The following is a 57,671-nucleotide window of genomic DNA, read 5'->3' on the forward strand; positions in this document are numbered from 1 at the left end:
GTGGTGCGACGCGCGGTGGCCTTTGGGACTGCGGCTTACGTGCCCTACGCCGTAGGTTGCTACACCCGCACGCTCCGGCCGTGCCGGCCTCCCGCGGATTCTGTAGACAAAGGAAACCGCTTTGTCTACAGAATCTGCCGCTGTAACTCGCTACGCTCGAACAGCGCTCTGGGGTCGCAGCAACTACGTCTCCGGGCACGACGCCTCCGTCCCAAAGGTCACCCACGGGTTCCCGTTATGTCGTGGCAGTACTTACCATTACGACCTCACATGCCTCCGCTCACCGTTCCGACCGGCACGACGTCTCGCTACTAGTGCAACCACGTCTCTGGACACGACGCCCCCACCCCAAAGGACACCCGCGGGCTCCCGACGCATAGTGGCAGTGGTAACCATTCCGACCCCACACGCCTCCGCGCACCGGTCCGACCGACGCGGCCTCACACTACGGTAGCAGTTACACCTTTGGGTACGGAACAGCCGTCCCAAAGCTCGCTTACGAGTTACCGGTAGTTGAGCGTGGTTGTCGTTAACTAACAATTGTGTTGATTTTTGCAGTGCACCGTTGATACAGTTTCAGAGTTATCAGTCATTCTATGATATGCAAGAACTAGTTATTCTAAAGCCGCGGGACAGTTTAAACGTATTTCATTATTACGGCAGTTGTCATCAAATGGTGTATGTGTGCTACTACGGAACATTATCATTCGCTTATTATCCCGGGTTTGTCGTAGAGAATGGTTTAATAATTGATAAATATGTTGGCGTTAACGGTTCTATCGGGTTGGGGAAATTTGTTGTGTACCAACTTTCTGGGCCGGATTGTTTCAGATTCATTCGTTTTCTTCCCCGTTTTCTTCTCCCACTATTGGGAACTAGCGGACGGTCTTTGGTGGGGACGCGGCGCGCACGGAGACGTGGATGCAATATAGTGTGAGGCCGCGTCGGTCGGGTTGGTGAGTGAAGGCGTGTGGGCCGGAGTGGCAACACTGCCGGGGTGCAACGTTCTTATGGCTTTAGCCATTAGAACGCGACGAGTTCTTAGCCCAGCCGGTGGTTTTCCGGGTGGGCTAAGAATCGCACCGGAAACTCGCATGCACTTGGCGAGTTGTAGGTTTCGCCCTAGCAGTGGATTGCCGCGGAGTGCCCACGAAAGCCGTAGCTCACCAACCCGGCCAACGCTGCCGGCAACCATTATTGTAGCAATCACGGCGTAGGGCACGAAAGCTGCAACTCCATCGCCACTTTGCCTGCACGGGCCCACCAGTTGCTACACCACGCGGCCTATATATGTTAGAATTTTACCAGTATGGGTGCGCAAAAGTGTACCAACGAACAAATTGGAAACGGACGTGATGATGGTGTCAGTAGCAACAAAAACAGTCGCCGGTCTGCCGGTGATGGTGGACGAACCTTTGTCCAACTATACCTTTACCAAAACGGGTGGTCCCGCCGACATGTTGGCCTTTCCCGAAACGGTGGAGCAAGTCCACGCACTGGTCGACTACGCACAAATTGAAAAGGTGCCCCTGACCGTCATCGGTAACGCCAGCAACCTCATCGTGCGTGACGGTGGCATTCGTGGCCTCACCATTATTCTCACCGCTATGCACGAGATTAGGGTTACCGCTACCGGCGTAACCGCGTCAGCCGGTGCCCGGATTATCGATACCGCTGATGCTGCTGGTGCAGCCGGCTTGTCGGGGTTGGAGTTTGCCGCGGGTATCCCGGGCTCAGTCGGCGGCGCCGTATTCATGAACGCCGGGGCCTACGGTGGTGAAGTCAGTGAGTGTCTCGCCAGCGTCGATGTCTTGACGCGCGACGGGGAATTTAAGACCTATACCGCCGCCCAAATGGACTTTAGCTACCGCCATTCCTATATTCAGGGAACGGGTGATATTGTCCTCAGCGCCACCTTTGACCTACGTCCTGGTGACGCCACGGCTATCCGGGCCGAAATGGATGAGCTCAACGCTCGTCGCGCCGCCCGCCAGCCGCTCGAGTACCCCTCGTGTGGGAGCGTATTTAAGCGTCCCAAGGGTCACTTTGTTGGTCCCATGATTCAGCAGGCGGGTCTGCAGGGGCACGTGATTGGCGGGGCCCAGGTTTCCCGGAAACACGCCGGGTTTATTGTGAACATAAATCATGCCACCGCGACGGACTACGTGGACATGATCCACTTTGTCCAGGCGCACGTTGATCCAATGTTTCACGTAGACCTGCAACCCGAAGTACGTATTATTGGTGAAGAACCGGCGCACCCTGAGCACCATACGGGGTATGATCCGGAATAAATTATTATGGTTAGGGGGGCTATCGTGGAGCTAATTGAAAGTATCATGGCGATGGTCGCCCTCGTTATTTTAGGTAGCGTTATTAACCGCTACCTAGTGGTCGTCCCCGTGGCGTTGATTCAGGCCGCGCTGGGGTTGATTGTTGCGTTGACGTTCAAAGTTGAATTGCAGGTCAGTACCGACTGGTTCATGCTGTTATTCATGGCGCCGTTGCTGTTTAACGATGGGCGGCACTACCCCAAACGACAGTTGTGGTATTTACGCGGTCCCATTTTAGGCAACGCGGTGTTGCTAGTTCTGGCCTCGACTTTGATTGGTGGTTGGCTTTTCCACTTGCTATCGCCCAGTACGCCGTTGGCCGCCGCCTTTGCGTTGGCCGCGATTTTGTCACCAACTGACCTGATTGCCGTCCAGGGGCTGGCCGCGCGTATTCACCTGCCGCGAACCGTGCTGAACCTGGTCTCCGGCGAAAGTATGATTAACGATGCCAGTGGGTTGATTAGTTTTAAGTATGCGGTTGCGGCCGCGGTCTCCGGCACGTTCATTTTGCAACGCCGTGCGCGACTTTTTTTTACGTCAGCGTGGTGGGGTTGCTGGTGGGCACGGTCCTAATCTTGCTAATTAACGGATTGCGCCGCTGGTTGCTTAAACAGGGAATTAATGACTACGCGTTACACACCGTGTTACAAATTCTTACGCCGTTTATCATTTACTTTGTGGCGGACGAGCTGTTGCACTCCTCTGGCGTAATTGCCGTTGTGATTGCCGGGTTGCTGAGTAATGGTCAACCCGGGCTGCAAAGTGCGGTCCTACCCGAGCTCCGCCTAGTGTCAGAGCGTACTTGGGACATTGTGGTTTACCTGCTGAACGGCATTATCTTCGTGCTCCTGGGCATGGAGCTGCCGGTGGCAATGGGGGCGACCATTAAAAACGAGCAGGCCAGCACATCTGAAGCATTACTGTTGGTGGTGCTGATGTACGTAATCCTGCTTGTGGTCCGTGTGGCCTGGCTGTACGGCAACATGTTGCTCACTGCCCGCCGCTCCCAGCGTCGGGGACAGGCGTGGCGTTGGCCACCATTTCAGCAGGCAGTGGTTACCGGCATTTCCGGGGTGCGGGGCGCCATCACCCTCATTGGTGTGTTGTCGTTGCCGCTGACCGTTGCTGGGGGGGATGGCTTTCCGGGCCGAGCGCTGATTCTCTTTGTTGCCGCGGGGGTCGTTATCCTGAGTCTCGTGGTGGCGTCTATTGCGTTACCGATCATTACCCGTGAGCGGGTCGTGGTGCAAGGCCGTGGTGACTCTGCGGCTTTGGCTGCTGCTGATCAGGCGACCTCGATGATACTGATGACGACGAAGATGAGGTAGCCGCAGCACAACTGTCATTTCCAGAAGCGCAAAGTTACACCTTACAATCGGCCGTACGGATGATTGAGTCTGAACGGCGGACGGAAAACCAGAAACCAGCATTGGACTTACTCGCGGAGTACCAGGCGCGGATTCGCCGGTTGGCGTTTATCAATGCGGATAAACCTGATGACGCCATCCCGCCGCTGCTAGCCGACGAACTGAACCTACGGCGTATCGGTCTAACCGGAGAGCAACAGGCCCTCACACAGCTTTGGCGTGAAGGCCGGATTCTGGCGGATACTTACATTGAGACCCGGGATCGCATTCAGCAGCGGGTGGAGGATATCGACCGTTCGCTCGCGCATGCGGGGCGCCGTAGTGTGTCCGCATGGTTCCGCCACCGCTGGCGACAAATCAAGCGGGGAGTGGCACATCTACGTTGATTGACCGGCGTGATGGCCACCACTATAGCGAGCAGCTATTGGTTGAGAAAGAAACGGCCAAAGGTGGCTTGAAGCACCTCAGCGCCGTGATGCGCCAACAACCGGAGCAGGCGCAGCAGTACGACCGGCAGATGGTGTACGCCCAGGTGGTGCACTACCGTAACCGGATTGCCAACGCCAAGGCGGCCGGGAAGAAACGCAACACAGATTATGATGATGAACTTCGCCGGCTCCGGCTACTGGGATTCGCCGCCGAACGTACCGCTATTCGACGGTTAATGGATAACGGTTATATTACCACCGGGATGGCGACTAAGCTGAGCGCCGACGTGAGTTATACCGAAAACGCCGCGAACTTGGCGGATGTGGATGATGCGTCGTAGTTTAACGTCAGTAGAGGGACTAGTGCCGTTGGGTAACCTGGCACTGGTAATACATAGATATGGGGGAAGGTACATTGGCAGCACCAATCGTAGAGTTACGCCATGTTTTTAAAAATTACGGTGATACTACCGTACTGCAAGACATCGACATCAGTCTGGAAGCGGGTAAGTTTTACACGTTATTAGGCCCCTCTGGTAGCGGTAAAACCACCATTTTGCGGGCCATCGCGGGTTTCCTCAGCGTGAGTGGTGGCGACGTTATGATTGCCGGGCAGCGGGTGAACGATATCCCCGCGAACCAACGGGATGTGAACACCGTCTTTCAGGACTACGCGTTATTTCCCCACATGGACGTCTTTGATAACGTTGCGTACGGCTTGCGTATTCGCAAAGTGGATAAGCCAGCCATCATGACGCGTGTGCAGGACGCCCTGCACATGGTGCGGTTAGACAACCTGGGTGACCGGATGATTAGCGAGTTGTCTGGTGGTCAGCAGCAACGTGTCGCAATTGCCCGGGCAATCGTGCTGGAGCCAAAGGTGCTGTTGCTGGACGAGCCGCTATCGGCTTTGGACGCCAAGTTGCGCCAAGATATGCAGTACGAATTACGTGACCTGCAGCAGCGCCTGGGTATCACCTTCCTGTTCGTTACCCACGACCAGGAGGAGGCGTTGGCGTTATCCGACGAAATTTTTGTCATGAATGACGGCCAGGTGCAGCAAAGTGGCACCCCGGTCGACATTTATGACGAGCCCATCAACCACTTTGTCGCCGATTTTATTGGCCAGAGTAATATTGTGACAGGCCGGATGATTGCCGATTACCGCGTTCAGTTTAACGGCAAAACCTTCGACTGTGCGGATGCGGGTATGCGGCCTAACGAGCCCGTGGAGGTCGTTCTACGGCCTGAGGACCTGGACGTGACGGATTTGGAGCACGGCAAAGTGGCGGTGCGGGTCGATACGCAGTTGTTCCGGGGTGACTACTACGAGATCGTGGCTTACGATGACGCCCAAAATGAGTGGTTGATCCATTCCACCAATCCAGCATCTGAGGATGGGCTAGTGGGCCTCTACTTTGACCCCGAAGACATCCACGTTATGCGGTTTGGTGAGTCGGAAGAAGACTTTGATGCGCGTTTGGAGAGCTACGAGGAGGAATAGGCCATGCGTAAAACCGTTAATGCGGCTATTACGTCCCGTACTTCCTGTGGTTGGGACTGTTCGTAATTGCGCCCGTGGTGCTGATTTGTTACCAAAGTTTTTTTTGACATCAACGGCCACTTTACCCTGAGTAATTATGCGGAGTACTTTCAGTCGGGTACGTACCTGGCGATGACCTTTAACTCGGTATGGTATGCGTTGCTCATTACTGCGGCGACACTACTGGTGAGTTATCCGGCGGCGTACTTTTTGCATTACACCAAGCACAAGCAATTATGGTTATTGCTCATTATCATGCCCACTTGGATTAACTTATTACTGAAGGCGTATGCGTTCATTGGAATTCTGGGTAAACATGGTGCCCTGAATAACCTCTTGGGTGCCATGGGGATGGCACCGCATCAGTTCCTGTTCACGGATGCGGCCTTCATATTGGTTGCCGCGTACATTGAAATTCCGTTTATGATTCTGCCAATTTTTAACGCGATTGAGGAATTGAATGAGGGGCTGGTTAACGCCAGTAAGGACCTTGGCGCTAGCGGGTGGCAGACTTTTACCAAAGTGGTCTTTCCACTCAGCTTGTCGGGTGTCAAAAGCGGTGTGCAGGCGGTTTTCATTCCCAGCCTGAGCCTCTTCATGTTGACGCGACTCATTGGTGGTAACCGGGTCATCACGTTGGGGACCGCCATCGAGGAACACTTCCTCACCACGATGAACTGGGGGATGGGCTCCACGATTGGCGTGGTGCTCATTGTCGCCATGGTCATCATTATGTTATTGACCAGTGAACGCCAGCACCGGAAAGGGCGGGTGATTCACCGTGCGTAAATTTAAGTGGTCTAACTTATACTTGATCCTGACGTTTATTGTGCTGTACCTGCCGATTGGTTACCTGATTCTCTACTCCTTCTCGGAGGGGGAGCGCATGACCAACTATCGGGGGTTCACGTGGCGTCATTACCAGGAGCTATTTGCCGATCCCCGGATGATTCAGATTGTGTTGGATACACTCATTGTGGCGCTACTATCAGCACTGATTGCCACCATTATCGGTACATTGGGAGCCTTGGCGATTAACAACACCACACGCCCGTCAATGCGCAACACAATTCTGTCGTTGAACAATATTTTGATGGTCAGTCCGGACGTCATTATTGGTGCCAGCTTCCTGATTTTCTTCACTGCTTTGCGCCTGCCGCTGGGCTTTACGTCCGTATTGCTCAGCCACATAGCATTTTCCATCCCGATTGTGGTGCTGATGGTCTTGCCAAAGTTGCGGGAGTTATCGGGCTCCTTGATTGATGCGGCGAGGGATATTGGTGCCTCGAACGTTCAGGTGTTGAAGGACGTCATCATTCCGTTCATCACCCCAGGCATCTTTGCCGGCTTCTTTATGGCGATGACGTACTCACTGGATGATTTTGCGGTCACGTTCTTTGTTACTGGCAACGGCTTTGAAACCCTATCCGTTGAAATATACGCACGTGCGCGGCAAGGTATTAGCCTCGAAATTAACGCGCTGTCCGGGATAATGTTCCTCTTTGCATTGGTGCTGGTGGTGGGCTACTACTTTGTTCAGCAAGGTCAGAGTGCCCGGAAGACCAAAAAGCGGGGGGTGACCCGTTAGCATGAAAAAAATTAATTGCACTGGCCTGTGCCATTATTGTCGCCTGCCTGGGGTTGGCGGTTGGTAGTAACCGGCTGTCGGCGTCCACGGGGGATACTGGTGGCAACACGCTTAACCTGGCCAATTGGGGCGACTACATCGACCCCAAATTGATTAAGAAGTTTGAGCGGGAAACCGGATTCCACGTGAACGTTGAAACGTTCGATAGCAACGAGGGTATGTATACCAAAGTCAAGCAGGGTGGAACGGACTACGACTTAACGGTTCCGAGTGAGTACATGGTGGCGAAGATGCGCAAAGAGGGCCTCCTCGTGCGGTTGGACAAGTCACGGCTGCACGGCTTGAGCAACTTTGGTACGGCCTTTATGAACCGGAGTTTTGACCCGGACAACCAGTATTCCATTCCTTATTTCTGGGGCACGCTGGGGATCATTTATAACGATCGGTACGTGCGCCCGGGTAGTATTCAGCACTGGGATGATTTGTGGGCGCGTAAGTATCGTGGTGATATTATGCTCATTGATTCGGCTCGGGACATTATGGGGATGAGTCTGGTGTCGCTTGGCAAGTCGGTGAACACGACTGACCGGCCAACGCTGGTAGCGGCGAAGGCCAAGCTCGACGCGTTGACCCCTAACGTAAAGGCCGTCGTGGCGGATGAAATTAAGATGTACATGGAGCAGGACGAGGCGGCAATTGCGGTGGATTGGTCGGGTGAGGCCAGCGAGATGCTGGGTGAGAATAAGCACCTGCACTACGTCGTTCCGAGTGAGGGTAGTAACCTCTGGTTTGACAACTTGGTCATTCCGCGGACGGCCAAACACTACAAGGCAATTTATGCATTCCTGAACTTCATGATGCGCCCAGAAAATGCGGCGCAGAACGCAGAGTATGTCGGCTACGCTACACCGAACGACAAGGCGAAGGCGTTGCTACCGGCAGCGGTGCGTCATGACCGGCAGTTCTACCCGGATGCGCAGACCATGCAGCATTTAGAGGTTTACGATGACCTGGCACCCAAGGTGGTCCGCGAATATAATGACTTGTTCCTTGAGTTTAAAATGTACAGAAAATAGCAATACTACGTGAAAGTCGGTCCAACCAGATGGGGGTAAACCCGCGGTTGGGCCGACTTTTTTTTAGAGAGCGCAGCCCCGCGGTTAGAAACCAGAGTATAAGTAAGACCGGACGAGAATCCCGCACTTGGATTCTTGTCCGGTCTTGCTTATACGTCGGTTTCTGCGGGGCGGAGCTCGTTTTAGAGGCAGAGAGCGGAGCAGGCCGTTTAGAAAGCAGAGTATAAGCATACCCGGACGAGAATCCCGCACTTGGATTCTTGTTCGGGTATGCTTATACGTCGCTTTCTGGCCTGCTCCGCTCGTTTTCATACGCACGAGTAACGCGAGAGCGATGCAGCATTCTCACACCAGGTTGGTTACACCGAGCACTTGGCCTTTTGGTGGTAGTACCTTATACGTCGCTTTCTGGCCTGCGCAGCTCGTTTGCATCCGCACGAGTAACGCGGTAAGCATCGCCGAGAGGCCGTAGTGTTATAGCATGCAGACCGAAGCTATTGCTGTGATCCATTACGCGTACTATCCGCTGTTGGCAAACTCAGCATTGCCGTATGCCTAGCAAAAGACGAACATTAAAAACACGAACAATAAAATTGTTCCGATTTTACGTTGAACCGTCCCGCAATCCGTGCTACACTCATCACATCAAACGACAAAGGAGCAAACCGATGACAAAGGTGGCAGTGGTGATGGGATCAACCTCTGATTGGCCCACGATGCGGTTAGCGGTAAAGCAGTTATCAGAACTTGAGATTGACTATGATACCAAGGTTATTTCGGCACACCGAATGCCTGAAACATTGACTAAATTTGGTCGCGATGCTCGTAACGGCGGTTATAACGTCATTATCGCCGGCGCGGGCGGTGCGGCACATTTACCGGGGATGTTGGCGGCTAATACCACGTTGCCGGTGATTGGTGTGCCCATCAAAACACGAACATTATCGGGAATGGATTCACTACTGTCCATTGTGCAAATGCCGGGCGGCGTACCCGTCGCGACGATGGCCATTGGGGATGCTGGGGCGGTCAATGCGGCTTTGTTTGCTGCGGCTATTCTCGCCGTCACGGATAGCCGCGTTGCCGACCGGTTGCAAAACTTCCGCTCAGCACAAACCCGGCGCGCGATTGAAAGTGAGGCCACGTTAGATGATTAAGCCGATCATTCCCCCAGCCACTATCGGCATCATCGGGGGCGGTCAATTGGGCCGCATGATTGCCATTGCGGCCCGGTCGATGGGTTACCGTGTGGGTACGCTGGAACCAACGCCCGATTCACCGACTGGGCAGGTGGCTGACTTCCAAATCACGGCTCCGTACAGTGATCAGGATGCGTTGATAGAACTAGCGCGGCGTAGTGATGTTTTAACCTACGAGTTTGAGAACGTTGACCTCGTCGCGTTGAAACGTGTGGCGACCATGACCAGCGTCCCCCAGGGTACTGAATTACTGGCCATCACGCGGGACCGTATCCGCGAAAAGACCTTCTTACGCGACGTTGCGGGGGTACCCGTCACCGACTTTGTCAGCGTGCCCAATGCGGACAGTTTGGCCGGGGCAATCGCACAGATTGGGTACCCGGCCATCCTGAAAACCGCGACCGGTGGGTACGACGGTCACGGCCAACAGGATTTGAACGGTCCTGCCGATTTAGGTGCGGCGCGTCAATTAGCCGCAAAGGCACCGTGCATTTTAGAGCGGCGGGCACATTTTCACCGGGAGTTATCGTTGATGGTGACCCGTGATGGTCGTGACCGGGTACGCACCTTTCCGGTCGTGGAGAACCGGCACGTTGACCATATTCTCCACACGACTCTGGCCCCGGCACCCGGCTGGACGAAGGGGTGCGTCAGCAGATTGACCAGCTGGCGACCAATATCGCTGAGGGGCTCGACCTGCGCGGTGTGCTTGGCATTGAACTATTTGCCACTGACACCGGCGTGCTGGTGAACGAACTGGCCCCGCGACCGCATAATTCGGGGCATTACAGCATTGAGGCCTGCAACGTTTCGCAGTTTACCGCGCACGTCCTCAGCATTTGTGGGTTACCCATTCCGCGTATTCGGTTAGAGGAACGCGCGGTGATGCGGAACCTGCTGGGCGATGATTTGTTGGCGGCACGCGCGGAATGGACAGAACATCCCGAATGGCACCTACATGATTACGGTAAAGCGGCTGTGCGCACCGGTCGCAAGATGGGGCACATTACCGTAACGGGATCTGTCGGGGATACACAACTAGATTTGTTGGGACAGGTACAGCTAGGAAGGAAGGTTAAATAGTGGTAACCAAAGGTGAGTTGTTGTACGTGGGTAAGGCTAAGCAAGTATTTAGTACGGATAACCCCGAACTATTATGGGTGCACTATTTAGATCAGGCCACGGCCTCAACGGGAAGAAGAAGGTCATCATTGACGGCAAAGGCACGTTGAACCTCCAAATCTCAGGCCTGTTGTTCAAAGAGTTATCTGCTACTGGGGTGCCGACCCACTTTGTTCAGGACCTGGACGGCCAGGATATGTTGGTGCGGAAGGCCAAGATGGTTCCGTTGGAGGCCGTGCTCCGCAACTTTGCTTCCGGCCATTTCGTCACTAAGTTTAATGCAACGCCAATGATGAAGCTTGATCCACCGGTGCACGAGTTTTACCTGAAGTCGGACGACCTGGATGACCCCTTCATTAACGACGCACAGGTCATTGCTTTAGGAATTAGTGATGAGGAGACGCTGGCGGCCATGAAGCGCATGACGGACACGGTGAACACGTGGTTATCCCGTCGGTTTGCCGAGATTGGCATTACGTTGGTGGATTTCAAACTTGAGTTTGGTCGTTTAGCCGACGGGACCCTAGTGTTAGCCGATGAATTGTCCCCAGACAATATGCGATTAGTCGACGCGGACACCGGCCTATCTTTGGACAAAGATGTTTTCCGTAAAGATGCAGGACCGTTAACCCCAGTTTACGCCGAAGTGCTCAACCGGCTGGCAGCACACCCACAGGAGGTATAAGTCATGTTCAAGGCAGTCATTAACGTGAATTACAAACCATCGGTACTGGATCCTCAGGCTGAGGCCATCCATAAAGCGTTAGGGCGATTAGGCGACGACAATATTGCGACCGTTATGGTGGGTAAATATTTTGAACTAACCCTGAACGCACCCACTATCGAGGCTGCCAACGACCAGGTCGAACGCATTTGCGACCAACTGCTGGCTAACGTCAACATGGAAACATACCGCTTCACCGTGACACCGTTACAGGGGGCCACAGCATGAGGGCGGCGGTGCTGAGTTTTCCTGGCTCCAATTGCGACCAGGACTTGGTTTGGGCCACCCAGCAGGTTGCGGGGGGCTGCGCCGAAATCGTACCAGCAACGGCCACCACATTGTCAGGATTTGACGTGGTGATGATTCCGGGAGGCTTTTCGTACGGCGACTACTTACGCAGCGGTGCGATTGCCAGCGTTGCTCCGGTCATGACGGCCGTACGGCACTTTGCCGATGCTGGTGGTTTCGTCATGGGTATCTGTAATGGCTTTCAAATTTTGACTGCAGCGGGCCTGCTTCCGGGTTCGCTGCAAAGTAACACCCAGTTGGACTTTGTTTGTGCACCTACGTCCCTGAAGGTGGAGAACGTGCGGACGCCGTTCACTAACCGCTTTGCACCCGGTACGACGATTACCCTGCCCATTGCTCATGGCGAGGGCAATTACTACGCCGATGCGGGTACCATTGCTGAGCTGGAAGCGCACGGTCAGGTGGTGTTCCGTTATCGGGAAAATCCTAACGGTAGCGTTCACGATATTGCGGGCATCACCAACCGTGCGGGTAACGTACTGGGGATGATGCCCCATCCCGAACGGGCGGTGGAGTCCCTGTTAGGCGGCACCGATGGTTTGGGCGTATTTACTTCGTTACTTGCAGCCACAAAGGAGGCCACCTATGCCAGTCGTTGAGCTAGCACCGGAGGAAGTTGCCGCACGCAAACCGTATTTAGATTGGGGTTTGACCGAGGAGGAATACCAACGTCTGGCGGACAAACTCGGTCGGTTACCAAACTTTACCGAGGTGGGCCTGGCTTCGGGCATGTGGAGCGAGCATTGTGCGTACAAGTACAGTAAGCCAATACTAAAGCAGTTTTGGACGCATAACGACCGCGTGCTGATGGGTCCCGGTGAGGGCGCCGGCGTGATTGATATTGGCGAAGGCAAAGCCGTCGTGTTCAAGCCGAAAGCCACAACCACCCGAGTGCCGTTGAGCCATACGAAGGGGCCGCGACCGGGGTCGGTGGTATCATCCGCGACATCTTTTCCATCGGGGCAGAACCCGTTGCGTTACTGGATTCGCTCAGCTTTGGTGAACTGGACGACGCGCACGTCCGGCACCTCGTTGATCGCGTGGTCGCCGGAATTGGTGGTTACGGCAACGCCATCGGGATTCCTACCATTGGCGGGGAAACCAACTTCGATGCGACCTACGCGAAGAATCCGCTCGTGAACGCCATGTGTGTGGGCGTGATGGACCGGGACGCAATCCAGCGCGGTCGAGCGGCTGGTGCTGGTAACGCCATCATTTATGTGGGTGCAAAGACCGGCCGCGACGGTATTAACGGAGCCAGCTTTGCCTCGGCGGAGTTTAGCGATGCGGCGGATGCAGACCGTGCGGCCGTCCAGGTGGGTGATCCGTTCATGGAGAAGCTCCTCACTGATGCTTGCCTCGACGTGTCGCGGGCACACCGTGATGTGTTGGTGGGCATCCAAGATATGGGGGCTGCTGGTCTGGTGAGCTCCAGTGTCGAGATGGCTGACAAAGCCGGGGCGGGTATGTTGCTCGACCTGGACTTGGTGCCCCAGCGGGAACCGGGGATGACGCCATACGAAATTATGCTCTCGGAGTCGCAGGAACGAATGCTGCTATGTGTTCAGGCCGGGGCCGAGCAGGAAGTGATGGATGTGTTTACCCAAAGTGGTCTTGACGCCGTTGTAATCGGCCGGGTCACTGACGGTCAGCAGTACCAACTAGTACAAGATGGAAAGTTGGTGTGCGACGTGCCGGTGAGTTTGCTCACGGATGACGCGCCGGTTTACCACCAGGTGGGGATCCGGCCGGAACGCTTGGCTCACCCAGCCGCCGACTTTGAACCCGTCCTCGATAATCCAGAGGCCACGTGTTGGACATGATGGCCCAACCAACGATTGCCAGTAAGCGGAGTCTATTCCAGCGGTACGACTCACAGGTTAAGACGAACACGGTGGTTCTTCCCGGCGCCGATGCGGGGGTCATCCGGGTACGGGGCACGCACCGGGCGTTGGCGGTGACTACCGACAGCAATGGGCGGTACTTGTACCTTGATCCCGAGCGTGGCGGTGCCATGGTGGTCGCGGAAGCGGCGCGCAACTTGGTGGCCACCGGTGCAGAACCGTTAGGGGTGACTGACTGCCTGAATTACGGTGATCCCACTAACCCGGAACACTTTTATGAATTATCCGCGTCCGCACGCGGGATTGTTGCAGCAACTAAGGCACTGAACACGCCCGTTATTTCGGGTAACGTCTCGTTGTACAACGAGACTGACGGTGCAGCAATTTATCCGACGCCAATGATTGGGATGGTCGGGCTGGTGACTGACCTGGACGACATCACACCTAATACTTTTCAGCAACCGAATGATCGTCTCTACTTGGTAGGCCAGACCGGCGCGGACTTCAACGGCACCGAGTTGCAGAAAATGGTCACGGGTGGTGTATCTGGACGCCTGTTCGACTTTGACCTTGACGCGGAGCAGCATAATCAGCAGGCCCTGCTGAATGCTATTCGCGCAGGTTTGGTCACTGCTGCCCACGATCTTAGTATTGGTGGGTTTGCCGTGGGTCTCGCGGAGATGGCCTTTGGTCGGGGATTGGGTGCGTCAGTGAGCTACGATGTGCCGGCAACATGGCTGTTCGCCGAAACGCAAAGCCGTTTTTTTGGTCACCGTCGCTTCCAACCGGGCGGCTGAGTTTGAAGCCGTCATGGGGTCGCGTGCCCAGTTGATTGGCCACACAACGGCGGTCGCTCGACTGGTGGTAGACGCGCACGGCGCGACGCTAGACCTACCAGTTGCACGTTTACAACAAAGCTATGAGGAGGCGATCCCATGCCTGATGCAGTAAACGGTCTTAATGAAGAGTGCGGTTTGTTCGGCGTTTGGAATAATCCGGCGGCCGCGGACATCACCTATCTCGGTTTGCACACGTTGCAGCATCGGGGGCAGGAGGGCGCCGGCATTGTGGGCCTAACGGGGGCGGGCATGCTCCGCCATCGCGGGTTGGGCTTACTGGCCGAGGTGTTCACGAAGCCTGACCAGTTGGCTAGCCTGCAGGGGCGCGCCGCTCTGGGCCATGTGCGCTACTCTACGGCGGGTGGACGTGTTTTGGAAAACATCCAACCGTTGTTGTTCCGCTTTACGACGACCGGCGACGTGGCGTTGGCCCATAACGGCAATTTGACCAACGCCCGCTCGTTACGGGCCCAGTTGGAACGTGAGGGTGCCATCTTTCAGTCCACGTCCGATACGGAGGTATTGATGCACCTGATCCGTCGCAGTGACAAGACGAACTTCGTCGATCAACTCAAAGAGGCGTTGAATCAGGTGCACGGTGCTTTGCCTTTATGTTGCTGACCGAGCACGGATTGTACGCGGCTAGCGACCCTAATGGGTTTCGACCGCTGGTGGTCGGCACCCTGCCTGATGGCGGTACCGTGGTGTGCAGCGAGACCGCCGCACTAAATGCGGTGGGGGCGACCTTTGTGCAGGATGTGGCGCCAGGTGGACTAGTAGTAGTGGACCGGAACGGATTGCGTATCGACCACTACACGACGAAAACGGAGCTGGCCGTGTGCTCGATGGAGTACGTCTACTTTGCCCGCCCGGATTCAGAGATTCATGGTGTGAACGTACACCAGGCGCGTGTCCGCATGGGTAAGCGGTTAGCCGCCGAACAGCCGGTTGATGCCGATATTGTCTGTGGCGTACCCAATTCCTCGCTCTCGGCGGCTATGGGCTATGCTCAGGCCTCGGGAATTCCCTACGAGATGGGGTTAGTTAAAAGTCAGTATGTTGCCCGCACATTTATCCAACCGACGCAGGAATTACGCGAACGGAGTGTCCGCATGAAGTTGAGCGCAATTCGGCCGGTTGTCGCGGGGAAACGTGTGGTGCTGGTAGATGATTCTCTGGTGCGCGGCACCACTGCCCTACAAATTGTCAAATTGCTACGGGATGCGGGTGCGGCGGCAGTACACCTACGCATCAGTAGTCCGCCGCTACGCTTCCCGTGCTTTTACGGTATTGATATTCAGTCAACCCACGAGTTGATGGCGGCTAACCACAGTGTTGCGGACATGCGGCAAATATTGCACGTGGATTCGCTGGGCTTTCTGTCGGTTGATGGGTTGGAACGTAGCGTGGGCCTGACCACGGCTGCGCCGCACCACGGGCTGTGCGTGGCTTACTTTACGGGCGAATACCCCACACCTTTGGATGACTATGCCGCCACGCTACAGGATGAATTGTCACAATTAAACATCAAAGTAGCGGAGGTGAGCGCATGACGGATGCATACCGGGAGGCAGGTGTGGATATTACGGCGGGTGCAGCGGCGGTTGAACGCTTTGCACCATTAGCCGCTAGTACACACAATGAGCACGTAGTCAGCAAAATTGGCGGATTTGCCGCGGCGTACGCGCTGCCGGAGCTGAGTAACCCAGTGGTGTTGGCCGCAACCGACGGGGTGGGGACCAAAGTATTGTTGGCGCAGCAACACCACCAGGTTGCCGGCCTCGGCACCGACTTGGTTGCAATGGTGGCCAATGACTTGCTGGCCGACGGTGCATACCCGCAATTCTTCCTCGATTACATGGCGGTGGGCCACCTGGATCCAGAGTTGGCCGCCGAACTGGTCGGGGGCATCGCGTCTGGGTGCCGGGAAGCGGGGATGGCTCTGATTGGTGGGGAGACCGCCGAGATGCCGGACTTGTACCAGGGCGGCCACTTTGATTTGGCTGGGTTTGGTGTGGGTGTGGCCGACCGGAACCGCACGTTGCCGCGAGGCGTCGAGGCGGGCGACCTACTAGTGGGTTTTCCCAGCACGGGCGTCCACGCTAACGGCTTTTCGTTAGTAAGACACTTGTTGGATACCACCGGTTTGGCCGACCAACCGTTGGCGGATGGGCGCACGGTCGTGGCGGCGCTACTGACGCCAACCCGGATTTACGTGCGTTCAATCACGCCGCTCATCGAGGCCGGGTACGTTCACGGACTGGCGCACATCACGGGCGGTGGGTGGACGGATAACGTGCCGCGTATGCTCCCCGCAACTTTGGCGGCGGAAATCGACGTTGGTTCATGGGCATGGCCGGAATTGTTTACCCGTATGCAGACAGCTGGGGAGCTTACCCTAGACGAAATGCGCCGAACCTTCAATTTAGGCATGGGCATGGTGGCCGCGTTGGATCCTGAGCATTGGTCGGCAATTCAAGCGGCGTGCCCGGATGCCGTGCGCGTGGGGAAAGTAGTTCCCCGAGCGGCAGGGCAAGCTGTTGTCTGGCGGGAGGGCGTGCATGAGTAAATCGATTGCGGTATTTGCTTCGGGTACGGGTAGTAACTTTCAGGCGTTGGTGGAAGCCTTCGCCCAACCGGACAGTGGCGTGGTAATCAAGGCGTTGGTATGTGATCACGCGCTGGCACCGGTGGTGGGCAAAGCAGCGCTGGCTGGTGTACCGATTATTACGGTCGACTACCGTGAATTTGTCGACAAAGCGGCGGCCGAAGCGGCTATCGTTAGTCAGCTGCCAGAGGTGGACCTGATTGTTTTGGCCGGCTATATGCGTATTTTGGGGCCGACGTTATTAGCGGCCTACCCGCAGCGCATCATTAACCTACACCCAGCCTGTTGCCTAGTTTTCCCGGACGGACGGGTATTGAGGATGCGTGGCGTTATGGCGTGCAGATTACCGGCGTCACGGTGCACTTTGTGGACGCGGGGATTGATTCGGGGCAAATTATTGCCCAGGAGGCGGTGCGTGTTGAACCGGGTATGAGTGTCGACGATTTAGCACGGCGGATTCATGCGGTGGAGCACCAATTGTTGCCAGCGACGGTACAACGGTTAATTCAAGGGGGAAAAATTTAATGAAGCGTGCATTACTGAGTGTCTCTGACAAACATGGTTTAGTGGAGTTTGCCCAAGGGTTGGTTGAACGTGGTTTCGAAATTATTTCGACGGGCGGTACCCACGACCAGCTGGTGGGGGCGGGTGTGCCGGTGACGAGTGTTGCGGATGTGACGGGGTTCCCAGAAATGCTGGACGGCCGGGTTAAAACTTTGCATCCCCGTATTCATGCCGGTATCCTAGCCCGACGTGAAAGTGCCGAACACATGGCAGCCATTGCGGCGGCGAACATTGAGCCCATTGACGTTGTCTGCGTGAACCTCTACCCCTTTGCTGAAACTATCCACCAGGAAGGAGTGGCCCGCGCCGATGCAATCGAGCAGATCGATATCGGCGGCCCGTCCGCTTTGCGTGCGGCGGCTAAGAATGCGTCGAGTGTTTGGGCTGTGGTCGATCCGGATGATTACGCCGCTGTTCTCGCGGGCATCGACACTGACGATGTTGCTCTCCGTTCACGGTTGGCCGCAAAGGTGTTCCGGGTAACGGCCGCCTACGATGCGCAAATCGCTGCGTACCTAACCGGTGAGGAATTTCCGGACACGTTCACGCCGACTTACGTCAAGCAGCAGGACATGCGTTACGGTGAAAATAGCCACCAGGCGGCAGCTTTCTACGCTGAACCCTATCCAGCGGCAACGTCCATCGCGGCGGCACACCAATTGCACGGCAAGGAGTTGTCCTTTAACAACATGAAGGATGCGGACGCGGCTTTGCGGACGGTGAACGAGTTCGACGTACCAACCGTTGTGGCCATGAAACATATGAACCCATGTGGCATCGGTCAGGGTGACAACATCGAGGAGGCGTGGGACAAAGCATTTGCGGCCGATAGCACCTCCATCTTTGGCGGGATTATTGCGCTGAACCGCACCGTGGACCTGGCCACCGCCACCAAGATGCACGCGCTATTTCTGGAAATTATTATGGCGCCGGGCTACGACGATGATGCCCTGGCCATGCTGGCGCAAAAGAAAAATTTGCGTATCCTCACGGTGACTTTGACCGACCACAGCCAGCCACGCGCACGGGAGCCCGAAACCGTTTCGGTGAGTGGCGGCCTGCTTGTTCAGGAGGTAGATAACCAGGTGGAGGGTGCCAACGATTTAACGGTCGTCACGAAGCTGGCACCCACCCCCGAGCAGGTACGGGCACTTCTCTTTGCCCAAATTGCGGTGAAGCACGTCAAGAGTAACGCCATTGTTGTGGCCAAAGACGGGCAGACACTCGGCATTGGTGCTGGGCAAATGAACCGGATTGGCTCCGCTGAAATTGCCCTGGCTGCGGCTCTAACTCACCACAACTTTGCGGGGGCCGTACTCGCGAGCGACGCGTTCTTCCCCATGGGCGATACGGTGGAATATGCGGCTCAGCACGGCATTCGCGCGATTATTCAGCCGGGTGGCAGCATTCGGGACCAGGAATCGATTGACATGGCCGACGAGTACGGCATCGCGATGGTCACGACCGGCGTGCGGCATTTCCGGCATTAAGTTACGGCGCCGCGGCATTGACGGTGCCAGTTGACTCGCACATGGGAGGACGTTATTTTATGGTGCAACATAACGTATTGATTGTTGGTGGTGGTGCCCGTGAAAGTGCATTAGGTCTCGCTTTTCGGCGCGCCCCGTCGGTTGACCGGGTTTATGTAGCGCCCGGTAATCAGGCCATGAAGTTGTTGGGATTGGACCCGGTGCCCATCGCCGTTGACGATTTTGACCGGTTATTGGACTTCGCCCGCGGCCACGTGGACCTCACCTTTGTTGGTCCCGAGGTGCCGCTGGTAGGTGGGATTGTAGATGCCTTTATGGCGGCCGGGCAGCAGATTTTTGGCCCACATCAGCGGCTGGCGCAGTTGGAGGGTAGTAAGGGGTTTGCCAAAGCGTTTATGCAACGGCACGGTATTCCCACAGCGCGGTCGGTTGTGACGCATACCCTGACGGAAGCGCAGGCGGCGATGCGCGAATTTGGAGCACCAGTCGTGGTGAAGGCCGATGGCTTGGCCGCGGGCAAAGGGGTGCGGGTCGCGGCCACCATTGCAGAGGCTGAGGCGGCGCTGGATGGCTTGTACCGGCAGGGCGCGGATGCGACCGTAGTGGTGGAGGAGTACCTCACTGGGCAAGAAGCGTCGGTGATGACGCTATTTGCGGGTACTCACTTTGTGACTTTGCCGTTATCTCAGGACCATAAGCGCCGATTTAACGGGGATGCCGGGCCCAATACTGGCGGGATGGGGGCCATTAGTCCCGCACCGCAGTTTGGCGCCACGGCGGCTGCGGAGGCGCAAGCGATTGTTCAGCGCACGATTACTGGTATTCATGCGGACGGCTTGGATGGTTGCGGCGTGTTGTACACCGGATTAATGTTTACGGCGGACGGGCCACGGGTGCTGGAGTACAACGTCCGCTTGGGGGATCCTGAAACCCAGGTGTTGTTACCGCAAATTAAGGATGATTTGTACGTGACGATTACTAACCTCATGGCGGGGCAACAACCGCAGCTACATTTGAACGGGCAAACGTACAGTGCGGTTGTCCTTGCGCACCCCGGCTATCCAGCGACCAGTCGGCCACCACTGGCGTTCAAGGTGCCGGCCACCCCCGAGCTGGGGCAATGGCTCCCAGCCGCGGTTGAGTACGGGGATAATGGTTGGCAAAGTAGCGGTGGTCGGGTGGCAACCGTTGTGGGTGCTGGTGATAACATTCAGACGGCGACCAAGCTGGTTTACCAATTGGTCGACCAATTGGCGGGCGAGCTGGCCTTTCGCGAGGACATTGGTTATCATGCGCTTATGGAACCCGTCCGGTAACAGTTAGTGGTTGATTGCAACAAAAAAACTCGGTGGTTTTCCACCGAGTTTTTTTGGTACTGCGATTATTAATTAATCAACGTCGAAGAAACGGATAAACCAGCGCCACCACGTCTGGTGCCTGCGGTCATAGCGCTGAACCCGACTTGCGTCTATTTTGGTTGTATTATCCATGTGTCAATGGTTCCCCCAAATACCGAGTCACGTGCCCCCAGTAGTATTTACTAACGACTACCATTTTAACCGTTTGCGCATACAGGCGCTAGCCAACGTTCACCGTTCTGGTAGGTGTTGCCGGCAACTATCCGCGCAGATACAAGGTTACTAGCGGTGGTTACGGAATCGTTAAATTTGGGGTGTAGTGAGTGGGGGACGTGGATACTGGTTATGCTTCTGAGCCCACTTTGTCGTTTGCTGGATCCACTTCAGCGTAGTGTTGGCGAATGAATTGAGCGGATTGGGCGAGCTTGTTCTCCTCCTCCTTGGTCAAATCAAACTCCGCGCGGGCCAACACACCGTCCCGGCCGATGATGACTGGCGTGGATAGGTATGAATTAAACTCTTCGTGCCAATTGGAAACGGCGAGTTCAGTGTGGGCGTCTTCCAGCACAGTGCGCGCGAGGCGAGTAGCAGCCGCCGCAATTGCGTAGTTAGTGTACTGCTTGCCCTTAAACACGGTAAACCCACCAATGCGTGAATCCTCATCGATGGCGTCGAGGTCAAGGTGCTTGCTGTCGACCAATTCAGTCACGGGGTGGCCGAGTACACGTACGGTGGACCAGGCGGTGAACTGGGAGTTACCGTGCTCGCCCAGGTTGTAGCCGGTCACGGACCGCGGGTCGACGTCGAGGGCGTGACCAACGGCGCGACGCATGCGTGCCGAGTCCAGCATCGTGCCGGTACCCACCACGTGGTTGTACGGCAGGCCGGTAATTTGCTGGTAAATCGTGGTCATGATGTCGCACGGATTCGAGATACAGATAATTTTACCGTGGAACCCAACGCACTTAAGGTTGCGGGCAACATGCTTGACCTGCGTGGAGGTATACTCGAGTTCAGCAAAGCGGTCCGGGTTGGTCGCGGACTGCAGGCTGACCTTACCCACCGCGGAAATCACAATTTCTGCGTCGGCTACTGCTTCGTAGTCATTCGCAATCACGTTGGTATGGTGGGTTAAGTTCGCCATTGCGTCGGCAAAGTCGAGGGCGTCAGCGTTCGATTTAGCGGTGCGCTCGTCGATAATGACCAAATCATCAACCATACCCGTGGCGACAATCTGGTGGGCGACCGCGCCGCCAACGTTACCCATGCCGATTACTGCAATTTTTCTAGTCATAATCAATATCCACCTTTACCTTTAAATTCATTAACGATTAAAATAATGGCATTAAAATGTGAAAAAAATCAAGAAAATTGTGACATTTTTCAAATTATCGGTGTCATGACAGATACTTTAAAGTCGCGCAAGCCCGACATTACGTGACTGGCAATAACAAAAAACCCCCACGAATTTGTGGGGGCTAATTTCAATTTGTGCTGGCTTAATTGGTCAATTACACTTCAACGGACATGACCTGATTGAAGTGATCCTTAATGCAGTCAGCAGAGTGGCGTAACTTTTGTTGTTCATCGTCCGTTAACTGCCACTGCGTTTGTTGTTCAACACCATCTGCACCCACAATAACGGGGAAGGACAGGTAGCACTGCAAATCCGTGCGCCAGTTCGATACGGGCAACATGGTGCGGGCGTCCCGTAAAATGGTATCGGCGAGGCGTGTGGCGGCCGCCGCGATACCAAAGCTGGTGTAACCCTTACCAGCAAAGACGTCAAATGCGTCCATGCTAGAGTGGTGTTCAACGGAATCTAAGTCCAGGCCGACTTCGTCTTTGACGTCCACAATGGGCCGACCCATCACGCTGACTGTCGACCAAGCGGTGAACTGGGAGTTACCGTGTTCACCCAGGTTGTACCCGCTAACGGAGCGCGGGTCCACCTGAAAGGCTTCGCCGACCGCCCGGCGCATCCGCGCTGAGTCCAGCATGGTACCGGTGCCCATAACGTGGTTGGCGGGTAAACCGGTGACCTGCTGGTAAATCATGGTCATGACGTCACACGGGTTCGAGATGCACACAATTTGCCCGTTGAAGCCAACCGCTCGCAAGTGTTCCGCCACGTCTTTGACCTGCGTGGATGTGTACTCGAGTTCGGCAAAACGGTCGGGGTGGTCCAGGGTGATCAGGTTAATTTTACCCACCGCCGATATCACGATGTCCGCATCGGCGACGGCATCCCAATCGTTCATAACGATATCTGTATGGCGGGTGAGGTTGGCGGCCGCGTCTAAAAGGTCGTGGAAATCGGCGGTTAGTTTCTTGACGTCCTTGTCAATTAATACGAGTCGGTCAGTTAATCCCTGCGTCACGATTTGGTGGGCGACGGCTTCACCAACATGACCAATACCAATTACTGCAATTTTACGAGGCAAAATATTAGCTCCCTTAGTGGTTGATTTGGGGGTGGCGAATGTCGCCACCTGCTTGACTTGGTTAACGCACTGCACTTGCAGTGTAGTATAGCGGCGCGGGATTGCCAAACAATTATGACGCCGCGATTAAATGACGGGGAAGGATGACTAAAAAAGGGCTCATTCGTACTCGATTCGTCGGGAATGGCGATGGTATTGCTGCTTACGTGACCTCATGCGACTCTAGGGCATCAAAAAAAAGCTAGCACCGTCATGTGCCAGCTTTATGGACAGTGGTTGACTACTGGTCAACGGCCGCCGCAAGCTCGTCGTTGGCTGGATCCACCTGCGCAAAGTGTTCCAGAATGAACGTGGCGGATTCTTGTAGCTTACGTTGCTCGTCAGCCGTGAGGTCGAAGCGAATACGCTCAATGACGCCGGCGCGGCCGACCACCACCGGAATAGATAAGTAGCATCCGTACTCCTCACGCCAGTTGGATACGGGTAGTTGCGTGTGGGCATCCTCTAGAATGGTGGTTGCAAGGCGTGTGGCAGCGGCGGCAATACCGTAGTTGGTGTACGCCTTGCCCTTAACCACCGTGTAACCACCCATTTTGGAATCCTCATCAATGGCGTTCAGGTCCAGGTTACGCTCCTTTGCCAGTTGGCTGATGGGGTGTCCCAGCACGTGGACGGTGGACCAAGCCGTGAACTGCGAGTTGCCGTGTTCACCCAGGTTGTAGCCCTCGACGGAGCGGGGGTCGACCTGGAGCGCGTGCCCGACCGCCCGGTGCATACGGGCTGAATCGAGCATCGTACCCGTGCCCATTACCTGATTGTGAGGTAGGCCGGTCACACGCTGATAGATCATGGTCATGATGTCACACGGATTAGAAATACAGATAATCTTACCGTGGAACCCGACTTCCTTGAGGCGTTGCGCAACCAGCTTAACCTGATTGGAAGTGAAACCGAGTTCAGCAAAGCGGTCCGGGTTGTCGAGCGATTGCAAACCGATGTTGCCCACCGCCGAGATGACGACCTCCGCGTGCGCGACCGCCTGGTAGTCATTCACGATAATGTTGGTGTGGTGTGTCAGGTTGGCCTGGGCGTCCTCAAAGTCGAGGGCGTCAGCTTCAACTTTGCCTTCACGCCGGTCGATGAGTATGAGGTCGTCCGCCATCCCCGAGGTGACGATTTGATGGGCCACGGCCCCGCCGACGTTGCCGACACCGATTACTGCAATTGTTCGAGTCATTAATATTTCCTCCAAAGTAGTTAAATGTAGTGATTAATGCTTGTTGATGCTTAAACTTATAAACCGTGGTTATTCACCGAGCTGGGCGTCCTGTGGTTTAATCAACCCCAGCTGGTTCACGAACAACCACTTTAACCCGCCGGCTGCGAGGACCGGAATCACCACAAAGGTGAGGAGGACCCGCAGCCAGACCAAAACTCCATGTGACTGTTGAAGCGCCGTGAGCGGCCCAATCAACCCCGCAAAGCCGAAACCAGCTGAAAACGGCGTACCGTTCATTTGTAATAAGCTGGCTGCTCCGCCACAGATACCCGCCCCAATGATTACTGGTACAAAGAGCAGGGGACGGCGGAGCATGTTAGCCATCTGAATCTTGGGTGACCCTAAGAAGTGGGCGAGTGTGCCGCCGAGTGGGTTCGCGCTGGCCCCAATCCATGCCAGGGTGAAACTGGCGACCACAATGCCGGCGTTCGCCGCCCCGGAACCGATGCCCGTGAGCGCGATTGCCATCGCAATGCCGACAGACGATAGTGGGCTCACAATCAGTACCGCAAAGATGATGCCGAGCACGATCCCATTAGGATGGGGGTCAGGTGGGTGGCACTGGCTACCAGTTGTCCAACAAAAGTTTGAACGGCGACCATTGCCGGCAGGGTCAGTATCCCAATACCGCCACCAATAATGAGGACGATGGTGGGTTCAATAACCAGTTTCAGTTGTCCCAGATGGCGGTGGATTAGTAGTACCATCGCCGCGCTGATAAAGGTGGTCAGCATAATGTTGAGGATGGACCGTGCCGTTAAAGACGAACGCGCCTTTGCTCGTGGTGATGGCTCCGGAAGAAACGAAGGTCGCAAGGGCAATACAGGCTGCGTCCAGCGTTTCAAGTCGTAGCATGTGGCCCACCGCCATTGCTGCAAAGACACTGAGTAGGGACTGCGCAACGGTGACCATCATGGTAATGGCACCAGCGACGTGGTTGCCGGGAAATAGTGCCAGAATCTGGCTGGTAAGTGCGGCCGGAATGAGGGCCACTACCACCCCGAGACTACTACCGTTGAGTACGTCCAGGGTAAACTGTTTGATTCCGATTGCGGGGGCGTTGTTTGTGGCATTAGCTGACATAAATAGTTTCCTCGTTGTCTTAGTGTTGGTTACGGCGGTTGACTAACGTGAGATTGCGTTTTTAGGCTGCTCACCGTTGAGGACGGCCAGGACGTCGTCAAGTGCGATGTCCACCATGTTTTGGACGGCAATGTTGGTGTAAAAGCCGATGTGTGGCGTCAGGATGACGTTGTCCATTGCGTTTAGTTCCTTAATCTGCGGCGTGGCGTCCAGGCCGACTTTGCTGAGGTCGCGGGTAAACACTGCCGCCTCGCCCTCGACCGTATCCAATGCGGCCATGGCGAGTTCGTGGTTCTTCAGCGCGGTAATCAGCGCTGCCGTGTCGACCACTGGGCCGCGGCTGGCGTTGACCAAGCCGGATGTTGGTTGCATGAGTTTGAGGTCGTCAGCACCAATCAGGCCGGTGGAGGTGGGGTTCAGGTCGACGTGCAGCGATACCACGTCAGATTGCTCGAGGACCTTTGCTTTGGTCGTGTAGGTCACGATATCGCGCAAGTCGTCACGTTCCTGGACGTCGTATGCGAGCACCTTTGCGCCCAACAGGTGGAGCATCTGGGCCAAGGTGCCCCCAATGCGACCGGCACCGATAATACCGATTGTGGTGGAGTGAATTTCTTTAGCTTGGAGCCCGTTGAAGTCAAAGTTGTTGTTCCGGACCCGCGCATCGATCAGGGGACTCTGCCGCAGAATACGGAAGATGGACATCAGGGCGTGCTCGGCCACGCTTCGTGGGGAGTATGCCGGAACGTTGGTCACGGTCAGCCCGGCAGCTGCGGCGGCGTCGAGGTTGATGGTATCAACTCCGGCAGTCCGCGTGGTGAGCTGGTGAATGCCGTAACTGGCTAGCTGTGTGTACACGGTATCGTCGCCGATGGGGCCGCGCTGTTGAATAACAATGCCATCGTAGCCCTGGGCTAGCTGCACCGTATCGCCGTGGAGCACGACATCGTTGGTGTCAATCGTCAGGTTGTGGGCGGCAGCGTACGCCTGAATGGCTGGCTGCTCATCGTCGCGAACACAATACATTAAAATTTTGGTCATCTTGTGCCTCCTTAGGCCGTATGGGTTGCGCGGTAATCATCAACGTATTCTTGTAGACGACGCATGGCCTCGGTGAGGTTGTCCATGGACGCGGCGTAACTAAGCCGCACGTGGCCCTCACCACCGGGACCAAACCCGCCACCGGGAATCAGCGCGACGGCGTTTTTGCGGACCAGGTCGTAACAGAATTCGGTGTCGTCCTGAATCAGGTCAGCGGGAATCTTAGCAAAGACGTAAAAGGCACCGTTTGGTTCGGAATACCGAAGCCCATTGCGCTCATTTTGGCAACGACCAGGTCGCGTCGTTTGAGGTATTCAGCCTTCATGGCCAGGGTGTCCTGACGTCCTTCCTCCGTACTCATTGCTTCGTAGGCGCCGGCCATAGCGGGATTCGACGCTGAGGTGACGTTGAACGCGTGGGCCAAGCTAACGCGCCGCATCAGCTCTGCGGGACCAGCGATAAGACCAATCCGCCAACCAGTCATGGCGTGGGATTTTGATACGCCGTTGATCAGCAAGGTTTGTTCAGGTAATGCCTTGGCAAAGCTGAAGTGCGTGCCGTCGTACGTGAGCTCGGAGTAGATCTCATCCGAAATCACGGTGACGTCAGTTTCGCGCAACACATCTGCGAGCGCCCGAACTTGTGCCTCGTTATAGGTGACACCGGTGGGGTTGGACGGGAAGTTCAGTAGCACTGCTTTGAGGTGATCGCACCGGGCAATACCAGCTTTGAGCTGTTCTGGTGTGAAGACAAAGCCGGTACTGCTGGTATCAACGTAAACTGGTTCCGCCCCATTAATGCGAATGAGCTGGTCGTACAGGGAGAACGTTGGGCTCGGCATCAGTACTTGGTCACCAGGGTTGAGCAAAGTATCGAGGGCTGCGTGTAGTCCTTCGGTAGCCCCCACGGTTACGGCAATCTCCGTGTTAGGGTCGTAGTCCAGGCCGTAACGATCGCTGAGAAAATCTGCGGCCGCCTGGCGCACCTTTGGCCAGCCATTGGACGGACCGTAGTGCGATTCATCATTATTGATGGAATCAATTGCCGCTTGTTTGATGTGTTCCGGAACGTTAAAGTCCGGTTCACCGAGTGAGAGCTTGATGACGTTGGGAATTTTGCTGGCCTCAGCATCAAATACGCGGATGGGGTTGGCCCCGAGACCGTCATAGGTATGGTCTAAATCCTTTAACAAACTTGGTTTAGTTTTGGGCATGGTGTAACTTCCTTTCTGTTGGTGGATATGTAGTGGTAGGGACGGGGAGGAGGATTGGGGATGAAACGTGGTCGTGGCAGAGAGTCAGTGCTAAAGCTGGTAGGGCGAGTACGCTGCTTTGCGCGATCTGACAACTGTCAAACCAGTGAATGAATGCTCCAGTCTCTCGCACACGCTCCGCGGGTGCTCCGAGTAGCAGAGAGTCAGTGCTAAAGCTGGTAGGCGGGTACGCTGCTTTGCGCGATCTGACAACTGTCAAACCAGTAAATGCTCCAGTCTCTCGGCGGTGCTGACGCACAGCCTCCGAGTAGCAGAGAGTAAGTGCTAAAGCACTAACTCTCTGCGTAAAAAAAATCCGCCCCCCGGAGCTTCGCGAATGCGAAACATCTGGGTGGCGGTAGTTGACCTAAAAAAATCGGTTGACCACTGTACACGCAGATGCCTCATGTCATCCGCGTGCCACGCTCAATAGCTCTTGGCCCTCGGATGACTACCCGAAAAACCAAAAGGCGTACGTGCGTGCAACTGTGATCAGTGATTGTTTCATTAGGAAAACTCCTCTCGTCTTCTATGTGGACGATATTATAGCAATGTGAGAAACGTGTCAATAGTTTTTTTAATTTTAACTTTGACTACGCGCGCGTTAATGCCTTCTTTACGCCCGTCCGTTCATATTCCGTCAGGGTAGTGCTCATTGCATCGTAAATCCGCCGAGCCTCTTCCTTGTTACCACGGAGTTCGAAAAGACCAATAAGTGGACTGTTGTAGCGGTTGGCGTAGTGCTTGGCCGTCAACCCAAACTGCGCGTTGAAGTTACGGTTGCCACTGCCAACAATCCCAATCAGATTGTCCGTGTTGCCGTCATCCAGCTCGTCGCGGAGGTCCACCGTCAACGTTTCCTGGTAGCCCGTGTGCATCCCGTCCCCACCGTCCAGGTAGGTTGGCACTAAGACAAAGTAGGGGCCAGCATCCAGCACCCGCTCGTCAAACTGCTCCGTGTACTCGTAGAAGTTTACGTCCCGGGAGTCAGCGTCCATGGCCTGTGCCTTGACCGCGTGCTGTTTCAGTAGCTTGGTAAAGGCCCGCGTGTTGCCGCTAATACTGATAAAAACAACGTTAATTGGTGCTGCCATTAGCGATCACCTTTTTTTTCTTGTCGTCCTGAGCGTCCTCATCCAAACCGATGAGGTAATCGTCGTCATTCATGGCCTCAACCTGACCCAGCAGGTAGCCGTTACCAACTTGGGAGAAGAAGTCGTGGTTGGAAGTAGTGGTGTTGATCCCGTTCATAATGACGGGGTTAACGTCGCTGGCCGTCGTTTCAAAGATGGGTTCCTTACCCAAGTTCATGAGGGCCTTGTTGGCGTTATACTGCACGAAGGTCATCACTTCATCAGTCCAGCCGACCTGGTCGTACACGAGCTTGGCGTAGTTGGTTTCATTATCAAAGAGGTTGTACAACAAGTCGTAAGCCCAGTCGTCCTGTGCTTGCTTCTGGGCGTCAGTCAACTGGTCGTACGTTACCTGGTACTTGTAACCAATATACGTGCCATGCACGGATTCGTCGCGGAGGATTAACTTAATGATTTCGGCGACGTTGTTCAACTTGTTGTTGCCCAAGTAGTACAGCGGCGTGTAGAAACCACTATAGAAGAGGCAGGTTTCAAGGAATACGTTGGCCACCTTTTTGTGCAACGGGTCCGGATCATTGCGGTAGATGTCCACGATGGTCTTGGCCTTGGCCTGCAGGAAGTCCTCAGTGTCCGACCACTGGAAAATTTCGTCAATTTCGTCCGGCGTGTTGAGGGTGGAAAAGATGGTGGAGTAACTCTTAGCGTGGACGGATTCCATGAACTGGATGTTGTTCAGTACGGCGGTTTCGTGGGGTGTCACCACGTTCCGGCGCAATGCCTGCATACCGTCCTGGGACTGAACCGTGTCCAGCAGGGTCAAGCCACCAAAGACGTGACCAACAACCCACTGGTGGTCGGTATCAAGTTCACGCCAGTCATCCATATCGTTGGATACGGGGATACGGGTGTCCAGCCAGAATTGTTCGGTTAACTTTTCCCAAGTTGCCTTGTCGATGGCGTCATTGACGCGGTCCCAGTTAACGGCCTGGTAGTCGTCAGCGTCAGCGAACTTCTTTACTAAATCAGTCAAGTGAAGAACCTCCTTGCGGTGTTGCCGCGAATTGTCATGGTGTACGACGTTACTGTATGTACTGTGCACCGTACTAAATGTGGTATGACTTAGGTTAGCACACAGGATATTGTGTGTAAATGTTAAAAACTTCGGGTGAATGACCCTATATATGGTAGTTGGTGGGTCGGATAAAATATTTTTTTTGCGGCCGGTAATGGCGTAGGACCGGCCTTTTCAAGGAATTACAGAACACAAGATGTGGTATTGTGGTTGACCCTCCACACTAGATTGGGTATGATAATGACATACTTACGAAATCAAAGGACTGATGAATATGCGCAATGTTACTTTATTTACCAAAAATGGTTGTCCTCGCTGCCGTATGACGAAGCGGTTCTTGGACGAACACAACATCAATTATACCGAACACAACATCAATGAGGAGCCTGAATACGTTAATTACTTAAAAAAATCAGGGCTTCAAGATGACGCCGGTACTCGAAGCGGACGGCATGGAGGCCATCACTGGTTTTCGTCCAGACGTTTTAAAGCAGTTGGCTGTTTAAGACGGCCAGCTGTTTTTTTATCCCCTTGGTGATTGCATGAAAGTAGGTACAATATGTCACTTAAATCAATCTCTCCAGAGCACGTTTCGTACTACAAACTAAATAACGAAATCAACATTCCCGTTGACGGACAAATTCCGCTGAATAAGGACAAGGAAGCTTTGGCCGCATTCCTGGCTGAAAACGTCCAGCCCAACACGAAGCAATTTGATTCACTGGCCGCAAAGTTGGATTACCTGGTCGCTAACGATTACTACGAATCCGCCTTTTTGGACAAGTACAGCGCCGCGTTTAAGGATGATTTGTACCAGTACTTGCAGGACCAGCACTTTCAGTTTAAGTCCTTCATGGCGGCGTACAAATATTATGCACAGTACGCTTTGAAGACCAATGACGGTGAGCAGTATCTGGAAGACTTTAAGGACCGCGTCTTTGCTAACGCCTTGTACTTCGCTGACGGCAATGAATCCTTGGCGCACGATTTGGCTGAAGAGATGATCCACCAGCGCTACCAGCCAGCAACGCCATCCTTCCTGAATGCAGGGCGCTCGCGTCGTGGTGAGTTGGTGTCCTGTTTCCTATTGCAGGTAACCGACGACATGAACTCAATTGGCCGGGCAATTAATTCCGCGCTTGAGTTGTCTCGTATCGGTGGTGGTGTTGGTCTGACGCTGTCTAACCTGCGTGAGGCTGGAGCACCAATCAAAGGTATTGAGGGAGCGGCTAGCGGCGTCTTGCCAGTCATGAAGTTGCTGGAAGACTCGTTCTCATACTCGAACCAGCTTGGTCAACGGCAGGGTGCCGGTGTGGTTTACCTGAACGTCTTTCACCCAGATATCATTAACTTCTTGGGTGCCAAGAAGGAAAATGCGGACGAAAAGTACCGGGTTAAGACCCTGAGCCTGGGTGTCATTGTTCCGGACAAGTTTTACGACTTGGTGCGTGAAGACGCCGATATGTACTTATTCTCACCATACTCGGTGGAGCGTGAGTACGGTAAGCCATTCTCCTACATTGACATCACTAAGGAGTACGACGCTCTGGTGGCCAACCCAAACATCAAGAAGTACAAGATTCGGGCCCGCAACCTGGAGAACGAAATTTCGCGGCTGCAGCAGGAATCAGGCTACCCGTACATCGTCAACGTGGACACGGCGAACAATGACAACCCAATTGACGGGAAGATCATCATGAGTAACCTGTGTTCGGAGATTATGCAGGTGCAGGAGCCGTCAAAGATTAACAACCAGCAGGGTTATGACGTCATGGGGACGGACGTTTCGTGTAACTTGGGTTCCACGAACATTCCTAACCTGATGAAGGCGAAGCATTTTGGCCGTGCCGTTGAGGCCATGGTTCGTGCGCTAACCTTCGTTTCGGATGAAAGCAACATTGACGTTGTCCCATCGGTCCAGCACGGTAACCACCGGGCTCACTCAATTGGTTTGGGTGCGATGGGGTTGCACACCTTCTTTGCCCTCAACCACATGGAATACGGTTCGCCGGAGTCTGTAGAGTTTACGAGCGTTTACTTCCTATGCTTGAACTACTACACGCTGGTAGCTTCCAATAAGATTGCCCGCGAACGCGGCGAGTCCTTCTACCACTTTGACCGGAGTCAGTACGCCGATGGTACTTACTTTGACCGTTACGTGAATGAGGACTGGCAGCCACACGATCCTAAAGTACAGGAATTGTTCAAGGACATTCACGTACCCACGACTGACGACTGGAAGCAACTGCGTGCGGACGTCATGAAGTACGGTTTGTACAACCAGAACCGTATGGCGGTAGCCCCAAACGGTTCGATTAGTTACATCAACGATACCAGTTCGTCTTTGCACCCAATCATTAACCGGATTGAAGACCGGCAGGAGAAGACCATAGGGAAGATCTTTTACCCGGCGGCGGGGCTGTCCAACGACACCATGCCGTACTACAAGAGTGCCTACGATACGGACATGCGCAAAGTGATTGACGTTTACGCTGCGGCACAGCAGCACGTGGACCAGTCGTTGTCACTCACGCTGTTCATGCGCAGTACAATTCCCGAAGGTATCTATCCATGGAAGCAGGGGCGGACCAACAAAATGACGACCCGCGACCTAAACATTCTGCGTAACTACGCCCACTACAAGGGCATTAAGTCGATTTACTACATCCGGACGTTTACGGATGATGAAGAAGAAGTCGGCAGTAACGAATGTGAAAGCTGTGTCATCTAAACTTTGATAAGAACGCGTCCAGTCGTCTTCATCCGCGACTGGACGCTTTTTGGTTGGCTGGTTGTACTCAGATTGGCTGGTCGTACTGGCGTGGTGGTTCCGGTTGAGCGGCTGGTCCCCGCGACCGGAGCTGTGAGCCTCACGCTCACGCCCGTGCCGGGCTACCGCGAATTGCCGTAGCCCGAGCAAAACCCGCTCGGTCTAGCCAATTTGATTCTGTAAGTCATAACTGTCAGTAGGGGCTAAAGCCCCAACTGACAATAATTCCAACAGAACTACGGGCATACAGCCGTCGCGGGGACCAGCCGCTCAACCTCCACCACCACGCCAGTACGACCAACAGTAGATGGTCACCGTTCCGGGCCCAGTCGTCTCCGCTCCCCACGGCACCCCCACCGGCCAGAATCACACTTGTGAGCGGATTCATGGATAATTTGGTCAACTGTCAGCCCATAAGAATAACCCGACCGACGTGGCTTCACACTACTATGTATTGTGAAATGCGGGTACTGAATTTGGTTGTTCTGTGGCAGGGAATAGGCTCAAACTGTTGTCCATTAGAGGTAATTAACTATATGGTCATTATGGATACGGACAATATGGATACACAGCACATTTGATATATTTCGGTTTATCCGTTAGCGAGTGGGTGTCGGAAACGCGGTGGAAGGCTGCGGGTTACGTTCCTGGAAACGAGGTTGATACAGTAGCGGAAGGCCGCGTCGGTCGGACCGGTGGGCGTAGGCGTGTGGGGTCGGAATGGTAACCACTGCCGGGGAACGCACGCAGTTTGCGCTTTAGCGCTTACTGCGTGCTTCTCGCAGGAATGGCGCAGCCAGTCCGAGAGCTTCATCGGCTTTAGCCGTTAGAACGCGACGAATTTCGAGACTGACCGGTGTTTTTCCGGGCAGGCTTGAAATCGCGGCGGAAACACGCCCGTACTTGGCGGGTTGAAGCCTTCGCCCCAGCAGTGGTTACCATGGAGTACCCCACGAAAGCCGCAGCTCACCGGTCCAACCTACGCTGCCACCAACTGCTACTGTAGCAATCTACGGCGTAGGGCACGTAAGCCGCAGTCCCAAAGGCCACCCGCGAGTTCGTAACCACACAACCTTCGCCCTAGCAGTGGTGACCATGGAGCACCCACGAAAGCCGCAGCTCACCGGTCCGGCCTACGCTGCCGCCACTAACTTTGCAAATCAACCCAATGGAAGCAAGTTGCTGAACCGAACAGCGGAAATCATCCCCCAACAGTCCGGCGCCCATGCTATAATGTGCACAGTTACGCAATGATGGAGGCATGATGATGAGTGAACTAATCACCCAGTTTTTTTACGTGGACAACCCTAGCAAACATAGTGGACATCCTGGTCGTGTGGTACTTCCTGTACCGCTTGATCATGTTGATCCGTGGTACCAAAGCCGTGCAGCTCTTCCGCGGCATTTTAATCATCGTGATTATCCGACTGATTGCCTGGGGTGCACAACTGCGGGCCGTCTCCTTCATTCTGGACCAAATTATTAGTTGGTCCGTAGTGGCAATCGTCATTATTTTTCAACCAGAAATCCGACGCGGGTTGGAACATCTGGGACGAGGTGGCCTATTCACACACGGAGCTGAAAGCCAGCATGATACCGGCCAAAGGTTGGTCGATCAGTTAGACCAGGCCATCCAGTACATGAGTAAGCGCCGCATCGGGGCGTTGATCACCATCCAAATGAACACTGGCCTAGAGGAATACATCGAAACCGGTATTCCCATCGATGCGGAGGTGAGTGGTGCGCTTCTGATCAACACGTTCATTCCCAACACACCTTTGCACGACGGGGCCGTGATTATTCGCGACAATCGACTCGCGGTGGCCGCCGCGTACCTGCCGCTATCCGAGAGTAACGCTATTCCTAAGAGCCTCGGGACGCGTCATCGTGCTGCCGTTGGTATTAGTGAGGTCACCGACGCCGTGACCGTGGTGGTGTCCGAAGAAACTGGCGGCGTCACCATTACCAACAACTCACACCTCATGATTGATATGTCGCGAGATGATTACATGGCCTTTTTGACGGCGCAACTGGTACCAGCCGAAGACGAGGAGAAGCACAACCCCATCCGCGACTTCATTCTGGGCATTAACCGGAAGGGGGCGGGCAAATGAGCAAGTTTTGGGAAAGCAAGTGGGTTTATCGCCTACTGTCATTCGTGTTGGCCCTAGGCATCTTCTTCTACGTCAACACCAAGCAGGTTAACAATACCCGCCAGACTGGTACGGCCAATAGTTCGCTACTGGCGACCAGGTCAGCGACCGTCAAAGTGCCGTTGCAGCTCAATGCGGATACGACCAAGTACTTCATTACGGGTTACCCGCAGAACGTGAAGGTGCGCGTATCGGGTAGTTCCGCGCTCGTGACTGCGGTCAAGAATACGCAGAACTTTAGGGTAGTAGCGAACCTGAGTAACCTCGGCGTGGGCAAGCATAAGGTTAAATTGACGGAGGAGGGGCTTAACCAAAGCCTTAACTATAAGATCACACCGTCTACCATTAACGTGAATATTCAAAAGCGGGTTAACAAGACGATGCCGATTGAGGTCAAATACAACGCCGACGCTCTGGCTGAGGGCTATGAAGTAGGCACGCCAAAGTTGTCCACTAACTCGGCCCAGGTGTCCGGTTCCCGTTCAGAAATTAAGCGGATTAACAAGGTGGTTGCCACCGTTGCTTTGAGCCATAACACCAAAAAGGACGTTACCCAGAATGTTTCCGTCCAGGCCGTGGATAGCAACGGTAATACGTTGAACGTGGTGGTCTTGCCGGAGTCCGTCAAGGTAACTTTGCCAGTGTCGTTGCCAAGCAAAAAAAAGTTGACGTGGAGTTCAAGCAAAGTGGCACGGTTGCCAAGGATCGTGTGGTTGCCTTCAAGAGCAACACCGACAGTGTCAGGATTTACGGGAGTCGGTCGGTACTCGCGAAAATCGACAAACTTACTTTGCCAGTAGATGTAAGTGGCGTAACTTCAAGTACAACCAAGACGGTGAACGTCACGGACGCGTACCCCGACCTAGTGGCGGCGGACCCTAACTCGATTAAGGTCAGCCTCAAAGTCACTACGGAGTCGAGCAGCGAGGCCGGGGATGCCAGTTCGTCGTCTAGCGAGAGCTCAAGTGATTCGGCGAGTAGTCAATCAGTAAGCTCCAGCTCATCCAGCAGTAGTGCCAAGTCCAGTAGTAGTGACTCTAGCAGTTCAGATAGTTCATCCAGTAGTAGCGCTAAGTAGTCTAAAAGTAATAAAATGGTAAACGTAGTTCAGCGGTTAAACGCAGAAACGAGGAGAAAGTATGACTAAGTATTTTGGTACTGACGGTGTACGCGGGGTGGCCAACGAGACGCTTACCCCTGAATTGGCCTTTAAGTTAGGACGTGCTGGGGGGTACGTCCTGACTAAGCATCAGGAGGACGGTCAGACACCGTTAGTGCTGGTCGCTCGGGATACCCGTATTTCCGGTCAAATGTTGGCCGACGCCCTGATTGCGGGCCTATTGTCCGTTGGTATTGAGGTGCTGTCGCTGGGCGTGATTACCACGCCTGCGGTCGCTTACCTGATTAAGGTTCAGGGTGCCGCGGCCGGAATTCAAATTTCCGCGTCGCACAATCCTGCTCAGGACAACGGTATCAAGTTCTTTGGGCCAGACGGCTACAAACTGTCTGATGCCACGGAGGACGAAATTGAGGCGTATCTAGACGCCGAGGTTGATACACTACCGCGGCCAAGTGCAAAGGGATTGGGCACGTCCGCGGCTTACCCAGAAGGTATCCAAAAATACACCCAGTTCCTGGAACAAACTGTTAACGAAGACCTGGCGGGGATCAAAGTGGTGCTGGACGGTGCCAATGGGGCAACCAGCGGCATTGTGAGTCGTTTGTTTGGCGACCTCGACGTCGACTTTGAAACAATGGCCACTAACCCGAACGGTATTAACATCAATGACGGTGTCGGTTCAACGCACCCCGAAGCCTTGGCTAAAGCCGTGGTTGAGAAGGGCGCGCAAATTGGCCTGGCTTTCGATGGGGATGGGGACCGGTGCATCGCCGTTGACGAGCAGGGCAACATTATTGACGGCGACAAGATCATGTTTGTGTTGGGTAGCTACATGAAGAGCAGGGTCGCTTGAAGCAGGACACGATTGTGACGACCGTCATGAGCAACCTGGGGTTGTACAAGGCCATTGAGGCCAACGGCATGCACTCGGTCCAAACGGCCGTGGGTGACCGCCACGTGGTGGAAGAGATGCGTGCACACGGTACAACATTGGTGGGGAGCAAAGCGGGCACGTCATCCTCTTTGATTACCACAACACCGGGGATGGCATGCTGACGGGGATCCAGTTGCTTTCCGTGATGGCAGCGACGGGTAAGACGCTCTCTGAATTGGCAGCACCAGTGCAGACGTACCCGCAAAAGTTGGTCAACGTACCAGTTAAGGATAAGAACGCGTGGGAACAATACCCCGCTATTACTGATGCCATCAAGGACGTTGAGGACCGCATGGCCGGCGACGGCCGGGTACTAGTCCGTCCTAGTGGTACTGAAAGTTTGCTTCGGGTTATGGCGGAGGCCAAGACCCCCGAACTCGTTAGCGCATACGTTGACGACATCGTGCGGGTGGTCCAGACCGAAATGGGCCTATAATTCCTGTAGCAAAATTAATTTAATTACCAAAGTGGTCTACCTCGGGTGGGCCACTTTTTTTTGACGGTTCCCTCTATGTCGGGACCACTTAATCGTAATATTCACAATCAAGGTATACCAATTGCTAAAAATTCGGCGTATACCAATAATCGAGTAGTTGACCTTTAACGGGGCTCCTGCTACTATTTGACGTATCGACCAATCCGGAATCTTATTTGAATTGGGTCTATACCATTAATGAACAGGAGCGTAACAAAATGTGTGGAATTATCGGAGTAGTTGGCGATGTGAATGCAACCAAGGTACTGCTAAAGGGGTTAGAGCGGCTGGAATACCGCGGTTATGATTCGGCCGGTATCTTTGTGCATGACCGTAATAATGGTGGGCAACTAATTAAAGAAGTCGGGCGGATTAAGCGCTTGGAGGCCAAGGTCCCAGCGGAACTGACGGGCACCCTAGGCATTGGTCACACCCGGTGGGCCACGAACGGTAAGCCCACGGTTGCTAACGCACATCCGCACGTTTCTGCGGACGGCCGGTTCTACCTCGTGCATAACGGTGTGCTGCAAAATGCTGCTGAGTTGCGCGCTCAGTACCTTCCGGACGTCCAAATGGCGAGTGATACCGATACGGAAGTTGCCGTGCAGTTAATTGCGCAGTTTGTCATGGCGGGCGCTTCGGTTGTCGAAGCCTTCAGCACGTGATGCAACTGGTCGACGGCTCTTACGCCTTTGCGCTAGCTGACCGCGATGATGGGGACACGCTGTACGTGGCTAAGAACAAGTCACCATTGTTAATTGGTGTTGGCGATGGCTTTAACGCGGTGGGTAGTGACGCGTTGGCGCTACTGGACCGGACGCACGAATTTATGGAAATACACGACCAGGAACTGGCGGTGCTCACCGCCGACAACGTACAACTCATGACCATGGATGGCGACCTGGTTGTACGGGATACCTTTACGGTGGACGTGAGCGAGGGTGACGGTGACCTGGGTGCGTACCCGTTCCACATGTTGAAGGAAATTGATGAACAGCCAGTCGTGATGCGGCGGTTGCTCGCGGCCTACCTGGACGAAAACGGGACGGTTAACTTGCCGGATAACCTCTTGCAGGCTTTGGCTGAAGCCGACCAGCTCTACTTTGTTGCTGCTGGTACCAGTTATCACGCTAGCATGGTCGGGGCCGCCTCATGGAGGAGTACGCACATACGCCAGCGCACGCCTACCTGGCTTCCGAGTTTGGCTACCACCAGCCATTGTTGACGGGCAAGCCCATGTTTGTCTTTTTAACTCAAAGTGGCGAGACGGCGGATATTCGGCAGGTGTTGGTGAAGGTCAAGGAACAGGGTTACCCGACGTTAACGATTACCAACGTGCCAACGTCGACGCTGGCCCGCGAGGCGGATTACGCGCTCAACCTCCACGCTGGTCCCGAAATTGCGGTTGCCTCGACTAAGGCGTACACGGCGCAGGTTGCCACTACGGCTTTGGTGGCAAAGGCCCTGGGCGTAGCCAAAGGGGTGGCGGACGCTGCCGCGTGGGATATCGGCCACGAACTGACATTGGTTGCCGATACGCAGCAGGCGTTAGTCGACCAGAAGGATGCGGTCCACGATTTAGCGCAGGGAGCGCTGGCAACCACTCGTAACGCGTTTTATATCGGTCGTGGCCTGGACTACTACGTCGCACTGGAAGCGGCCTTGAAGCTTAAGGAAATCTCCTACGTGCAGGCTGAGGGCTTTGCGGCGGGTGAACTAAAGCATGGCACGATTGCGCTGATTGAAAGCGGAACGCCGGTCATTGCGCTGATTAGTGACCCGGTCACTGCGGCCCACACTCGGGCCAATGCGACTGAAGCAGCGGCCCGGGGTGCAAACGTCATCCGGATTGCCACGCGCAGTTTAGCCCAGACGGGTGATGACCTCGTGATTGATGACCTGAATCCCGCGCTGGCGCCGTTAGCGCTGATTGTACCGTGTCAGTTGCTGGCCTATTACGCTAGCCTGGATCGGGAATATGATGTTGATCGGCCACGTAATTTGGCTAAATCTGTCACCGTAGAATAGTGTCAAAGTGGGTTGCTCATGTCGGTAGCTAACCAATAGAATATGGTCATGCGTGCGAAGTGTGCGTGTGGCCATTTTTTTGTTGATATGCGTATCGGCTGCTAGTAGTTTATCCGACCGGGTATGATTATTATCCGAACGGACTTGGTTTCACGCTTGGATTTCGTTACACTAGTGAGCGAACATTAAATCGGTTGGGGTGACGGTTATGCACGTATTGTGGATGGGAATTCGACGTAATGGCTGGTTAGTAGTTGCGCTGGCTGTATTAGTATTACTGTTTATAAGCAGTTCGATGACCTTTCATCAACAAAACGCCGCGCCACTACTTGAGCGAATTTTAGCGAATAAACCAGCTTACAATTTGGTTGCCCGGATTCACTGGCACTACGCTGGTAGCTCAGTCAGCGTGGCCAGCGAGGGTTACTTTGGGGTAATACAGTTTCTCATTCGCAAGTTAGCGCATTTTGGCTCCTACTTTGTACTCGGATTGTCGCTGTACATGGGGACGAGGCGGCATATTCCGGCCTGGTGGTTGCGGGTGGTCATGGTACCCTTGACGTGTGCTGGTTGTGCGGCCCTGGATGAATTTCACCAAATGCTGACGGGTGACCGGTCGCCTTTGTTTCAGGACGTCATTTTGGATACTACCGGAGCGGTTTGCGGAATGTTGGTCGTAATGTTGATATTACTTGCATTCCGGCGCCGACGGGCATTGAACTAGCGCTGGGTATTTGCTATACTATTAACGATTTTGTGTTTCACACATACCGTAGAAAGAGGGTTTATTCATGTCAGGACATTCCAAATGGCATAACATTCAGGGGCGTAAGAACGCCCAGGATGCTAAGCGCGGCAAAATTTTCCAAAAAAATCTCCCGTGAGTTATTCATGGCTGCAAAGCAAGGTGGTTCGGACCCTGACGGCAATCCCCAACTGCGGTTGATGATGGACAAAGCCAAGGCGGCCAACATGCCGAAGGACAACATTAAGCGTGCGTTGGACAAAGCCGATGGTGGAGACGACACGAGTTACGATGAAGTAACCTACGAAGGTTACGGGCCAAACGGTATCGGTATTTTCGTTGAGGCCATGACTGATAACAAGAACCGTACTAGTTCAGATGTCCGCGTGGCGATCACTCGTCATGGTGGTACGATGGCTGGTGCCGGTGCCGTTGCGTACATGTTCGACCGTATGGGACAGATTGTTATCAGTCGTGAAGACTTGGACCAGTCCGAAGACGACATGCTCGAAGACGTTTTGGAGGCTGGTGGGGATGACCTACAGTCGACGGACGAAGAGTTTACCGTTTTCACTGATCCTAAGGAATTCACTGCGGTTCGCGACGCGCTTGGAGCCAAGGGCTACAAGTTCGAGTCAGCCGATTTGGCCATGGTGCCACAAAACAAGGTTGAAGTTCCAGCCGAAAAGGTTGAGACCTTCCAGGGCTTGCTGGATGCGTTGGATGAGTTAGACGACGTGACGGATGTTTACACCAACGCCGAATGGCCAGAAGACGAGACAGCAGAATAATCATGATAATTTAATAGTACTTATTGATAGCGTACAGCCGGTAATTTTGGGGCTGTACGCTTTTTTTAGTTGATTTGTTTGGTCAACTGCTGCTACTTTGTGCACCACCTCACCCGGGTACGTCGACATGTTGCGAAAAAGGTGACATTTTTTTTCGACCGCGGGTAGTCAACCGCGGATATTTGCGAAATCTCTTTGTGTAAGGGGGTGTTGTTTTGAATGAAATTTTGTCGGTGTTATTTGATGCGCACGCAGAATCGGCCAGCGATGTGTACTTGCTTCCGTCCGGTGACCATTATCAGGTCACCGTGCGGTACCCGGGCACGTTAACTGAGAGTCAACGTGTGCCGCTGAGTGTGGGGCAGCGGTGGATCAACTACTTGAAGTACCACGCGGGCATGAATGTATCTGAACACCGACGGGTACAACAGGTGCGTGGATGTGCCATGAGGTGGGGTGCTACCTGCGATTAAGTACGACGGGGGATTTTCAAAATTGCGAGTCGCTAGTGGTGCGGTTGATTGCCCCGGTACCGAAATTGAACACCGTTACACGTCCTGTAGTGACGGCGTTAGTTGAGGTGCTGGCAAAGCGCGGTTTGATGGTCATGACTGGTCCGACTGGTTCGGGCAAGACAACTTTGATGTATCAGGTTGCCAAAGAATTGTCGTCCGAACGGATGGTGATGACCATTGAAGACCCCGTGGAGATTCACGAGCCGAATTTTTTTACAGTTGCAAGTCAACGCGGCGGCGGGAATGACATACGCTGCGTTACTCAAAGCTGCTTTGCGTCACCGGCCCGACGTGGTGATTATTGGTGAACTACGTGATGAGGAGACCGCCCGCGCGGCGTGTGAGGCGGCGCTCGCTGGCCATATCGTGTTGGCAACTCTGCACACGCGGGGTCCTTTAGACGTACCAATGCGTATGCGTAGTTTGGGGGTACCCATCAACCTTATCGAGAGTGCATTACGGGCATCCGCTCAGGTCAAGCTGGTTCCGGGCCCGCCATTACACCCTGACGTATCCATGTGGCGATGGCGCGACGGTCGGGAACGGCCAATCAATGTGCATCGGGAGGTAGCGAATGGGGACTAGACGGTTACCAATTAGCATGCAGGCCGAAGTGTGCGAGCATATGGGTACTTGCTACGCTCGGGTTTTAACGTGGCGGATGCGCTGGCATTCATGACGGTGAGGTGGCCGCGGCGAGCACCGACGTTTGAACAGCTGATTGAGGCGGTAAGTAATGGTACTGAATTGGCGGACGCACTTCATGCCGTGGGGTTTGCACCGGTCGTTTCAACGCAGGTGGCTTTGGCTGGAGCCCACGGCAGCCTTGCAGACACGCTCGGTACCACTGCCCAGTACCTACAGTTACTTCGCCGGACCCGGGGGCGGTTGTGGCAACTGTTAATGTACCCACTCGTGTTATTGGTTGTTTTGGGGTTCCTAGAAGTAGGAATCGTTTACTGGGTATTACCGCAGCTAACGCAAAAACAGCCGGTAATACCGTGGCCGCAAATTATTGTGGTAGCGGTGATTGTGGGCGTTTGCGTACTGGCTATTTGGTTTATTCGTGTGCTTGATAGCGCGGGGCGGTATCAGTTATTGCGGCGTTGGCCGGTGATTGGCGGAATGCTAACCCGGTATTATCAGTATGAGTTTACCGTTGGTGCTGGCACCTTTCTGCGCGGTGGGCAAGATTTAGCGGGATACTGCCGCTATTTAGCCCGGTTGGATGCTGGTCCATTAACGTCTTTGGGGAGACGGGTGGTGGACGGTTTGGCCGAAGGGGAAGCACTAAACGCTGTGCTCAAGGATCCATTGGTGCCGGCGGGCGTGACCCGGTTGTTGTCCTTGGGGCAAAGTCAGGCCGAGTTTGCGCAAACGGTGGAGACGTACGCTAAGGGGTTATTTGCTGACTTACAGGCCCGGATGAATAAAATGCTGGCCTTAATTCAGCCGCTATTGTTTTTAGTGATTGGGGTGCAGATTGTGGTGATGTATACACGCCTTTTACTACCGCTGTATTCAAAGAAAGAGTCCACAATATTAGGATAGACTAGGACGCATAAAAAAACGCGTGGCCATAGCGTTGCCACGCGAATATCGAAAAACATAATTAGCATTAGTTTGACCGTTTCTTACGTGTTGGCGGAGTATTTGACGGAACCATGGTTTTTGTTCCGTCGAGGTCAGAAAATGTCCTAAACACTGATAGTGCGGCATTGTCAGTTGGTCGGGTGTAGTCCAGGGTCATTCGTTCCGTCGTGTGACCGAGGTAATGCATCACTCCGTCTGCGAGGCACCGTTATTTAATGCAACGGTGGCGAAGTAATGGCGGAATGCGTGCGGGTGCATGTAGGTGCCATTGACGATGTTAACCTTGCTACACAAGTAGCGTGGTCGGCTTGTCGATACCGGTGTTCCCAGCTGGTCCAGCCAAAGCCAGTCGTATTTTTCTCCAGTGCGACCATTTCGGCGGCGGATGTTTTTGGACATGAGTATGGCATGATGGAGGATTTCAACCATTTTACCGTCAAGGGCGATAGTTCGATTACTCCCAAGAGTTTTTAAAGGCTGTGGTCCTTCCTCGTCTATGAGCCGCTGGTGTCTGATATTTACCAGTGCAATTTCAGCGTTGTTGACTTCGTCCTTTCTAAATTCGATATCATCGACCATGAGACCCAATACCTCGCCTCGCCGCATGCCGGTATTTGCCATCACGGCAATCATATCAAATTCATACTGCGTCAAAACCTCTTGCGCTGTCACCAGCCAATCAGCAATCTTATCCGCGTCGACTTCAACCTTCACCGGCGTTATGCGGGGGATGCTTAAACCTAAAATGTGATTGCGGTCTAGCATTTCGTTTTTGACGGCGTCATTCATGATGCCTTTTAGGCGGTCGTACATTGACTTTAGGGTGGAAGGCGCAAACCCATCATCTCGATATTTATTCAGCAGTCGTTGGACGAGTGGCCGTCTAATGTCAATCAGCTTCATGTTGCCGATTGTCTTCTTCCAGTAGTTGTTATAGAGTTGTGTGGCGATTGCAGCGGTCCCTGGTCGCCACGATCCGGAACTAGTCTTCTGTTCCAATTGCTGCCTCCACGCCTGGTCTAATGTGATTTGTCCAGTTCGTATGTTGGCGTAATTGTCCACTGCTAGATCACGCTCAAACGTCTTAAGGACAGCCTCCGCGTCTCGGACAGAACGTAGTCCCTGTTTACTGAACTCATCTGCCTTTCCGTACATATTTCTAAATCCTTCGCGCACACGGTAACGTGTGCCTTTTTTTAGTTTCGTAGCTGTAAACGTTGGGGTGACGCGGTACTGGTGTATATTCTCGTTTCTCTGCCATTTTTGTTCCTCCTCGAAATCTGTACGAATACCCATATGCGTACAAACGTATGTTCGGCGCGACTGTTAAATAAAAGCCATAAATGGGCATCTATTTTTGCTTATTTAGTTGATGGGCCTTTTTTTCTAAAATCTTTCTAAAATCTTTTTAAAGCGGCGGGGGGTTGTGGAATTCTTAAGTAAAGTTATTTCTACTGTTCCAAATCTAGAATAATTAAGGTGTTTTATGGGGAAAATAGCCTTATACATGAAAGTATTAAATGATTTTATATTTTTTTAGCATTTTATTGTTTATAAGGGATTCTCTAGATAGTTCTGTAGACACGAATGACAGTACATCTAAACTTTCAGGCTTTTTATCGTGAATAATTTCAGAGTATTCAGAGAACATTGATTCTAAGATAGAAACAGATGCTTTTTCTATAACATTCGAAGGTATTTTTTTTAATGTCATCTTTTATATATCTAAAAAAAATTCTCCTTGAATTTGTTCATATCTTTTATTAGTTAAATTTGATTGTGATTCATCATAAATACATAAAAGCAACTTTAGATTTAAGTCGGATTGTATTCTAAATAATGATTGCAGTGACATAATGTTTCGAGTAATGAAGGAGTAGAGAATTTGATTATATAAAGTTTCTACGTCAAACAACATTGCTGAGTATAAATTATTATTTGAATACCGTTTTGTGATTTCGACAAGCGTGTAGGTTTCAACCAGTAAATTTAAAAACTGTTTGTCTTTACTACTAGTAATAATTTTTGATTTTGGTAAATACTCATTCTCGAGCTTTTTTTATTTCATCAACTGTATTTTGCAAATTCATTTATTTGTAATTTCCCCTAGAATATTTATCCAAAAGCTGATCTATATAATTAGCTTTTCCAGTTCTTTTTTTTTGTTTGTGCATTTTTATTGGATTTACTCTCGTTTTCGTTTATTTCTGTCGAGGATTCTTCAGAATTATCTTTAAAGTTCTTTAGTAATTCTTCGGCCTTTTTAATAAAAATGAGTAGAGCGGTATCATCGGCACGATAAAGTTCAGATATTAATCTAGCGATTATTTGTGGCCTAGCCTTTAATAAATAGTCTTTAATTTCTATTTTCAGAGGTAAGCTGTCAACAAAAGGTTTTATATCAATATTATGTTTAAAAATATCAGTAGATTTTAAAATAGCTCCATATATTGAAATAAGATTATATCGAACTTCAATTGTCGTAGATGATTTGGTTAGATTGGAAATGTTTTGAAGTGCTAATTGCTCAGTGGTTTGATTTTTGAGATTCGTCATATTTTTCAATCTCCTGTAATAGCTCAACTGTAATTTCGTCTATAGCATTTTTTTAAGGTGGCATTGTTGCCGTTTGATATAACGTAATTTAATCGTTGCGTAGCTAATCCATCTTGCTTTGGAAAAACTGATGAAAATTTGTGAAATTTTGAAAAATGGTCTGAATTTTCGATGTCGGACTTTATAGCGGCTTCTCTTGAAGCTTTTTTTATCGTATTTAGTGAAAATAATTCCCAAGTTATGAATTGGTTTTATGAAAAAAAAGTGTCGACAAAAGTGCCCTTAATTTTGTCTATCACTTCGCTAAGTAAATCAATCCCCAAAGCAGAATATGCATCGGGTTTGACAGGATGATATAGAAATCGCTGGCTAGTGCTGCTGAGATTGTGTAAGACGAATATGTTGGGGGACAATCAATTAATATAAAGTCGAAACCTCCATCACCCGTCAAATTATACGCCTGAATTGTGTTTCTTAAAGATTGTTCAGTATCTCCATTTGAGTTTTTCCGTAAAAAAACAGAATCTAGGCTCCCAGGGATAATGCTTAAAGTTGATGTTAGTTCCACAATTAACTGATCTTTGTCTGGGGGAGTCACTTTGCTTTCATTATACAAATTATTTATTGAAGGTAAATTTTCCACCTTATCATGCATGTCTTTAACTGTAGAAACTTTTGAGGTGTCAATTACGTCGTAAATTTCAAAAATACTTTGCGTTAAGTTTGCTTGCGGATCTAAATCAACTAGCAGTACTTTTTTTTATTGTACTTATCAGAGGATAGTAGTATGCCAATTTCCTTGGTTAAAGTTGTTTTTGCTACCCCACCTTTCATATTAATGAAACTAATTACTTTTCCCGCCATAATGCTTCCTCCTAATTATACATTTAGTGTTTATTGGTCTTAGTCTCAGCTATATGTATTTTAGACAATATCAAAATTTTGCATCTTTACATTCCCAGCAGCTGCTTCTTCTTTGCGTCGAATGTGTTAAATAAAAGCCCCAAGTAGGGGCAGGTCGTTAAATTGTGTACCAAGTGAAATGACGATAGTCGCTATACATTGAGTGACCGAATGCCTGTTTGCCAACCCAGAATGTGGTGTATTTTAGGTCGGCATCTTTTTTTCTTACCAGTAATTTTTTTGAATAGACGCGTCGGCAGAATTGATTGCCGAAATAGCGTCGGATGTTTTTTTGGTCATCGGAATTGTTGTAGAAACCAACATAGGTCAGAACCTTTAACGTTCCATCTTTATGATATGTGATTTTCCGTACTGATAATGCCCAAGTAAAAGCATCGTCCGGATCAGTCTGTGTCTGATTGCCATTATCATCCAATGTGCCTTTGGCCCAACCTTTGTCTAGCCAAAGCTGATGGGCAATTTCCTTATTGATCTTGGCAAGATTAGCGGCCTGCTTAGCTTTCTTAGCTGCTTTCTTGCTGGAGTTTTTGTCCGCCTTTATCTTGGAAGCCTGGGCTTCCTGATTTTTGCTGGCGGATGTGTCGGGATCCTTCGGCATTGATACTAGGAATAATACGATCCCAGCTACCAGCGCAATTCCTGCAATGCCAGACCATCGCAAATATTTATGTCTGTTTGTTGTGCTGATTCCCCCCATGATTAGGAGAACCAATCCGCAAATCAACGCCACTACAATGACGAGAAAAAAAATAGTGTATACAAACTTCTCACTCCCAGAATTTATTTGTAGTACTCCAAAATCTTTTGTTCCGCCGCGTCGCGAAGGCATGATGCAGGGCCAATGCGTTCATAAACACATCGACGTTGGCATTTTCTTGGTCAACGTCTTGAAAATAGGCAGGGACAAGTAAGCTAAGTCCGTACATGTTGGCCGCCATTTCCATCCGGCCCTCGTACGGACTGTATCTTAGGATACCCACATCTCCATTTTCGATGTGCCCTATTTCGTGTGCAAGTTGAAACGGCAGCTCCCGCGGCTGGTGCCAGATAGAATTAATGAGCACCATTCTGGAATCGCAATCGCTCATCGGCACAGAGAAAGGAGTCTTCATCGGTTGTATGATAACTCCGATATGATCGTCCAGGGCAATGTTAATCATTCTGCTTAGCAAATCGTTCATTTATCATCACCCCCACGGGTGCGACGAATAATCTGTTTGAATAGTTCAATGTCGTCTGGATCAACCGGACGCCCTTGGTAGGAAAGGAACGGGTTATCATCGTCCAGGTCTACTCCGTCGTCACCGTGTAGTGAATCGCTGTTGCCAATCAGGTAGTCAGTAGACACATCAAATAAACTGGCAATCGTTTTTAGGGTGGCGTAGTCTGGCTGACGTTTCCCGGATTCGTATGCTGTATATGCTGGCCTAGTAATGCCAATTCGCTTTGCGACATCACTTTGGGTTAGGTGTTTTGCGTTCCGTAATTCTCTCAAACGTTCTGGTAACATATCGCACCTCCTATCGACTAAATAGTAACAGATTGCGACACCAAAAAAAGATTCGATTCGTTACAATATTCAGTTGACATGTAACGAACCGTGACGTACTATAATAAACGTAACAGATCGACACATGGAAATGAGGTGATTTACTTGTTGGTATGGTTGAAGGACAAGCGTGAAGCGATGGGCAAGACTCAGAAGGAAATTGCCGAGATGGCGGGGCTTAACCGCGTAGCGTACAACCAGTATGAAAATGGTGTGCGCCACCCAAACGTAGCGGCAGCCAAGAAAATCGGTAAGGCCATGGACTTTGATTGGACCCTTTTTTTTGCAGATGAGGGTAACACTTCGACACCAAGCCGTAAGCAAGTTGTTAAGGAGGCTTAGTGATGAATCCAATTGACATCATAGCTAGACGCTTGGCCGAAGCAACGGTTGAAATTTTAATCGGTGCACTGTTGTTCCTTTCTGACTGGTGGCCGATGAAAGTGTTGGCTTGCGTGGCGCTTGGAACCGGCGTTGGAGCGGTCGTTCTCACGTTGGTTGCAGCACACGATGATTAGAGCAGCTTCTTCAACAGTGGTTTGTAGAGCAAGAATATGGCTTCAATGAGCCAGCCGAGAACATTAGCTAGCTTGGCCGCAATGCCATCTTTCCTGATGCCTAAATAGCCAACAAGATTTTGGGGCCAGTAGACGAAAAAAACGGATCCAAAAAGCTGGCGCGAAGTTTTCATTCCAGCGAGCGTCGTAGTAGTCGACAAGGTTATCCATCATGGCGAGTTGCTGCAGCGCAAATTGTTTGATCTTGCTCGGAAAGTTATCTATTAAATCAGCACTTGTTGCTTGGAACATGGGCCCAAGATCGCGAACTACCGGAGTGAATGCGTGTAAATTACCCGATGCGCGGCGATACAGTTCTCGGAAAGTGCCATTGCTTGGCCTTTCTGGGTTGGAAGACACAAGCCATGCGTCAAATTGTTTGCTTAATGCAAGGGCACTGTCCTTGTCAGATTTAGTTAGAAGCACTCTAACAACCACAATAACGATGATGAGCACGGTCAATGCAATGTATTCCATAATTTCTACCTCACAGTTTTGATTTAATTATCCATCTAGCTTAGCTAACAAACAATGGAAGGAGGCGACACGATGACATTTACTACGGTGCTACAAATACTGATCTTAGCTGCCAATCTGCTAAATCTATTGCTCATCATAAAAATCAGCAAGGATTAGCTTTGAATGTTTCCAACCAGTGATGCGCTTGTTAGTCCTGATGAATATGTGAGGAAGGTGTAATTATGGATCCAATTGAAATTATAACCAACACGTACTTGGACAACCTGGACAAGGAAGATCCGCATGATGACCAGGACGATTGGGACGAAGACGACCCCGAGGTCGTCGAGCGGATAGCCAAGATGAACGGAGGTGATCAAGATGACCAAAGCAAAAATGATTGAAATCGTGATGGGATACCGAGACGACAAGCCACGTGATTTCTGGGAAAGCATGGACGAGGATACGCTGGCCAACATCATCGAGCTGGAAAAGATTCGGCTAAAGCAGCAGGCCAGTGACGCGGTTGCCACCTTAGCCTAACTACATGTTCCCACCGAACCGGCAATACCGGCAACAGCCGTGGTACAGCGGCTAAGGAGGTGACGCAAGTTTGGAAGTAGACATCTTTAAAGAGTTGGACGCAGCACTCGAACGTACAGGAATTACCCGCGCAGGTCTGGCGCGCCAGTTGCACATCGCCAAAGGGACGGTCAGCAACTGGGAACACCAGAGCGGTCGCGTGCCGGTGGGAATGTTGCTAAAGATTTCGGGAGTGCTGGCGGATACACGATTTAAGTATGCAGCGGCTAGTTACTGCTTCCACATACCGCTCATGAGCAATACACATTATGAAGAAACGGCGTTTGGTCGCTATGCGGCACTGATGAAGGCCGAGGGCAAACGACAAGAGATGGACCAGCCCATGATCCAAGTGATCAGCAAGGGCCGCGAATATCGCACCGATATGGACCGGCGATATATACGCAAATACACCAAGGCATTGGACGAACAGATTGCCGAGCTAATCAGCTTGAAGCTCAACCTCGCCGATGAATGGCACCTTGAAGGAGGTAACGACGATGGACGCAACGATTGAAATTGATGAAACCGAAGCAAAAGAGCTGCTGTATCGCGCCGCCCTAGCCAAGATGAGCACCGAGCAGGCAGATGAAATTCTGAACGACATGCTGCCACAACGGTTGATGACGCAGGCGGAACTTGCCAAGGAGGTTCTGCACGTGAGCCCGGGTAACACACGAGCCATCGAAGGCTACATCTACCAGCCCGGTTTTCCACATGTGGTACAGGAAGGCCGTGGTGAGGGCAAGCGGAACACTTGGAAGTATTACCGACCCGCGGTCCAGAAGTGGCTACGGGAACATCAAGAGGAGGCATGAGCATGTATGTACTGATTATCGGCGCGATTGTTGTTGGCGGTATCTGGGCCAACGGTTTCGCGCACAAAGGGCGCCGAGCACCCGATTGGGTCAACCGACTGCTTTGGAACGACGAGGAGGACGAGAAATGGTAATGACCATGAGTGCACTAAAAAAAGGCCTTGGGTGCGGGAACACCAAAGGCCGACGTTGAGAACTCCGTAAAAGATTCAACACCATCATTATACACCCGAATGCTGGGTTTGCGGGACAAGTTGGGGCATTTTCACGACACCAAGAAGCTCCAAGCCGCTAACGCGACCATGCGGGGTGACTACCTCAACAGTGAGCACCTGCGGTATCGGGCGGATGCATACAACGAAGCAATGATGATGTTGGACGCACAACTTAGTGAGTGGGCAAAAGAGAACGAGGAGGATCATGCACATGGCTAATGCAATTATCGAATCAGTCACCAAGCGGGTGGCAGACATGCAACAGAACGAGGGCCTGCAGTTGCCGAAGGGATACAGCGCCACTAACGCCCTGCAGTCAGCTTGGCTAGAGCTATCGGACAACTCTAAAGGCCAGTCGCTACTAGAGAAGACCACACCAGAAAGCCAAGCTAAGGCGCTGCTAGGCATGGTGATTCAGGGTCTAAGCCCAGCCAAGCACCAAGTTTACTTTATCCCCTACGGTCAAGAGCTAACGCTCACCCGGTCATACTTCGGCAGCCTAGCCATTCTCCAGCGGCTGGACAACGTTTCAAAAGTTTGGGCCGAAGTAATCCGTGACGGTGACCGCTGGGACGTCCGGAGCGAAGATGGTCGGCTAGCAGTTGACTGGCAGCCCAAAGTTGAAGCACTGGACAACGACATTGTTGCCGCGTATGCAGTCATTCGCGACACAGACGGTGTTGACACCTACACGCTGATGACCCGGAAGCAAATCGACCAAAGTTGGAGCCACTCCAAGAATCATAAAGTGCAGCAGGAGTTCGGCGACCAAATGGCAAAACGGACGGTGCTCAACCGCGCGGCGAAGTTCTTCGTCAACTCCAGCTCCGACAACGACCTGCTCTTGGGTGCCATCAACGACACCACCGAAAACGAGTACGACGATGAGCAAACCGACCGCCGCGACGTGACCACAGGAAGCTCCATTGACAACCTTATCAACGAGGCACCAAAGGCCGCACCACGGGTAGCAAAGAAGCCAGCACCAAAGCAAATTGACAATTCAAACGAGGTGATTACTAATGCCAACAGCACAAGCGGAGCAAACCGAACTCCTGCAGCCGAAACCAACCTCTTCAGCCAAGAGCCACCGATTCAGGCTGACCAAGGCTAACTACTACAGCAACGACGCCAACGACCGGTACATGTCCTTTTCCTTGTACAAGAAGTTTCAGGCATGTGAGGCGGAGGCCATGGCGGAGTTACGCGGTGAGTGGACGCCTAAGCGGGATCTAACGCCGTTACTGGTAGGCAACTACCTTCACAGCTACTTTGAGGGGCCCAAAGCCCATCAGCGATTCATTGATGAGCACCCGGAAATTATTTCTACGCGGGGTGCCTCCAAAGGAAAACTCAAGAAGGACTTCGTAGTAGCGGAAGACATGATCAACGCCCTAGACGGTGACCCAGAATTCCGGCGTCTGTATAAAGGCCGCAAGGAAATGATTGTGAAGGGTGAACTGAACGGCGTGAAGTGGATGGGCAAGTTAGACTGCTTGCGTCCGGATCACGGCATGATTCTAGACCTCAAGACAGCCGTGGACCTACACAAGAAGTTCTGGCTAACCGATGACGGTCGATGGGGTAACTTCATCGAGGCCCGCGGTACATCACCCAGATGGCGATTTACCAAGAGTTGACCAACCAGCGCTTCGGTATCCGCCCCAACGTAGTCATTGTTGGGGTCACCAAGCAGAGCCCACCAGACAAGGCCGCTATCCCAATCGACCAATACGCGATGAATTATGCACTAGACGATGTGATCAACACGCAGGAGCGTATCCAGGCCCTGCGTGATGGCACCGAAGAACCAACGCGGTGTGAGCAGTGCGACTACTGCCGCTCCACGAAGCACCTAGAGGTCGTGAGCCTCGATAGCCTGATTGATTAAGCGAGGTGATTACCAGCATGGATTACTTCAAACAACGTCGAGCGTACCGCCAGTGGAAGCAAAACGAGGGGAGCATCGCTAGAGGCCAGAACGATGTGTATCGAGAATTACTCGACTACGCAAACGATGAAGGCCATCTCGATGAGCCATTCAAGCTTCGCAACTCGGCACTCTGCGACTGGACAGGACTAAGCCTACAAGGTGTCATCAAAGCACGAAACGATCTGGTTAATCTCGGACTGATTGAGTACAAGCCCGGGAAGAAGAATAAATCGACCCCAACGTATCAAATCAAGAAGCTTTATTACACTAATTCGCCCGGAAAGAGTAACAACAATCAAGGTTATTACACTAAACGGACCGAAAAGTATAACCAAAGTGTAACAACTGGTTCACCAAAAGTAGAACAACCAGTAGAACAAAGTACCTTACTAGTACATGACCATGACTTGACTAGTAATAATAATACTTCGCGCGCGGAGACTTCCTTCGAGCAAGATTTTGAAAAACTCTGGAACGCTTACCCACGGAGAAGTGGCAAAGCCAAGGCCAAGGCCGCATACCAGCCAAGCCGTACTTGCCCAAGAAACCACCGCGGACGCAATCATGGCGAAGATTGACGAGTACAAGGCCCAGATTAAGGCCAAGAACACCGGTACCGCGTACATCAAGACCGGCGGAAATTGGTTCGACGAGAAAGGCTGGCTGGACGATTACGACGCCACGCCAGAGCCGGTGGTCACTCGCAATGGTAAGCGGGCAGAGCCAGAACCAGATTGGGTCAAGCCGGGCTACGAACGGCCGAAAGAAGCAGTTAGCGCCGACACCCAGCAGCAGTTAGACGAACAGCTTGCCCAGTTGCGGGCACAGCGGGAGCAACGACAGAAAGAGAGTGAGCAGGCATGAATGAACCACGAGAATTTAATTTTAAAGGCTGGCCGGTGCGAACCGTGCTGGTTGGTGATGAACCAATGTTTGTTGGCAAGGACGTAGCCGGGGTGCTGGGTTACAGCAGACCCGCAAACGCCGTCAGCAAGTATGTTCCGGAGAAGTACAAAGGGGTCACCAAATTGATGACCCCCGGAGGTCAGCAGGATTTCGTCACGATTAGCGAGGCTGGCCTGTATAAGCTGATTTTTAAATCCGACATGCCCAACGCCGAAGAATTTAGCGATTGGGTTTCGGAAGACGTACTGCCATCAATTCGCAAGCATGGGGCCTACATGACATCGGCGGCAATCGAACGGGCCTTACTTAACCCCGACACGGTTATCGAACTGGCCACCGAACTCAAGCAGGAACGGGCAGCGCGGATGAACTTGGAGGGTGAGAACACGCGACTTCGACCAAAGGCGCTGTTTGCCGATGCGGTGAGTGCTAGCGATACAACGATTCTGGTTGGTGACCTGGCCAAGTTGCTACGGCAAAACGGCGTCGAGATTGGCGCTAACCGACTGTTCAAGTGGCTACGGCGGAACGGTTACCTGATTCGTCGCGAGGGTGCCGATTACAACTCGCCAACGCAGAAGGCGGTAGATCAGGGCCTGTTCAAAATCAAAGAATCAACGCACATCAACGGCGACGGTAACCCAATCGTGACCAAAACACCGCGTGTGACTGGCAAGGGCCAACGATATTTTCTAGACAAGTTTTTAACACCGGAGGTATTAGCATGACACACAAAGATTTACGAGGACTAACCCCGGGCGACATCATCGCCGACCGGCCAGGCAGTAACAATCTTGATGGTCAACTAGCCAAGGTGATTGAGCAGGGCCCAGATTATACGGCCGTAGAAATCACATACGGCGTGGACTATGGCCACATTGTGCGTCTACGCCGGGATGGCTTGCTAGACCGGGTGCACGTGATTGGACGGGCCGTACATGTCGCAGAATAACCGCATAGTGATTCCATTGCCGCTAGCGACACTCAACCAGTACATCAGCGCCGAGCGCACCAACCGGTTCAAGGCGGCCAAGATAAAGCACAACGCGACTAACATCGCCAAGATGTTCACGGTCAAGGCCATTCGTGAGGGCGTGACGTTTCGCTGGGGTGTACCGCTACGGTTCGACTGGTACTGCGCCGACAAGCGAAGTGATCCAGACAACATTGCTTTTCAGCACAAGTTCGTGTTTGACGGCATGATGGCCGCGGGATTCTTGGAGAACGATAACTGGGCGCACATCGTCGAGCTAAACGACCGCTTCTTTATCGACAAAAAGCGGCCACGAGTGGAGGTATACGAAATTGGAGAATAAAGAGCAGCACGTTTATGGCGTGCAACTGAAAAGTGGTATATGGGTTGCCTGCTTGAATCAAGTTTTGAAAGCACAGGCAATTGCTGATAAATACGAGGATGCGGAAGTAATTCCGCTGTAATACGGAGGGCTAATAGTGATTAATCAAACAGTTTTGGTCGGTAGGCTGGTAGCCGACGTAGAGCTTCGGTATACGCAGTCTGGGACGGCCGTGGGCCAGTTTCGGCTGGCAGTCGACCGTAACTACACCAACCAGCAAGGTGAGCGGGAAACAGACTTCATCAACTGTGTGATGTGGCGCAAGACCGCGGAGAACTTCTCCAACTTCACGCATAAGGCTCCTTGGTTGGTATCACGGGCAGCATTCAAACTCGGACGTACACCAACCAGCAAGACCAAAAAATTTATGTAACAGAAGTGCTAGCCGATAGCTTCCAACTCTTGGAGCCGCGCAACCAATCGCAGACTTCACCACAACAGCAGAGCACGCCACCAGCACAGGACACGACTAATCGGACACAGCCACGGCAAACGCCGCCACAGAGCCAGCCACAACCAAATACGACCGGGTCAGCGACTGGATTTGACCCTGGTGACTTGCCATTTTAGGGAGGGCAATCATGTCAAATAGAACTAGAACAACTGTCGGTAAGACATATGGCCACTTGACCGTGATTAAAGACCTGGGTGTCTCCGGTGTTAGATCATATGACCATTTGTGGCTATGGCAATGCGACTGTGGAGCTGAGATTACTGGCACAAGATACGGTATGGTTACCAGCCGTACACGTATGGGTAAGGCCCCATTTTGTGGCAATCTGGAGCGTCACCCTGAAATCGAAGCAGAAGACACCTCAGGTAGAAGCGACGCCGTGCCCGCACCGGGTGACGAAGTCAAAATATTAGCTTTTGATACCAACGAGTTTGGCCGTATTAACGGTATTGGCCAAGTCTTAAAGGTGTATACACATTCTGCAATGGTTGCAAGCGATAGCTTATCCCGAGAGCTAAATGGACGCGTAATTGTCCCGTTTAGGCGCTTAAAGGTTATATCGCGATCCGGGAAGCCAATAAAGCAAAACCAAATTATCACTGGGTGGTGAGTAAACATGAATCGCAAGAAGCGTGAAATTCAGCAGCGACACCGACACAGTCCGGCAATGGAACGCGAGCGTGAGCGTAAGGCGGCCATTGAGCGCGCTATTGAGCAGTATGAGGCCGACAAGTTAGTTCGTGACCGTACAGCCGCGGAGATGCACGCACGGCGCGTTCGTTGGCCGAAGCTGCTAGAGGCGGTACACAAAGCCGAGCACAAGTACGGCAGTATCACATTGACACCAATCGATAGCGCGGAAATTCGTGCGATCCACGAGCTTATAGGCGTGGAAGCTGAACCAGACGGGCCGGCGGTCACAGAGATGCAGCGGACGTACTACCGGGTGTACAAGTCGATGCCAAATCAACGAGTAGCTGCCAAGGCGCTGGGCATTGGCAGGCAAATATTGCAAGACGCAATCGTGGCAGTCGAAGAAAATGGAGGACTTGGAAAATGAGTTTATATGCAGTTAAGGATAAAGATGGAGATTTATGGGGCCGAGCTTACGACAAACCCGAAACAACGAAAACTTTTCGTACATGGACTGACCCTAGTGATGCTGAGTTCACGCGGTCGGTAAATTATCCCGACGGTGACGTCGTCGAGCTGGTCGAGAAACTAGAGCTAGTGGAAGTGAGCGAGAAGGTCGGGGGGTTGCTGGCCGGATTGCGTTCGGAAATTACGGTCGGGTCAACGGGGCACTACGCTAACTATTACGTCCGCAATCTTAGAATTATTCACGATATGTCCATCGAAGATATTTTCCGCGCACTGGACGTCGGCTGGACGGTCAAGCAACCGCAGCGGTGGTACGTCAAAGCACCTAAGGAATGGAGTGGCAGAGGCGAACGGCAACGATTTTTTTAAGAGCGCCAACGATAGCATTGATGCCATTGTAGAAAGTGCTGCCGATAACTCCACTGACGAGCAGTTTACCTCCGAGGAAATCGATAAGTACCACCTGGGCGGATTTGAGACAGTGGAGGTGACCAAACATGCAGAAGCCAATTCTTGATATGACTGCAGGTTCTCGAATGTTCTGGTGGGACAAGCACAACCCACTGGCAATCTTTATGGATAGGCGTCGTGCGAAGTTTACTATCCCAGACCGCAGTCATGGACGAGCGGATGGAACACGGGAAATTGATATAGCCCCGGATGTTCAGTGGGACTGGGCTAAGGATGGACTGCCGTATCCCGATGCCAGTTTTTCGCTGGTAGTCTTCGATCCTCCGCATCTTGTACATGCCGGCTCCAAAAGCTGGCTACGTGCAAAGTATGGTGTGTTAACGGATACCTGGCGCGAAGATTTAAGACGTGGCATGGACGAAGCCATGCGCGTCTTAATACCATATGGAATCGTGATGTTTAAGTGGAATGATGAACAAATTAAATTGTCAGAAGTGCTCAAGGCCATTGACCGCAAACCAATATTTGGTGACAAGAAGGCAAAGACACATTGGTTGGTATTCATGAAAGAGGCGGATAAATGAAACGAGAGATTAAGTTCAGAGTTTGGGACCATAACACGGATACGATGATGATTCCCGATAATTTTGAGTTTTACGATGGCAAAATTGGCTGGATTGATGCAAGCAAAGAAGCAGGACCGGGCAATGATGGTTGTCCAGATCAGTTCGAGATTATGCAGTACACCGGCCTACACGACAGCAACGGCAAGGAAATTTACGAAGGTGATGTACTGCGTGATGAAAATGGCGACCTTTACCGAGTTAAATTTGACGGCGGCCAGTTCCAGCCACTGTTGCGTTATGGCGGCACACAGGTGGCCATCGAGAGCATTGCCGACATGGCAGACTACAGCAGTGTCATCGGCAACATTTACGAGAACGCTGACTTGCTGGAGGAGCGCAATGGCCGAAACCTTTAGAGAGTATATCGGCGGTCTGGTCTACGAAGCTAACCGCAACCTGACGCCGGACGACTGGAAGCGTGCTACGGGTGACACGCCGCACGCC

Annotated in this window: 55 protein-coding genes and 15 pseudogenes (1 of these 70 running past the window's edge); 54 read left to right on the forward strand and 16 right to left on the reverse strand. The window is 52.6% G+C overall.

Annotated elements, in window-relative coordinates; translation table 11 throughout:
• The first annotated feature begins 1,355 nt into the window (after positions 1-1,355).
• The 19 genes and pseudogenes from murB to purD all read left to right on the forward strand — a co-directional run bounded on the left by murB (position 1,356) and on the right by purD (position 20,350).
• Positions 1,356-2,294: a UDP-N-acetylmuramate dehydrogenase gene (gene murB, locus JCM12539_RS05690; protein WP_439645124.1), complete on the forward strand. Its 939-nt coding sequence runs from the start codon at positions 1,356-1,358 to the stop codon at positions 2,292-2,294.
• Between the two features lie 51 nt (positions 2,295-2,345).
• Positions 2,346-3,661, forward strand: a pseudogene (locus JCM12539_RS13945) (cation:proton antiporter).
• 59 nt (positions 3,662-3,720) lie between these two features.
• Positions 3,721-4,086 (forward strand): hypothetical protein, encoded by a 366-nt coding sequence (locus JCM12539_RS13950; RefSeq protein WP_225350258.1) that lies wholly within the window; start codon positions 3,721-3,723, stop codon positions 4,084-4,086.
• Entirely contained in the window at positions 4,083-4,469 is a 387-nt protein-coding gene (locus JCM12539_RS13955; protein WP_225350259.1) for a hypothetical protein, read from the forward strand. Before JCM12539_RS13950 ends, JCM12539_RS13955 begins: the two co-directional genes overlap by 4 nt.
• A 74-nt stretch (positions 4,470-4,543) precedes the next feature.
• Positions 4,544-5,632 carry an ABC transporter ATP-binding protein gene (locus JCM12539_RS05700; protein WP_054649917.1) on the forward strand — a complete coding sequence of 363 codons (1,089 nt, stop codon included), beginning with the start codon at positions 4,544-4,546 and terminating at the stop codon, positions 5,630-5,632.
• 44 nt (positions 5,633-5,676) lie between these two features.
• A pseudogene (locus JCM12539_RS05705) lies at positions 5,677-6,460 on the forward strand (ABC transporter permease).
• Positions 6,453-7,259, forward strand: coding sequence for an ABC transporter permease (locus tag JCM12539_RS05710; RefSeq protein WP_054649919.1), 807 nt, complete (start codon positions 6,453-6,455; stop codon positions 7,257-7,259). The pseudogene JCM12539_RS05705 and the gene JCM12539_RS05710 overlap by 8 nt, the downstream one beginning before the upstream one ends.
• A gap of 14 nt (positions 7,260-7,273) precedes the next feature.
• Complete coding sequence (locus JCM12539_RS05715; protein ID WP_054649921.1) at positions 7,274-8,335, forward strand: ABC transporter substrate-binding protein; 1,062 nt, start codon at positions 7,274-7,276, stop codon at positions 8,333-8,335.
• Between the two features lie 668 nt (positions 8,336-9,003).
• Positions 9,004-9,492, forward strand: coding sequence for a 5-(carboxyamino)imidazole ribonucleotide mutase (gene purE / locus JCM12539_RS05720; protein ID WP_054649923.1), 489 nt, complete (start codon positions 9,004-9,006; stop codon positions 9,490-9,492).
• Positions 9,485-10,617 (forward strand): annotated as a pseudogene (gene purK / locus JCM12539_RS05725) (5-(carboxyamino)imidazole ribonucleotide synthase). The gene purE and the pseudogene purK overlap by 8 nt, the downstream one beginning before the upstream one ends.
• A pseudogene (locus tag JCM12539_RS05730) lies at positions 10,617-11,341 on the forward strand (phosphoribosylaminoimidazolesuccinocarboxamide synthase). Before purK ends, JCM12539_RS05730 begins: the two co-directional pseudogenes overlap by 1 nt.
• Positions 11,342-11,344: 3 nt before the next feature.
• Complete coding sequence (gene purS, locus JCM12539_RS05735; RefSeq protein ID WP_054649925.1) at positions 11,345-11,608, forward strand: phosphoribosylformylglycinamidine synthase subunit PurS; 264 nt, start codon at positions 11,345-11,347, stop codon at positions 11,606-11,608.
• Positions 11,605-12,288: a phosphoribosylformylglycinamidine synthase subunit PurQ gene (purQ, locus tag JCM12539_RS05740; RefSeq protein WP_054649927.1), complete on the forward strand. Its 684-nt coding sequence runs from the start codon at positions 11,605-11,607 to the stop codon at positions 12,286-12,288. Before purS ends, purQ begins: the two co-directional genes overlap by 4 nt.
• Positions 12,275-14,484: pseudogene (gene purL / locus JCM12539_RS05745) on the forward strand (phosphoribosylformylglycinamidine synthase subunit PurL). The gene purQ and the pseudogene purL overlap by 14 nt, the downstream one beginning before the upstream one ends.
• Positions 14,469-15,925 (forward strand): annotated as a pseudogene (purF, locus tag JCM12539_RS05750) (amidophosphoribosyltransferase). Before purL ends, purF begins: the two co-directional pseudogenes overlap by 16 nt.
• Positions 15,922-16,941, forward strand: a complete 1,020-nt coding sequence (purM, locus tag JCM12539_RS05755; protein ID WP_054649929.1) for a phosphoribosylformylglycinamidine cyclo-ligase — start codon at positions 15,922-15,924, stop codon at positions 16,939-16,941. Before purF ends, purM begins: the two are co-directional and overlap by 4 nt.
• Positions 16,934-17,505: pseudogene (gene purN, locus JCM12539_RS05760) on the forward strand (phosphoribosylglycinamide formyltransferase). Before purM ends, purN begins: the two are co-directional and overlap by 8 nt.
• Positions 17,505-19,034 (forward strand): bifunctional phosphoribosylaminoimidazolecarboxamide formyltransferase/IMP cyclohydrolase, encoded by a 1,530-nt coding sequence (gene purH, locus JCM12539_RS05765; protein ID WP_054649931.1) that lies wholly within the window; start codon positions 17,505-17,507, stop codon positions 19,032-19,034. The pseudogene purN and the gene purH overlap by 1 nt, the downstream one beginning before the upstream one ends.
• 59 nt (positions 19,035-19,093) lie before the next feature.
• Complete coding sequence (gene purD / locus JCM12539_RS05770) at positions 19,094-20,350, forward strand: phosphoribosylamine--glycine ligase (RefSeq protein ID WP_054649933.1); 1,257 nt, start codon at positions 19,094-19,096, stop codon at positions 20,348-20,350.
• A gap of 385 nt (positions 20,351-20,735) precedes the next feature.
• Here purD and JCM12539_RS05775 read toward each other — a convergent pair whose 3' ends face one another.
• The 8 genes and pseudogenes from JCM12539_RS05775 to nrdF all read right to left on the reverse strand — a co-directional run bounded on the left by JCM12539_RS05775 (position 20,736) and on the right by nrdF (position 29,615).
• Positions 20,736-21,686, reverse strand: a complete 951-nt coding sequence (locus tag JCM12539_RS05775; protein ID WP_054649935.1) for a lactate/malate family dehydrogenase — start codon at positions 21,684-21,686, stop codon at positions 20,736-20,738.
• Between the two features lie 217 nt (positions 21,687-21,903).
• A complete protein-coding gene (locus tag JCM12539_RS05780) occupies positions 21,904-22,836 on the reverse strand; it encodes an L-lactate dehydrogenase (protein WP_054649937.1) in 933 nt (310 codons plus the stop codon).
• Positions 22,837-23,116: 280 nt separating this feature from the next.
• Positions 23,117-24,073 (reverse strand): lactate/malate family dehydrogenase, encoded by a 957-nt coding sequence (locus JCM12539_RS05785; protein WP_054649939.1) that lies wholly within the window; start codon positions 24,071-24,073, stop codon positions 23,117-23,119.
• 69 nt (positions 24,074-24,142) lie between these two features.
• Positions 24,143-25,198: pseudogene (locus JCM12539_RS05790) on the reverse strand (PTS sugar transporter subunit IIC).
• A 42-nt stretch (positions 25,199-25,240) separates the two neighbouring features.
• Positions 25,241-26,239: an NAD(P)-dependent oxidoreductase gene (locus tag JCM12539_RS05795; protein WP_054649941.1), complete on the reverse strand. Its 999-nt coding sequence runs from the start codon at positions 26,237-26,239 to the stop codon at positions 25,241-25,243.
• A gap of 11 nt (positions 26,240-26,250) precedes the next feature.
• Positions 26,251-27,452 (reverse strand): annotated as a pseudogene (locus JCM12539_RS05800) (aminotransferase class I/II-fold pyridoxal phosphate-dependent enzyme).
• Between the two features lie 632 nt (positions 27,453-28,084).
• The gene (locus tag JCM12539_RS05805) at positions 28,085-28,585 is read right to left on the reverse strand and encodes a class Ib ribonucleoside-diphosphate reductase assembly flavoprotein NrdI (protein WP_054649943.1); all 501 of its coding nucleotides are present in this window, start codon (positions 28,583-28,585) and stop codon (positions 28,085-28,087) included.
• Complete coding sequence (gene nrdF / locus JCM12539_RS05810; protein ID WP_054649945.1) at positions 28,569-29,615, reverse strand: class 1b ribonucleoside-diphosphate reductase subunit beta; 1,047 nt, start codon at positions 29,613-29,615, stop codon at positions 28,569-28,571. Before nrdF ends, JCM12539_RS05805 begins: the two co-directional genes overlap by 17 nt.
• Positions 29,616-29,931: 316 nt before the next feature.
• Between nrdF and nrdH the strand changes: the two are divergent.
• From nrdH to JCM12539_RS05860, 13 genes and pseudogenes are all read left to right on the forward strand, one after another.
• Positions 29,932-30,163 (forward strand): annotated as a pseudogene (gene nrdH, locus JCM12539_RS05815) (glutaredoxin-like protein NrdH).
• Between the two features lie 53 nt (positions 30,164-30,216).
• Positions 30,217-32,388, forward strand: a complete 2,172-nt coding sequence (gene nrdE, locus JCM12539_RS05820; protein WP_054649947.1) for a class 1b ribonucleoside-diphosphate reductase subunit alpha — start codon at positions 30,217-30,219, stop codon at positions 32,386-32,388.
• A 1,355-nt stretch (positions 32,389-33,743) separates the two neighbouring features.
• Positions 33,744-34,541, forward strand: a complete 798-nt coding sequence (cdaA, locus tag JCM12539_RS05825) for a diadenylate cyclase CdaA (protein ID WP_054649949.1) — start codon at positions 33,744-33,746, stop codon at positions 34,539-34,541.
• Positions 34,538-35,380 carry a CdaR family protein gene (locus JCM12539_RS05830; RefSeq protein ID WP_225350260.1) on the forward strand — a complete coding sequence of 281 codons (843 nt, stop codon included), beginning with the start codon at positions 34,538-34,540 and terminating at the stop codon, positions 35,378-35,380. Before cdaA ends, JCM12539_RS05830 begins: the two co-directional genes overlap by 4 nt.
• Positions 35,290-35,658 (forward strand): CdaR family protein, encoded by a 369-nt coding sequence (locus JCM12539_RS13960; RefSeq protein WP_225350261.1) that lies wholly within the window; start codon positions 35,290-35,292, stop codon positions 35,656-35,658. Before JCM12539_RS05830 ends, JCM12539_RS13960 begins: the two co-directional genes overlap by 91 nt.
• A gap of 61 nt (positions 35,659-35,719) precedes the next feature.
• A pseudogene (gene glmM / locus JCM12539_RS05835) lies at positions 35,720-37,070 on the forward strand (phosphoglucosamine mutase).
• A gap of 257 nt (positions 37,071-37,327) precedes the next feature.
• A pseudogene (gene glmS / locus JCM12539_RS05840) lies at positions 37,328-39,137 on the forward strand (glutamine--fructose-6-phosphate transaminase (isomerizing)).
• 208 nt (positions 39,138-39,345) lie between these two features.
• Complete coding sequence (locus tag JCM12539_RS05845) at positions 39,346-39,861, forward strand: VanZ family protein (protein ID WP_054649951.1); 516 nt, start codon at positions 39,346-39,348, stop codon at positions 39,859-39,861.
• Positions 39,862-39,928: 67 nt separating this feature from the next.
• Positions 39,929-40,673, forward strand: a pseudogene (locus JCM12539_RS05850) (YebC/PmpR family DNA-binding transcriptional regulator).
• A 215-nt stretch (positions 40,674-40,888) separates the two neighbouring features.
• Positions 40,889-41,146, forward strand: coding sequence for a hypothetical protein (locus JCM12539_RS13965; protein WP_225350262.1), 258 nt, complete (start codon positions 40,889-40,891; stop codon positions 41,144-41,146).
• Positions 41,113-41,496 (forward strand): ATPase, T2SS/T4P/T4SS family, encoded by a 384-nt coding sequence (locus tag JCM12539_RS15550; protein ID WP_263849752.1) that lies wholly within the window; start codon positions 41,113-41,115, stop codon positions 41,494-41,496. The genes JCM12539_RS13965 and JCM12539_RS15550 overlap by 34 nt, the downstream gene beginning before the upstream one ends.
• Complete coding sequence (locus JCM12539_RS14620) at positions 41,408-41,773, forward strand: ATPase, T2SS/T4P/T4SS family (RefSeq protein WP_263849756.1); 366 nt, start codon at positions 41,408-41,410, stop codon at positions 41,771-41,773. Before JCM12539_RS15550 ends, JCM12539_RS14620 begins: the two co-directional genes overlap by 89 nt.
• Before the next feature lie 30 nt (positions 41,774-41,803).
• Positions 41,804-42,739: a type II secretion system F family protein gene (locus tag JCM12539_RS05860; RefSeq protein ID WP_054649953.1), complete on the forward strand. Its 936-nt coding sequence runs from the start codon at positions 41,804-41,806 to the stop codon at positions 42,737-42,739.
• A 228-nt stretch (positions 42,740-42,967) separates the two neighbouring features.
• Here JCM12539_RS05860 and JCM12539_RS05865 read toward each other — a convergent pair whose 3' ends face one another.
• The 7 genes from JCM12539_RS05865 to JCM12539_RS05885 form a co-directional block, all read right to left on the reverse strand.
• Positions 42,968-43,780 (reverse strand): tyrosine-type recombinase/integrase, encoded by an 813-nt coding sequence (locus JCM12539_RS05865; protein WP_162204040.1) that lies wholly within the window; start codon positions 43,778-43,780, stop codon positions 42,968-42,970.
• Positions 43,781-44,920: 1,140 nt separating this feature from the next.
• Positions 44,921-45,337 carry a hypothetical protein gene (locus JCM12539_RS05870; protein WP_054649957.1) on the reverse strand — a complete coding sequence of 139 codons (417 nt, stop codon included), beginning with the start codon at positions 45,335-45,337 and terminating at the stop codon, positions 44,921-44,923.
• Between the two features lie 295 nt (positions 45,338-45,632).
• Positions 45,633-46,088 carry a ParA family protein gene (locus tag JCM12539_RS15120; RefSeq protein ID WP_082405365.1) on the reverse strand — a complete coding sequence of 152 codons (456 nt, stop codon included), beginning with the start codon at positions 46,086-46,088 and terminating at the stop codon, positions 45,633-45,635.
• Positions 46,082-46,201, reverse strand: a complete 120-nt coding sequence (locus JCM12539_RS14625; protein WP_156302078.1) for a ParA family protein — start codon at positions 46,199-46,201, stop codon at positions 46,082-46,084. Before JCM12539_RS14625 ends, JCM12539_RS15120 begins: the two co-directional genes overlap by 7 nt.
• A 157-nt stretch (positions 46,202-46,358) precedes the next feature.
• A complete protein-coding gene (locus tag JCM12539_RS05875; protein ID WP_156302079.1) occupies positions 46,359-46,958 on the reverse strand; it encodes a hypothetical protein in 600 nt (199 codons plus the stop codon).
• A gap of 70 nt (positions 46,959-47,028) precedes the next feature.
• The gene (locus tag JCM12539_RS05880; RefSeq protein ID WP_054649961.1) at positions 47,029-47,442 is read right to left on the reverse strand and encodes an ImmA/IrrE family metallo-endopeptidase; all 414 of its coding nucleotides are present in this window, start codon (positions 47,440-47,442) and stop codon (positions 47,029-47,031) included.
• Complete coding sequence (locus JCM12539_RS05885) at positions 47,439-47,771, reverse strand: helix-turn-helix domain-containing protein (RefSeq protein WP_054649963.1); 333 nt, start codon at positions 47,769-47,771, stop codon at positions 47,439-47,441. Before JCM12539_RS05885 ends, JCM12539_RS05880 begins: the two co-directional genes overlap by 4 nt.
• 144 nt (positions 47,772-47,915) lie before the next feature.
• On the opposite strand from JCM12539_RS05885, the gene JCM12539_RS05890 reads away from it, so the two are divergent.
• Together JCM12539_RS05890 and JCM12539_RS13125 are read left to right on the forward strand one after the other, a co-directional pair.
• A complete protein-coding gene (locus tag JCM12539_RS05890) occupies positions 47,916-48,152 on the forward strand; it encodes a helix-turn-helix domain-containing protein (RefSeq protein ID WP_156302080.1) in 237 nt (78 codons plus the stop codon).
• Positions 48,153-48,154: 2 nt separating this feature from the next.
• Positions 48,155-48,328, forward strand: a complete 174-nt coding sequence (locus JCM12539_RS13125) for a hypothetical protein (RefSeq protein ID WP_156302081.1) — start codon at positions 48,155-48,157, stop codon at positions 48,326-48,328.
• Between the two features lie 63 nt (positions 48,329-48,391).
• Here the strand turns inward: JCM12539_RS13125 and JCM12539_RS05895 are convergent, their stop codons facing one another.
• Positions 48,392-48,844, reverse strand: a complete 453-nt coding sequence (locus tag JCM12539_RS05895) for a hypothetical protein (protein WP_054649965.1) — start codon at positions 48,842-48,844, stop codon at positions 48,392-48,394.
• A 224-nt stretch (positions 48,845-49,068) separates the two neighbouring features.
• Here JCM12539_RS05895 and JCM12539_RS13130 point away from each other — a divergent pair, with 224 nt between their 5' ends.
• The 20 genes and pseudogenes from JCM12539_RS13130 to JCM12539_RS05985 all read left to right on the forward strand — a co-directional run.
• The gene (locus JCM12539_RS13130; protein WP_156302082.1) at positions 49,069-49,230 is read left to right on the forward strand and encodes a hypothetical protein; all 162 of its coding nucleotides are present in this window, start codon (positions 49,069-49,071) and stop codon (positions 49,228-49,230) included.
• Entirely contained in the window at positions 49,208-49,369 is a 162-nt protein-coding gene (locus JCM12539_RS13135) for a hypothetical protein (RefSeq protein ID WP_156302083.1), read from the forward strand. Before JCM12539_RS13130 ends, JCM12539_RS13135 begins: the two co-directional genes overlap by 23 nt.
• Before the next feature lie 70 nt (positions 49,370-49,439).
• Positions 49,440-49,925 carry a helix-turn-helix domain-containing protein gene (locus JCM12539_RS05900; RefSeq protein ID WP_054649967.1) on the forward strand — a complete coding sequence of 162 codons (486 nt, stop codon included), beginning with the start codon at positions 49,440-49,442 and terminating at the stop codon, positions 49,923-49,925.
• Positions 49,909-50,226 (forward strand): hypothetical protein, encoded by a 318-nt coding sequence (locus JCM12539_RS05905; protein ID WP_054649969.1) that lies wholly within the window; start codon positions 49,909-49,911, stop codon positions 50,224-50,226. The genes JCM12539_RS05900 and JCM12539_RS05905 overlap by 17 nt, the downstream gene beginning before the upstream one ends.
• A 2-nt stretch (positions 50,227-50,228) precedes the next feature.
• A complete protein-coding gene (locus tag JCM12539_RS14630; protein WP_263849754.1) occupies positions 50,229-50,360 on the forward strand; it encodes a hypothetical protein in 132 nt (43 codons plus the stop codon).
• 27 nt (positions 50,361-50,387) lie between these two features.
• On the forward strand, positions 50,388-50,660 hold the full coding sequence (locus JCM12539_RS05910; RefSeq protein WP_054649971.1) for a hypothetical protein: 273 nt from the start codon (positions 50,388-50,390) through the stop codon (positions 50,658-50,660).
• Complete coding sequence (locus JCM12539_RS05915; protein ID WP_082405366.1) at positions 50,653-51,555, forward strand: RecT family recombinase; 903 nt, start codon at positions 50,653-50,655, stop codon at positions 51,553-51,555. Before JCM12539_RS05910 ends, JCM12539_RS05915 begins: the two co-directional genes overlap by 8 nt.
• 79 nt (positions 51,556-51,634) lie before the next feature.
• A pseudogene (locus JCM12539_RS05920) lies at positions 51,635-52,332 on the forward strand (PD-(D/E)XK nuclease-like domain-containing protein).
• 17 nt (positions 52,333-52,349) lie between these two features.
• A complete protein-coding gene (locus JCM12539_RS05925; protein ID WP_054649973.1) occupies positions 52,350-52,952 on the forward strand; it encodes a helix-turn-helix domain-containing protein in 603 nt (200 codons plus the stop codon).
• Positions 52,939-53,238 (forward strand): hypothetical protein, encoded by a 300-nt coding sequence (locus JCM12539_RS05930; protein ID WP_054649975.1) that lies wholly within the window; start codon positions 52,939-52,941, stop codon positions 53,236-53,238. The genes JCM12539_RS05925 and JCM12539_RS05930 overlap by 14 nt, the downstream gene beginning before the upstream one ends.
• Positions 53,235-54,008, forward strand: coding sequence for a phage antirepressor (locus JCM12539_RS05935; protein ID WP_054649977.1), 774 nt, complete (start codon positions 53,235-53,237; stop codon positions 54,006-54,008). Before JCM12539_RS05930 ends, JCM12539_RS05935 begins: the two co-directional genes overlap by 4 nt.
• On the forward strand, positions 54,005-54,232 hold the full coding sequence (locus tag JCM12539_RS05940; protein WP_054649979.1) for a hypothetical protein: 228 nt from the start codon (positions 54,005-54,007) through the stop codon (positions 54,230-54,232). The genes JCM12539_RS05935 and JCM12539_RS05940 overlap by 4 nt, the downstream gene beginning before the upstream one ends.
• Complete coding sequence (locus JCM12539_RS05945; RefSeq protein WP_054649981.1) at positions 54,219-54,596, forward strand: RusA family crossover junction endodeoxyribonuclease; 378 nt, start codon at positions 54,219-54,221, stop codon at positions 54,594-54,596. The genes JCM12539_RS05940 and JCM12539_RS05945 overlap by 14 nt, the downstream gene beginning before the upstream one ends.
• Positions 54,586-54,717, forward strand: coding sequence for a hypothetical protein (locus tag JCM12539_RS14635; protein ID WP_263849755.1), 132 nt, complete (start codon positions 54,586-54,588; stop codon positions 54,715-54,717). The genes JCM12539_RS05945 and JCM12539_RS14635 overlap by 11 nt, the downstream gene beginning before the upstream one ends.
• 15 nt (positions 54,718-54,732) lie before the next feature.
• Positions 54,733-55,205, forward strand: a pseudogene (gene ssb, locus JCM12539_RS05950) (single-stranded DNA-binding protein).
• A 500-nt stretch (positions 55,206-55,705) separates the two neighbouring features.
• The gene (locus JCM12539_RS05960; protein WP_054649985.1) at positions 55,706-56,149 is read left to right on the forward strand and encodes a hypothetical protein; all 444 of its coding nucleotides are present in this window, start codon (positions 55,706-55,708) and stop codon (positions 56,147-56,149) included.
• Entirely contained in the window at positions 56,146-56,559 is a 414-nt protein-coding gene (locus JCM12539_RS05965) for a hypothetical protein (RefSeq protein WP_054649987.1), read from the forward strand. Before JCM12539_RS05960 ends, JCM12539_RS05965 begins: the two co-directional genes overlap by 4 nt.
• Positions 56,560-56,687: 128 nt before the next feature.
• The gene (locus JCM12539_RS05975) at positions 56,688-57,185 is read left to right on the forward strand and encodes a hypothetical protein (RefSeq protein WP_054649991.1); all 498 of its coding nucleotides are present in this window, start codon (positions 56,688-56,690) and stop codon (positions 57,183-57,185) included.
• The gene (locus JCM12539_RS05980) at positions 57,182-57,583 is read left to right on the forward strand and encodes a YopX family protein (protein ID WP_054649993.1); all 402 of its coding nucleotides are present in this window, start codon (positions 57,182-57,184) and stop codon (positions 57,581-57,583) included. Before JCM12539_RS05975 ends, JCM12539_RS05980 begins: the two co-directional genes overlap by 4 nt.
• On the forward strand, positions 57,567-57,671 hold the beginning of the coding sequence (locus JCM12539_RS05985; RefSeq protein WP_054649995.1) for a hypothetical protein. It continues 216 nt past the right edge of the window; the window shows 105 of its 321 coding nt (coding positions 1-105); it begins with the start codon at positions 57,567-57,569; its stop codon lies beyond the right edge, outside the window. The genes JCM12539_RS05980 and JCM12539_RS05985 overlap by 17 nt, the downstream gene beginning before the upstream one ends.

It is taken from the genome of Lacticaseibacillus pantheris DSM 15945 = JCM 12539 = NBRC 106106 (genome assembly GCF_001311175.1).
GTDB lineage: Bacteria > Bacillota > Bacilli > Lactobacillales > Lactobacillaceae > Lacticaseibacillus > Lacticaseibacillus pantheris.

Excerpts from the sequence above, each read along its gene's own strand:
- murB (WP_439645124.1), top strand. The coding sequence starts at position 1,356 with ATGATGGTGTCAGTAGCAACAAAAACAGTCGCCGGTCTGCCGGTGATG.
- JCM12539_RS13950 (WP_225350258.1), top strand. The coding sequence starts at position 3,721 with ATGATTGAGTCTGAACGGCGGACGGAAAACCAGAAACCAGCATTGGAC.
- purE (WP_054649923.1), top strand. The coding sequence starts at position 9,004 with ATGACAAAGGTGGCAGTGGTGATGGGATCAACCTCTGATTGGCCCACG.
- purS (WP_054649925.1), top strand. The coding sequence starts at position 11,345 with ATGTTCAAGGCAGTCATTAACGTGAATTACAAACCATCGGTACTGGAT.
- purQ (WP_054649927.1), top strand. The coding sequence starts at position 11,605 with ATGAGGGCGGCGGTGCTGAGTTTTCCTGGCTCCAATTGCGACCAGGAC.
- purM (WP_054649929.1), top strand. The coding sequence starts at position 15,922 with ATGACGGATGCATACCGGGAGGCAGGTGTGGATATTACGGCGGGTGCA.
- purH (WP_054649931.1), top strand. The coding sequence starts at position 17,505 with ATGAAGCGTGCATTACTGAGTGTCTCTGACAAACATGGTTTAGTGGAG.
- purD (WP_054649933.1), top strand. The coding sequence starts at position 19,094 with ATGGTGCAACATAACGTATTGATTGTTGGTGGTGGTGCCCGTGAAAGT.
- JCM12539_RS05775 (WP_054649935.1), bottom strand. The coding sequence starts at position 21,686 with ATGACTAGAAAAATTGCAGTAATCGGCATGGGTAACGTTGGCGGCGCG.
- JCM12539_RS05785 (WP_054649939.1), bottom strand. The coding sequence starts at position 24,073 with ATGACTCGAACAATTGCAGTAATCGGTGTCGGCAACGTCGGCGGGGCC.
- JCM12539_RS05795 (WP_054649941.1), bottom strand. The coding sequence starts at position 26,239 with ATGACCAAAATTTTAATGTATTGTGTTCGCGACGATGAGCAGCCAGCC.
- JCM12539_RS05805 (WP_054649943.1), bottom strand. The coding sequence starts at position 28,585 with ATGGCAGCACCAATTAACGTTGTTTTTATCAGTATTAGCGGCAACACG.
- nrdE (WP_054649947.1), top strand. The coding sequence starts at position 30,217 with ATGTCACTTAAATCAATCTCTCCAGAGCACGTTTCGTACTACAAACTA.
- JCM12539_RS05830 (WP_225350260.1), top strand. The coding sequence starts at position 34,538 with ATGAGCAAGTTTTGGGAAAGCAAGTGGGTTTATCGCCTACTGTCATTC.
- JCM12539_RS05845 (WP_054649951.1), top strand. The coding sequence starts at position 39,346 with ATGCACGTATTGTGGATGGGAATTCGACGTAATGGCTGGTTAGTAGTT.
- JCM12539_RS15550 (WP_263849752.1), top strand. The coding sequence starts at position 41,113 with ATGTGCCATGAGGTGGGGTGCTACCTGCGATTAAGTACGACGGGGGAT.
- JCM12539_RS05870 (WP_054649957.1), bottom strand. The coding sequence starts at position 45,337 with ATGACGAATCTCAAAAATCAAACCACTGAGCAATTAGCACTTCAAAAC.
- JCM12539_RS14625 (WP_156302078.1), bottom strand. The coding sequence starts at position 46,201 with ATGGCGGGAAAAGTAATTAGTTTCATTAATATGAAAGGTGGGGTAGCA.
- JCM12539_RS05875 (WP_156302079.1), bottom strand. The coding sequence starts at position 46,958 with ATGGGGGGAATCAGCACAACAAACAGACATAAATATTTGCGATGGTCT.
- JCM12539_RS05880 (WP_054649961.1), bottom strand. The coding sequence starts at position 47,442 with ATGAACGATTTGCTAAGCAGAATGATTAACATTGCCCTGGACGATCAT.
- JCM12539_RS05885 (WP_054649963.1), bottom strand. The coding sequence starts at position 47,771 with ATGTTACCAGAACGTTTGAGAGAATTACGGAACGCAAAACACCTAACC.
- JCM12539_RS13125 (WP_156302081.1), top strand. The coding sequence starts at position 48,155 with ATGAATCCAATTGACATCATAGCTAGACGCTTGGCCGAAGCAACGGTT.
- JCM12539_RS05895 (WP_054649965.1), bottom strand. The coding sequence starts at position 48,844 with ATGGAATACATTGCATTGACCGTGCTCATCATCGTTATTGTGGTTGTT.
- JCM12539_RS13130 (WP_156302082.1), top strand. The coding sequence starts at position 49,069 with ATGGATCCAATTGAAATTATAACCAACACGTACTTGGACAACCTGGAC.
- JCM12539_RS13135 (WP_156302083.1), top strand. The coding sequence starts at position 49,208 with ATGACCAAAGCAAAAATGATTGAAATCGTGATGGGATACCGAGACGAC.
- JCM12539_RS05905 (WP_054649969.1), top strand. The coding sequence starts at position 49,909 with ATGGACGCAACGATTGAAATTGATGAAACCGAAGCAAAAGAGCTGCTG.
- JCM12539_RS14630 (WP_263849754.1), top strand. The coding sequence starts at position 50,229 with ATGTATGTACTGATTATCGGCGCGATTGTTGTTGGCGGTATCTGGGCC.
- JCM12539_RS05915 (WP_082405366.1), top strand. The coding sequence starts at position 50,653 with ATGGCTAATGCAATTATCGAATCAGTCACCAAGCGGGTGGCAGACATG.
- JCM12539_RS05925 (WP_054649973.1), top strand. The coding sequence starts at position 52,350 with ATGGATTACTTCAAACAACGTCGAGCGTACCGCCAGTGGAAGCAAAAC.
- JCM12539_RS05930 (WP_054649975.1), top strand. The coding sequence starts at position 52,939 with ATGGCGAAGATTGACGAGTACAAGGCCCAGATTAAGGCCAAGAACACC.
- JCM12539_RS05935 (WP_054649977.1), top strand. The coding sequence starts at position 53,235 with ATGAATGAACCACGAGAATTTAATTTTAAAGGCTGGCCGGTGCGAACC.
- JCM12539_RS05940 (WP_054649979.1), top strand. The coding sequence starts at position 54,005 with ATGACACACAAAGATTTACGAGGACTAACCCCGGGCGACATCATCGCC.
- JCM12539_RS05945 (WP_054649981.1), top strand. The coding sequence starts at position 54,219 with ATGTCGCAGAATAACCGCATAGTGATTCCATTGCCGCTAGCGACACTC.
- JCM12539_RS05960 (WP_054649985.1), top strand. The coding sequence starts at position 55,706 with ATGAATCGCAAGAAGCGTGAAATTCAGCAGCGACACCGACACAGTCCG.
- JCM12539_RS05965 (WP_054649987.1), top strand. The coding sequence starts at position 56,146 with ATGAGTTTATATGCAGTTAAGGATAAAGATGGAGATTTATGGGGCCGA.
- JCM12539_RS05975 (WP_054649991.1), top strand. The coding sequence starts at position 56,688 with ATGCAGAAGCCAATTCTTGATATGACTGCAGGTTCTCGAATGTTCTGG.
- JCM12539_RS05980 (WP_054649993.1), top strand. The coding sequence starts at position 57,182 with ATGAAACGAGAGATTAAGTTCAGAGTTTGGGACCATAACACGGATACG.